We start from the raw sequence: 57,671 nt of genomic DNA on the forward strand, positions 1-57,671 counted from the left end.
GTGATCTCGTGTGAGCTTGTAAGACACGTATTTGAGATGGAGTGTCAGGTTACGTCTGATCCATTGTTTGGAACACCTCTTTGTATCCCTTATGGCAAAGGGCGTTGTATCGTGAAAGATGTAGGTGTCGCGACATGATCGAGCCACCTGTTATGAATGATGCTCGTCTGTTATCGTCCGCGGAAAAAGAAGCATTGAAAAAGCTGCGCCTATCTTTTAAGGCTGAACTTGAAAACGATGGAAAAAAAGAGTATGAGGCGACAGAGCTGCTAGATGAAGGATGTCTTGTCCCGTTGTTGCACGAGGTGAAGGATGTATTAGAGGCTCCGGACCTCCTCGTAACAGCGTCTATGTTTTCCAAACGTTATGCTTATTTAATGACGGTTCCAGTGCTCTATGCATTTTCCCTATGGAATGTGCGCTTTCAACCCACTATGGAAAACGTCGTGTATCGTGAAAAGGAGACAGATCCTTATTGGCTTCCGACGTTTTATTTTCATGAGGAGCGCATCCATCCTATTTCATTAGAATTACGCGAAAAAGAAAGAGAAGCGCTGTTCTTCACTCTATTTGCCAACCATTTAGATAAAATGTGGGATGTGCTTTGCAAGGCAACATCGATTCCGAAAGAAATTTTATGGGAGAATACCTTTAGCTATCTGTATTGGTTGTATGATTCCTTAGTACAGCAAAGCGAGGAATGGACAAACGAGGCGGTGAAAAGGCAAGTCGAAGCGGATCGTCACTTTTTGTTTTATGAAGCCGACGTTCAACTGTTTGGCCATGGGCGTAAACATCCGTTCACACGAATGGCTGAACGAAGAGAGGCCGTTAAGGAGAAGGATACTCCGCCGCTTAGGCAAACGTGCTGCTTTAGTTACCGGTGTGGGGAGCCGCCTACCTATTGCGGGACGTGCCCTCGCAAACCGTAGAACACTTGAAAAATAAAGGCGGATGATAGATGCTATAGGAGGATGCCTGTAGCATTTTTTGTTGTATTAAAAGAAAGGGGGATGAATGATGGAGATTACGAGGTTACAAGTGGCGGAGCCGCCCGTCGCAAAAGGGATACACAAATTGCAGCTTGAGAGCTATCAACGAGAAGCGAGCCTCATTGAATATCCTCATCTCCCGCCGTTACGAGAATCTTTCGAAGAGGTGGCCAACTTTCACGGAGTAGTCTACGGTGTTCAGCGCAAAGACGCGCTTTTAGGTGTTATCTTCGTTGAACCAGCTAAGGAATCAACAGCAGCAACCATTGCGAAACTGTTTGTAGCCGAAAACGAAGGAAGAAAAGGAATTGGGCGCTCCCTTGTCACTTTTGTCAAAACAAGATATAACACCTTATATGTGTCCACAGCTGAACGGAATGAGCCGGCAATTCGTTTATATCAAAAGCTCGGATTTTGCGAAAAGTTTCGCATCGTGATAGATCCATGGCTCACGCTATGTACGTTTGAATGGAAGAAAAGGAGCGACACTGATGTTTTTACCGTTTAATACAAGGTTACACCACGCAACGTTTTTAAGGCGACCGAATCGTTTTATCGTAGAAGCCCGCCTCGATACAGGCGAGGAGGTGGTGGCACATCTGCCCGATCCAGGGAGATTAAAGGAGCTATTACTACCGGAAGCATCCATATGGCTTCGGCATGTAGATAACCCGAGCCGGAAAACGCAGTGGTCCGTCGTTTGCAGCCAAGCTCCAGAAGGAGATGTTCTCGTTTCCCTCGATACGACATTGCCGAATCAACTTGTGACGAAAGCGTTGCAACAGCAAGAATTCCTCCCTTTGTGTCAGTGGGCTTATGTAAGACAAGAGTTTACGTATGGAGGATCACGCTGGGATGTGTTGCTTAGGGAAGGAGAAAAACAGTTGCTTCTCGAAATAAAAAGCGTCACGCTATCCGAAGCGGGGGTCGCCTATTTTCCTGACGCCGTTACGGCGCGTGGGACGAAACATGTAAAGGAGCTGACAGCGATTCAGCAATCAGGTGACTATGAAACCGCCATTCTTCTGTTAGCACAGCGTGAGGATGTAACGGAAATCAGGCCTGCCTATCATATTGATCCTCATTTCTCGGCCGCGTTGCAGGAAGCAGAGAAATGTGGTGTGCGTCTTTTAGGCCACACGAGTAAAGTGACGCTTGAAGGGATTGAATTAGGAAAACCGGTAAAGGTGGATACGAGTGAGCGAAAGGAGACAAGCGATTGATGAGTGTTCGTAAGCCTTATGAGAGTGAATACCCACTGCTCTCGGAGTTGGTGTTGAAATCGAAAGCGTATTGGGGCTATGACCCTAGCTTTATCCCGTTTAACTGGCGCTAAGACTCCCACCTCAACGCTTTGATTAACAAGAAAGATTAAGTGAGAGATAAGCGCCAGTAACAACCCGATTGGTTCAACTAACATTCAGCGGGGATAAAAACCCCACTGAATCAAGTTTCACTTTATCAAAGCTTGCCGGAATGAGTTAACGATGACAAAGGATGATCCGGCCATTGTATACGTATATGAGCAAGAGGGAAAGCCCGTCGGTGTATTTAGTTTTTTAAAACAAGTTTCATGGTATCTCGACTTTTTTTATATTGATGTGAGTACGATTGGCAACGGTTATGGAAGAAAGATGTGGCATGAGATGATCGCGTGTGCAAAAAAGGAAAACATCTCGTCTTTCCTCATCGAAAGTGATCCGAACGCCGAGCCTTTTTATAAAAAAATGGGAGCGCACCGAATCGGTGAAACTCCCTCGTCCGTATTTGCAAATCGAATGCTACCATTATTAAAAGTAGATGTTAATTGAAATATTACCGCCGCCATTTCGGAATCGAAAGATAAGTGCCTGCACGCCAGACCCATTCCATCGGTCCGATTCGGAAGTGACGTAACCAGAAATGGCTGCAAACGATTTGTAAAGCAAAGAAGCCGATGCTCAGAAGCAAGCCAACAAAAAGACCAAGACTGCCATATAAGCCGAGTCCATATCCGTAGAAAACAGTCGTAAACACAAGTGACTGTAAAAGATAGTTGGTTAACGACAGGCGACCAACATAAGTAAACGGTTTAAGCAACTTCTTCCCTTGAGCCGTTTGTGAAAACAAGGCGATGCATGAAATATAAAAGAGAGCAACTAGTGGGCCACCAATGATAATTTGGATCGTTTCAAGGTTAGCAGGTGATAGGACCGTTGCGATTTTAATTGGAAAACCTATGAGCAAGCCGATCCATAGCATTCGCTTAAAAATAGCTTTATGCTCAGCCACGTTGGCGATCCAGCCTTTTCGATGAACGAAGGCGCCTAGCAAGAACATGCCGATAACGGAAATCATATTATTGACGAAAATAAGAATGTCTCCGAGTACACCAAGGCCAGTAGGATCAGCCGTTCGCCGAAATTCAACAACCTCGCCATAAGTGCCGCTCGAAAGAACAGCATCCTCATCCTCACTATAAGCGGCGATGGACTGGAAAACCGCCTCGGTAAACGGATCTTCTTCCATCGATAATTCTCCTAATGCGGAGATGGCCATTATTCCAAGTAAAATGAGCGCCCAAATCAACAAACCGCGCTCTGTTAACTTTAAAAAGAAAAAGAGCAAAAAACCGCAAATCGCATACATGAACAAAATGTCTCCGTCCCAAATGAACAGGCCGTGTACATAGCCGAGAAGGAGAAGAATGAGCGTCCGCCGCCAGTATACCGCTACGAATCCTTGCTTTTGCTCGGTGAAGCGATCTTTCATGAGCGCCATCCCGTACCCAAATAGGAAAGAGAATAACGTATAAAAGCTTCCTTGAGCTAAAATGCTAATGAGCGCATCAGCCCCCGAATCAAGGAAACTAGTAGGTGCTGGCATTGTGTATTCCGGAAATAAGCCATATTGAAAATGGCGCATGTTCACGAGTAAAATGCCAAGTAACGCAAAGCCTCGCATCATATCGAGCGCTTCAATTCGGTTTGATTCTAACGTAGGTGTTACTTGTACTTTCGTTGTCATTTTCGTTGCTCCTTGTTAAGATTTTCATAGATCAGTGTAACGAAAAAAATGTTTTTATTCTACTATTAAATGAAATATGTTGAAGGTTTTGTCTTTAGACTATACGGTTTGAGGAAGGATGCGAGACGATGAAGGTGGCATTATACCAAATGGATATTCTTCCAGGCGATCCTCGCGGGAATGAACGCAAAGTGAAAGAATGGATTGAGGACGTCATGCAGCAAGAGGACGTTCCTGATCTTCTCGTACTGCCGGAAATGTGGACGACGGCTTACACTCTTGATCAACTGGAGCATCTTGCGGAAGGGGAAGAGCGTTATACAGAGCTTTTTTTAAAGGAGCTAGCACGAGAGCACAATGTGAACATCGTTGCAGGTTCTATCGCGAAGAAAGAAAAAGGGAAACTGTACAACCGTGCCCTCGTGTTTGATCGTCGTGGTCATACTGTTTATCAATATGATAAGATTCATCTAGTCCCGATGTTGAGTGAACCAGATTATTTAACTGGGGGCGATGCTGCGGCCTCTGTGTTTGAGCTAGAAGGAACGAAGATGGGTCTCGTCATTTGCTATGACCTTCGCTTCCCTGAGTTGATGCGTTCCCTTGCATTAGAAGGGGCGGAAATTGTTTTTATCGTTGCAGAATGGCCAGAAGCAAGAGCTGTCCACTGGGAAGTGCTGCAACGTGCACGGGCGATTGAGAATCAATGTTATGTCATTTCCTGCAACCGAGTAGGTGCCTATGCTGGCGTCACATTCGCAGGGCGATCGATGGTCATTGATCCGTGGGGGGACGTTTTAATCCAAGGCAGTCGTGATCAAGAGCAAACCTTGACCACGAAGCTGAATCCAGACAAGGTTTCAGAAGTGCGAGAAGCTGTTCCTATTTTTCAAAGCCGGGTACCAACAAAATACAAACCGTTACATAAGGAGGATGTCACGTGACCAATGAAATGACAACGCTCATTCAGCAGCATCGTTCGATTCGGAAATTTACCGCTGAACCGATTTCAAATCAAGTGATTGATGACATTGTAACGTCCGGTCAGTGGGCGCCGTCATCCCATCACGTCCAGGCGTACAGTATCGTAGTCGTAAAAAATCAGGAGTCAAAGAACAAGCTGGCCGAATTAACTGGCAATCAATCGTATGTTGCCGAGTGCCCTGTCTTTTTTGTGATTTGTGCTGATTTTTATCGTTTGAAGCAGGCAAGTGACAAGCATGGAATGCCGTTTGAAATAAATGAAGTTGAAAACGTATTAGTCGGAGCCGTAGATGCTGCGTTGGTGGCGCAAAACATGCTGCTAGCTGCTCGCTCTTACGGATTAGGGGGAGTGATGATCGGCGGTATTCGCAACAATCCAGATCAAGTGGCTGAACAGCTGGAGTTGCCAGAACTCGTCATCCCGATTATGGGTCTATGCGTTGGCTACCCTGACCAACAACCGGAACAAAAGCCTCGCTTCTCAAAAAACGCAGTCGTCCATGAGGAACGGTACTCCTTTAATGAGGCTGATCTCGAGCGATATGATGAGATTACGAAAGCGTACTATACGAAACGAACAAATGGGAAACGCACAGACAGTTGGAGTGAAATGATGGCGAAACACTTCTCTACCCGAAAGCGCCCTCATGTGACGACGTTTATTAAAAAACAAGGAATCGATTTAACCTGATCATAAAGCTCTAACAGCATACGGAACCGCTGTTAGAGTTTTTGTTTTTTCACTTTATGTAAGTGGTGAGGGAAAACGGAAATGACGAGCTTCCTTGCCAGTAGAGCTGGTTTCATAATTTTTTTAAAGATTGAGGGATTTTCGTCAAAGTCATAGAATGAAAGTATAGCTTCATTGTATAGAATAAAAGAAGGAGGAAACGAATGATTTCCTTTGTCCTAACATCAGGTTTTCTCGTCCTCCTATGGGCGCTTATCGTAATGAATGAACTTCCAATGGCAGAGGGCCGTGCGACGTTTCTTTTTGTCGTCGCTAGTTGGCTTGCCATCTATTTTCTCCGTCCACTCATCCAGATGCGGAGATTATGGCAGTTCGTGCTCGTCCTTTCATTTCTGATGATTCATTTAGTCTTTCTCTCACCAGATTCATTTTATCCGTGGGGAATGTATTATTTTTTTATCCTCGATTTAGCGTGGGGCGACAAAAGGGTAAAACCCTCACACAAATTTGAATATGTCGCCATTATTACGTTATCGCTCATTCCATACTTGTTTCATACGTATTCCTATCCAATGCTGTTCCATCTGATTGTCCTCACAGGGATGACGACCTTCGCTCTTTCGATGTCAAAGCTCAAAAAAACATATGACGAGCTAGAAAGCAAGTGGACTTCATTTTTGGTGGAATATCGAGCACTCAAACGGCACGCTTATCAGTCGGAGCAAAATGCACGGGCAGAGGAAAGAACACGCATTGCCCGAGATATGCACGACTCTGTTGGCCATCAGTTAACGACGCTCATGATGCAGCTTGAAATCACCGAACGGACGGCCACAGGAGAGATCAAATCGCTCGTCTCACAGGCAAAGCAAATGGCAAGAGAAAGCCTAAATGAAACAAGACAAGCTGTCCGCGCGCTGAGTCAAAAAACCTATGGAATGGCATCGGTGCTTCAGCTCATTCGTAAACTTGAAGCGGAGAGCCATGTTCGTGTTCAACTGACAACGAAAGAAGGGGTTTTATCTGCACCGTTGACGAATGACCAATATGTGACCGTGTACCGGTTTGTCCAAGAAGGTATTACGAATGCGATGCGCCACGGGCATTCTCGGGAAGTGGCCATTACTCTTGAAGTCATTGGAGGGAACAGCTATCAGATGAGTGTTGAGAATCGCATTTATTCGTCGGCTCCATTTGAGAAAGGGTTTGGTTTGTCGAATCTCACAGATCGATTAGAAGCGTTGAACGGACGATTAGACGTCTTACAAACAGAGAACCTTTTTCGCACAACTGGGGTTTTTCCAATAAAGGAGGGATAGGATGGCAAACTTACTACTTGCTGAAGATCAGCACCTCGTGAGACAGGGTCTGAAAATGATGATTGAACAAGATGAAACGTTACATGTCATTGCTGAAGCTAGCAACGGCCAAGAAGCGGTGGAAGCCTATGAACGATATCTTATCGACCTTGTGCTCATGGATGTGCGAATGCCGGGTAAAACCGGATTAGAGGCTACCAAAGAGATTCGCGCTCGTCATCCAGAAGCAAAGATTTTAATTCTTACGACCTTTGCTGATGATGAGTATGCATTGGAAGCACTCAAATATGGGGCTTGCGGTTACTTGCTAAAAGATGCTGATGCGGATCGATTGATTCACTCGATTAAAAGTGCACTAAACGGCGGGATGAGCCTAGATGATACGGTCGCAGCAAAAGTGTTACCGCGCCTTTTGCACCAGCAAACGGGTGAAGTAGAAGAAAGAACCGCGAGGCTAACGAAGCGAGAGCTAGCTGTCGTCAAACTAGTTGGGGAAGGGAAGAGCAATCAGGAAATTGCCGATGCCCTATTTTTAAGTGTCGGGACCGTGAAAAACTACATTAGCCAGGCCCTAGATAAATTGGAGTTACGAGATCGAACCCAGTTAGCGATCTATGCTGTAAAACAACAATTATCTTAAAAATAGACGAATACGATGAGCAAATTTTTTTCTTGAACATAGATATGGTATTATTTATAAGAAATGGATGTCTGTTTTCAGGAGGGAATAGTATGCTTTTAGGCGTTATCCCTGTACTAGCAATCCTACTTTTAGGGTTTAATATCCATCTACTTGTCAAGGAAAGACGATACAAAAAAAGCTGGATCTCCTTTTCTATGCTTGGACTCAATGGCTTGTTGTTTGTAGCGTTCACTTTCTTTTTGCTCGTTTACATGGCTGGATTTGTGACGATTACGACCATTCCTCCTTTTGTTTATTGGTTTCTTATTATGCTCGGCTTCATAATCGAAGGGATGTCCCTTTATAAAAAATACGTCCCAGGACAAATGACAGCAGCAGCTATTCACTTATTTGTCGTGCTGCCGACAATCTTCTCGATCGGGATTGTCTTGCTTCTTGTGGCCATTATCGAACTCATTGTTGCGATGATGAACGGAACGGGAGGACATCCAGTTCCTCGAAATAAGCAGACAACTACTCCATAACGCTCTAGGGACGAGTTTCCTTAGAGCGGTTTAATTGCGTCTACGATTAAGGAAGGGAAGACGATCTGCTCTCCTTGGTTACGTGGGTCAAATTTCTTTGAACGAAAAATTACACCATCCTCTCCGTTCCAATCCTCACAAAGGAAAGCTCCGTTCTCGTCAAAGTATTCTAGCAACTTTACGGTGAATCCAGCTTCTTTGAACATGTTTGATATCGTTTCATATGTATGAACGATTTTATGACTTGCAGCCGGATGGTCTTTCGGTCCAGGGCCACCAACTTGTACCACGGCTTGATACGTTTCATCTCGGAAAAAACCGTCGGGCACTGCACAGCGTATATATCCAGACGGCTTGAGAAAATCATAGCAAATGTTGGCTGCCTCGACTCCTTCTCTAAACGTGAGATGCTCCCAAACGTGCTCTGCTAAAATAGCTGAAATCGATTCGGGAGTAAAGCGTTTCTCCCACATGCTCCGGTCCGGCAAGCTTAGCTCCTCCTCTTGTGTATGAATCCAACCAGGGTTATTGTTATAAGGTCCTGCACCAACGACAACTTTCAGATCCAATTGTGTCCACCTCATTAAGAATTCGAGAAGAGTGGTTACTTTACCTGCTCTTTCGTCCTAAAACCGTGACCTGGGTCATGGTTTTTTTCATAAGAAGTGACGGAAAGCAGTATGCATCCTTTGCCTTGTTCGATAAGCTTAGGAGGGAAGGAGGAGAGAACATGATTGAAGTGATTGATCTATCAAAGACTTATCAAAACCGTCAAGTCGTAAAAGGCATCAATATGTTTATCGAAAAAGGAGAAATGGTTGGGTTGCTTGGCCCGAATGGAGCCGGGAAATCCACAACGATTTCGATGATTTCATCTTTAATTCAGCCCACGTCAGGAGATGTTTTAATAAAAGGAGGAAGCATTCACAAGCAATCGAAAGCCATTCGTTCGATTCTTGGAGTCGTCCCACAAGAAATAGCTGTTTATCACGATTTGACCGCCCGTGAAAACCTGGCGTTCTTCGGAAAAATTTACGGGTTAAAAGGTGAGGAACTAAAACATCGTATGGAGAGCACCTTACAGCTTGTAGGATTGGAGGAACGACAAAATGATCGAGTTCATACGTTTTCTGGGGGGATGAAGAGAAGGCTCAACATCGCTGTTGCCTTGCTCCACGAACCGGAACTTATCATTATGGATGAACCCACCGTCGGCATCGATCCTCAGTCACGGAGTCACATTTTAGAAACCGTCAAAACGTTGAATCAAGAGCGGGAAATGACCGTCATTTATACGTCTCATTACATGGAGGAAGTCGAGTATTTGTGCGATCGTCTTTATATTATGGATCGAGGGGAAGTGATTGCATCAGGGACGAAAGATGAAGTGAAGGGTATCCTTTCATCGAATCAGTCGATCAAGCTAACGACGGAGATGTATTCCCCTCGTTTTTTAACAGCTCTGCAAGATCATCCAGTCATTTCCTCGGTAAAAGTTATGGAGCAGACCTTTACCATCATCGTCCCAAAACGAGAAAACATCCTTGATGATCTGTTTATGCTCGCAAAAGAAACAGGAACAACCTTGAAGTCGATTGACATTCAAGCACCGACGCTCGAAGATGTGTTCTTACACTTGACTGGACGAAAGTTGCGAGATTAAAGGAGGGGCAGAATGATGATTGGACCGTTTATAAAAAAAGATCTCCTCCATTTTATAAGAGATCGTAAAGAGTTAGCGATTCTCTTACTTATGCCATTTGTATTAATTTCCATTCTTGGCTTTTCGTTAAAAAACGTCATGGGTGGTGATGGTGGCGATTTGTCAGTGACGATGGCCATTGTTGATGAGGGGAGTCATGTCACGGAAGCTGGGCACTTTCAAACGGTTTTACATGAGAGGGGGCTGTCAAAAGAACAAGTACAAGCATTTACAAGGGTCCTTCCCCATGTGTCGCTGCCTGACCTTTTGATCGACCAAATACTAGATAATGAGCAGCTTTCTTTTATTGAACTAACACATGTGGATGCTCTAGATGAAGTTCAGCGAGCTGATTACGACGGAGTCATCTATTTTCCGGAAGGCTATCGGATCGCTACTTGGAAGCAGGTGTTTCTAGGAGAGGACCAGGTACCAGCCGCCCAAGTTTATTTGAATGAAAAGGCACCGTTACGAGCTTCAATTGTTGACCAAATCGTTGACCAACTGTACCGATATTGGAATATTCAAATGAGCTTAAATGAAATCGCGTCGGCCCAGCAGAGGATTCCACTTGAACCAAATTGGTTTGTGCCTGATTCTGTCGGTTCGTGGGAGTTTTTTGACGAGCGTGAGCCGATCTCTTCGTTTGATTATTATACGGTCGGGATGTGTGTCATGTTTGCTTTGTTTGTGGTGGCATTCATCGCTAGTTATGGACAATTAGAGAAACAACAACAAGTGTTTCAACGTGTTATGCTTGCCAACGTCTCGCCATGGGTATACATGATAAGCAAATGGGTGTCAGGTACGCTTATTTCCTTCGTTCAGTTGATCATCGTTTTTACTCTTTCGTCCCTTGTTTATCAAACGACATTTCCTACGGTTCTTCCATTTGTCGTGATAACGATCATGTTTTCAATAACAGTTGGTGCTTTAGCTGTATTGATGACATCATTCAATTATCACTTCCAGACAACGAGCTTAATTACCGTTTTCTCTAGCGGGATTGTGTCCATATTGGCGTTTGTTGGCGGTAGCTTTTTCGATATTGGGGAGTTGTCTGAATCGCTTTATCGACTAGGACAATGGACACCAAATGGAGCAGCTTTGAACTCGTATTTATACTTGTTAAGTGGAGGAGAACTGTCAGGGTTGAAGGCGACATTTTATCGACTAGCGTTCATGAGCGCATTGTTCATCGGTTGTGCATGGCTCGTCTTTCCGAAAAGGGGGGAAGCTCAATGAGAGCGATTTTGTGGAACTATTGGCGGCATTTGATTTACCGTCCGTGGTACGTCGTCGGTTTTTTTATCTTGACGGCGACCTTCGCCTTTGTGACGGGCCAGTCTTCTTTTTCAAAGGTAGAAGTACCAGTCTATGTGGAAGGAATGTCGTCTGAAGAAACGGCTAAGATGTTAGGTTATTTGAATGAGCATAAACGGTTTGATTTTCAATTAATGGATCAAGAGGAGATCGAAACAGGGTTACGTCAACATGAAATGGACTTCGCCATTGCGCTGAAGCAGGATGACTTTCGTATGCTATCCTCTGCAGAAACGGTGGACGTCAATGCAGTTTTTACCCACCTTATGATGATTTACCAAGAACAGCAAATCTATGATCAAGCCGCTGACCACCTGTCCATATCTGCGAGCGACATCCGAACAGAAGTGGACAGGCGGCTAGCAAATCCGGCTTATAAATTGGAGAAACAACAAGCGCAAGAGGAAAAGGATTTCAAGTATGATCAAGGATTACAGTCGTTATTTGGATTCAGCTTATACTTTGCGATCATGACGATTAGTTTTACGGTTAGTATGATCGTTCAAGAAAAACAAAACGGCCTATGGGATCGAGTGATGCTATCGCCTTTACGAAAAACACAAATTTATCTCGGTCATTTGTCGTATAGCTTTTTACTCGGCTATGGTCAACTGGCGCTGCTATTTAGTTTCTTTCATTATCTGCTGGGCGTAAACTTTTACGGCGGATTTCCCATGGCGCTTTTAGCCCTCGCTCCATATGTGTTTGCGATTGTGTCGCTCGGAGTGTTATTGAGTAGTTTTGTGACAAACGCTCGGCAGCTTGATGCAGTGATCCCACTCGTATCCACAAGCATGGCCATGGTCGGTGGTGCCTTTTGGCCACTAGAAATAGTTCAGTCGAGTGCCATGCTATTCGTATCTAAATTTGCTCCGATTACTTACGGAATGGAATTGCTGAAAGGAGTCACGATCAATCAAGCACCAATCCATGATGTTCTGTTTCACGCGGCTGTCTTGTTTTTGATGGGGGTCCTCTTTATGGGAATTGGTTTAAATGTTATGGAGCGGAAAGCAAGTTCATAATAATATGAAAAATCAGCTTACCCAACCGGTGAGCTGATTTTTTTTATGGTTTGAGCTTGAGCAATGCTTGCAATTCATCTTCATTGGTCAATAAATCTTTTAGTGTATACTGCTCAAGTACACGTAAATAAGCTGTAAGCGCCTCATGTAAGACACCTTTTAAGCGACAAACCGGGTTTAAAATACATGTGTTCGTTTCGTGGTTGAAGCATTCGACGAGTTCAAGGTTATCTTCCGTTTGTTTGACGACAGCACCGATATTGATCTCTTCCGGCGCTTTTGCCAAGCGAATGCCACCGTTTCGTCCCTTTATTGTTTCAATGAGGCCGAGCTTACCTAGTTCATACGTAACCTTTGTTAAATGATTGTAGGAAATGTTATAAATCGTTGCCACTTGCTTGACGCTAGAGAGTTTGTCTTTAGGCTGTAAAGCTAAATATAAAAGCAAGCGAAGCGAGTAATCAGTATAAGAAGTTAATTGCATTTCATTCACTCCAAATGATCATGTCGATAACAGCATACCATAAAGTGAAACTTCATTCAGTGGGGGGATTTTTTAGCGTCTCCACTAAAAGGAGATGAAGTCTATACGGCATGGGGATTTTATCCTATTTCCATTCAATGGATACGTTAACGTATGGGGGTGCAAGCTTTAGCGTCAGGTAAACAGAAAAAAGGAAGACGAGGACTCATTTGTGGCGAAAATTTAACAATGGTTTAAATGTGTATTTTAAATATTGATTAATGAACATAGGTGGTGTACTTTAAATATGTATACAAAATACTTATTTATAAAAGTGAGGCGATCCATCCATGAGTACTGCGACGTTAAGCCAAGAAACGAAACAAATCGTTAAAGCCACCGTACCGATTTTAGCCGAACACGGGGAAGCGATAACGAAGCACTTTTACAAACGAATGTTTAGTCATCATCCGGAATTGTTAAACATCTTTAATCAGACGCATCAAAAACAAGGAAGACAACCGCAAGCACTAGCAAATTCCATCTATGCGGCCGCTGAGCATATCGACAATTTGGAAGCAATTTTACCTGTTGTCAGCCGTATCGCCCACAAGCATCGCAGCTTAAACATTAAACCAGAACAGTATCCGATCGTCGGGGAGAATTTGCTTGCTGCGATGAGAGAAGTACTAGGAGATGCTGCATCTGATGACGTATTGGAGGCGTGGCGGGAAGCGTATGAACTGATCGCAGACGTGTTCATTCAAGTTGAGAAAAAAATGTACGAAGAGGCTAGTCAGGCTCCGGGTGGTTGGCGCGAGTTCCGTTCCTTTGTTGTTGAAAAAAAGCAAAGGGAAAGTGCGACAATTACATCATTTTATTTAAAGCCTGAAGACGGGAAAGCACTTGCCTCCTACAAACCAGGGCAATATATTACCGTAAAAGTAACGATTCCAGGACAGGAGCATACTCATATGCGGCAATATAGTTTATCAGATGCCCCAGAAAAAGGCTATTACCGGATCACTGTTAAGCGTGAGGAGGGGGATGGCGATTTGCCCCCAGGGATCGTCTCGAATTATTTGCATCAACATATCCATGAGGGGGATGTGTTAGAGATCACAGCACCAGCAGGAGATTTTACGTTACAGGAGGAAGGGGAGCGTCCAATTGTGTTCATAAGCGGTGGCGTAGGGGTAACGCCTCTTATGAGTATGTTTAACACTTTAATGCAAAGAGGAGTAAAACGTGAAGTGATATTTATTCATGCAGCAATCAATGGTTTTTATCATGCCATGCATGATCATTTAGCTAAAACCGCTAGCCAGCAAGAAAATGTCCACTATGCTGTATGCTACGAACGGCCAACACCAGGGGATCGGATGAATCCTTTTATGAAAAAGGAAGGATTTATCGATGAATCATTCCTTCGTTCTATCCTCCACGATCGAGAGGCAGACTTTTATTTTTGCGGGCCAGTCCCATTTATGAAAACGATCGCTCAAATTTTAAAAGACTGGGACGTTCCCGAACAGCAGGTTCATTATGAGTTTTTTGGACCTGCAGGAACGCTAGCGTCTTCTTAGAGCGAAAACGAGAACTCCCGTACCCCGATTTCAGCGTGATACGGGAGTTTTCTAGTGCTGATCATTTACGGACGCCGCACCAGTTCATCATAAAGGCTGCATAGGTTTTCGTCACATCTTTTACGCTTGTCAAATCAACCCATTCATCTATTCCGTGCATTCCGTCCCCTACAGGGCCATAGCATGTGGCCGGAATGTTAAAATCATTAATAAATGTGCGAATATCCGTAGTTGCGGTAATGGCAGTTGTTTTCATTTTCGTCCCATGAACGAGCTTGTGCGTCCGAGCAAGAGCTTGCACCAACGGCTCCTCGCTCGAAATTTCAGCACCGGGGGCAGAAAAACCGTAAAACGTGAGCTCAGGCGGTGTATGGGACAGCCACTCATCCTGCAAGGAGGCCTGATTTATCCAGTCTTTGATTTGACTTTTTACGTCATCAGGGTCCACCCCAGGGTAAAAGCCAACCCGCACGTCGATCGTACATTCTGTTGGGACACTGGAGGGCCAGTCTCCACTATGGATCGTTCCAATATTCACATTGAGTGGATGGGGGTGGTCGGAATATGCTGGATGCTTTTTCTCTTGATTTAAATACTGCCGATACGATTGCAAGGCTTTTATAAGCAGGTAGGCCTTTTCGATCGGGTTCACCGCACGATCTGCCCGTTCTGTATGGGCCCCCGCCCCTATGACTTTTAAACGAACCCAGAGTACGCCAACTTGAGTGGTGACCGCCTGTAAGCCAAAAGGCTCTGGGATCAGGGCCCCGTCTGCCGCATGACCTCTCATAAGTGCAGCAAGAGCTCCGTTACCGGTACACTCCTCTTCAATGACTGATTGAAAGATGACGTCAGCCCCGAGTTCAACGCCCACTTGTTGCAAGGCACGATAGGCAAAAATCATCGCCGCCAACCCGGACTTCATATCTTGAATTCCTCGCCCGTACATGCGATTTTCCACGATCGTTGCGCCCCATGGATCATACGTCCAATGCTCAACAGGTTCAGGACTGACGACATCCACATGACTTTGTAAAATTAAGCTTTTCCCAACTGTAGGCTTACTCGACTGCGCCGTCCCGACGACAATCGGACGCTGATCGTATCCCCAATCAACATCAATATAAGATGGATGACGTCTAAGCTTGCTCGGATTCGGAACGAACTCATCCACATCAAGTCCCATTTCGTGCTTAAAATAGTGGGCGAGATACGCTTGAATAGCCCCTTCGTTGCCAAGTGTGCTAGGAAAACGACCGAGTGTTTGCAGAAAGGCAACCTGCTCTTCCCATTGCTCATCAATCGTTTGCATTACCTTCTGTAATTGTTCCATTTCTTTCCCCCCTTCTTTTAAATGTATGAGCTAGGTAGGTAAGAATTTTACTATGTCAGAGTATTCTGTTAAAATACGTGAAATAAGGTGTACTTTATTTAGTGGGGAGCTTTTTTAAGGAGAGACCCACACGTTGTAGGATACATAGATGTGACCATGGGATATGACGTACTCAAAGCAATAAAGTAGGGAATTTATCCCCAGAAAAGAAAAAACAGGTGGGAGAGACATGAAGACGTTTGAGCAAGCGAATATGATGAAAAGGTTGCCGGAGCAATTTTTTGCTAAATTGGTCGAGCAAGTACAAGAAGTAAAAAAAGATCACGATGATATTATTAATCTTGGTCAAGGAAGTCCAGATTTACCGACACCGGAACATATTGTGGAGAAGCTGCAGGAGGCAGCGGAAAATCCTTTGTACCATCGCTATGCACCTTTTTCAGGTTATCCGTTTCTAAAAGAAGCGGTGTCTAAGTATTATGAACGAGAATATGGTGTATCGGTCGATCCAAAAACAGAAGTGGCCGTATTAGGTGGGGCGAAGACGGGTCTTGTAGAAGTGAGTCAATGTTTTTTAAACCCAGGTGACATGGCTCTCGTTCCAGACCCCGGCTATCCCGATTATTGGTCGGGGATCGCCATCGCAGGGGGAAGCATGTACGGAATGCCGTTAAAAAAGGAGCTAGGGTTCCATCCAGACCTAAGAGGGATTCCAGCACCTGTACTATATGAAGCGAAGCTCATGTTTTTAAACTACCCGAACAATCCGACTGGAGCAGTTGCTACAGAGGAGCTGTTTGCTGAGGCAATTGAGTTAGCAGAGGAATATGATATTTGCGTCGTTCACGATTTTGCTTACTCTGCCATCGGTTTCGATGGGCAAAAGCCGCTTAGTTTTTTACAAGTAGAAGGAGCGAAAAACGTCGGGATAGAAATGATCACCTTGTCGAAAAATTACAACATGGCAGGCTGGCGAATCGGTTTTGCGGTTGGAAATCCGAGTGTTATTAAAGCAATTGAGACATTGCAGGATCACTATTTTTGCAGTTTATTTGCGGCATTCAGGCAGCGGCTGCTCATGCGCTGTTGAGCGATCAATCGAACGTCACGACCCTTGTACAAACTTATGAGGAGCGGCGAAATGCCCTCGTGAAAGCAGCCCGTGCGATCGGCTGGGATGTTGAGGCACCGAAAGGATCATTTTTTGCTTGGTTTCCAGTACCATCAGGCTTTACATCAGAGGAGTTTGCTACTTATTTGCTAAAAAAGGCCCGCGTCGTTGTTGCTCCTGGGAAAGGATTCGGGGAGCATGGGGAAGGCTATGTTCGAGTTGCTTTGTTAGCTGATATTGCTAAGCTTGAGGAGGCGATGGGGCGAGTGGGAAAACTTGATGTTTTCTCTAATAAGCGAGGATGAACCTATCGATTGTGGATAGGTTCTCTTCTTTATTCGTACGAACAAATAAATTTACAGTAAATTTGAAAAATAAACGCAATACGTTTATAATGTAACTGAACTACCATTCTAGTTATACTAAAATGTCAGAAGGGATTGGAGTCCCTTACTCTATCATGAATGAATTTTGATTACCATTTTCACGCGTAGGGAGGAGATGTCATGAATCGAGGAGAAACTGGTTATGAAACATGGCTTCGGTATGAGGAAATAACAGATTCAGCACTACATACCCAGTATCGAGCCTATTTTCAAACAATTGAAATCAAGGGGAATTCGCCGATTATCGAATCCGCAAAAGAAGAATTAACGCATGGCCTGAGATCATTACTTGGTGTCACACCGAATTATTTATCTGCTACTGGAGAGCAGGCTTCCTGTCTTATAGGAACGATTGCCGATGTGGCCGAAGTGTCTCAGGCAATAAAAGAACGACTACGCGAAGAAGGGTATGCCATTTATTCCGAAAAAGGGCGCCTCGTTCTCGTAGGTAAAACAGAAACGGGCGTTTTATACGGTACCTTTCACTTGCTGAGGCTTTTGCAAATGCGGAATCACTTGCACGACCTTCGCATTGTTGAAAATCCGCGAAATCAATTGCGTATGATCAATGAGTGGGATAATATGGACGGTAGTATAGAGCGGGGCTATGCAGGAGGCTCAATTTTCTTTGAACATAATAAGGTGACAAACAACTTACAACGGATTAGGGATTATGCGCGAATCCTCTCCTCAATCGGAATAAATGCCATTGCTTTTAATAATGTCAACGTACACGAAGAGGAAACGAAGCTGATTACCCGCAAATTTTTGCCGGACGTCGCGAAAGTTGCAAATATTTTTCGGCAGTATGGAATTAAGACATTTTTAAGTATTAATTATGCTAGCCCTATTCAGCTAGGGAAGCTAGAGACGGCAGATCCCCTTGATGAGAAGGTTCGGGCCTGGTGGAAAGAAACAGTGGCAGACATTTATCGCTACATACCCGACTTTGGTGGCTTTCTTGTAAAAGCGGATTCTGAGCATAGACCGGGTCCGTTTACTTATGGACGTAATCATGCAGAGGGGGCAAACATGTTAGCGGAGGCGTTGGCTCCGTTTGGCGGTATCGTCCTTTGGCGCTGCTTTGTGTACAATTGTCTTCAAGATTGGCGTGACCGAAAAACAGATCGAGCGAGAGCTGCTTATGACCATTTTAAACCACTCGATGGTCTATTCCATGACAATGTCGTGCTGCAAATTAAAAACGGGCCAATGGATTTTCAAGTGCGTGAGCCGGTTTCCCCACTTTTTGGTGCCATGCCTAAGACGAACCAAATGCTCGAATTTCAGATCACCCAAGAATATACAGGACAGCAGAAGCATCTATGCTATTTAGTTCCACAGTGGAAAGAAATTTTGGACTTTGATACGTTTGCAAATGGTAAAGAGAGCCCAGTAAAGTCGATCGTGGATGGCAGTCAATTTGACTACAAGGTTAGTGGGATCACGGCTGTGTCGAATGTGGGAAATGACGAAAATTGGACCGGTCATTTATTAGCACAAGCAAACCTTTACGGATATGGGAGGCTTACGTGGAATCCTAATCTTTCAACTGAAGAGGTAACCGCTGAATGGACTCGGGCCACTTTTGGTGACAATGAAGAAGTGATTCAGACGATTCACGAGATGCTTTTACAATCATGGCCGATTTACGAAAGCTACACGGCTCCATTAGGTGTTGGCTGGATGGTAGAGCCAGGTCACCATTACGGCCCTAATGTGGACGGTTATGAGTATTCTGTTTGGGGGACATACCATTATGCGGATTGTCACGGGATTGGTGTTGATCGGACAGTTGCAACTGGAACTGGTTATACAGCGCAATACTTTGCAGAAAACTACGAGTTGTACGAACATCTAGAAACATGTCCCGATTCGTTGCTCTTATTTTTCCATCATGTTCCATACACGCATAAGCTAAAGTCTGGCGTGACGGTCATTCAACATATTTACGACACTCATTTTTCTGGAGCAGAGCAGGCTGAGCAATTATTGGAAAGCTGGCGATCATTAGAAGGGAAAGTGGACTCGGAACGCTTTCAGCAAGTTCTCGAACGACTCGAACACCAAGCCGAGCACGCAAAAGAGTGGCGTGATGTGATCAATACGTATTTTTACCGGAAGTCAGGGATCCCAGATGAAAAAAAACGAACCATTTATCCGATATAATTCGGCTAAGCAGGATTTAAAGTCAACAAGGAAGACGAAGGGAACGTTAAATAGTGTGGCTTTAGCCTGCGGTTTTTCTAAGATTGAGAGGTGTTAGTATGTTTAGAAGCAAAGCGGAAATGACGGGGTCAACGAGAGACTTTGTCTATCAGCGAATTAAAGAGCAGATCATAAACTTAGAATTGACACCAGGGACGAAAATCTCTGAACAAGAAATGGCCGGCAAATTAGAGGTGAGCCGTACTCCTGTACGGGAGGCGTTTTTTAAGTTGGCCCAAGAAGACTTGCTCGTCATCATTCCGCAAAGTGGAACGATTGTGTCCAAAATTGATCTAGACCTTGTAGAAGAGGGGCGATTTTTACGGGAGCACATTGAAAAGGCGATAGTGCGTGAAGTGTGCAAAAAGGCGAACCAAGATCAATTACTCCGCATCGAAACCAACTTGACGATGCAAGAGTTTTGTTTGAAAAAAGGGACACATCAGAGGTTGTTTGAATTAGATGAAGAATTTCATGAACTTCTATTCGACATTTGTCAAAAGAAGCGAACGTGGAAAATCATCCGTCAGATGAATAGTCACCTTGACAGACTCCGAATGTTGAGACTCGCCATTAACCAAGATTGGACGATCGTTGTTGAACACCACCAAAAAATTTTTGAGGCGATTTCGAGCCGAAACGAAGAGCTTGCAGAAGAGACGATGGCGACCCACATGTCCCTCGTCATTGTCGAAAAAGATCAGCTTAGAGAGCGATATCCGGAATTTTTTTCACATTAAGTATGTGAACCTATTCATGGGAGAGAGCAGTAGCTATGGCTTTGCTGTCACTTAGGGTGGGAACTCTTAAGGAAACTTTACTCGCTATTGTCAACTGTTGAACCAATGGCGGGTAAAAAATAACTAAGTATGTATACTAGTATGGTTATTGTGCGAGATAGGGAGGAATAAAGATGAGGATGGTTTTTCGCTGGTTTGGTGCGGGAAACGATAGTGTTTCGTTAGCACATATAAGACAGATTCCAGGCGTGGAAGGAATCGTCTGGGCTCTACACGACATACCGCCAGGAGAAGTTTGGCCTTTGTCACGGATTATGGAGGTAAAAGAGCAGGCCGAACAACATCAGTTTCATATCGATGTCGTAGAAAGTGTCAATGTTCATGAAGATATTAAATTAGGGTTACCGACGAGAGATCGATACATTGAAGCATATAAGCAGACGATCAAGCATTTGGCGAAGGCAGGTGTGAAGGTCATTTGTTATAACTTTATGCCTGTCTTTGATTGGGTACGAACCGATTTGTATAAAAAACTAGAGGACGGATCCACTGCCCTTTTTTACGAAAAAAAAGTGGTAGATGAAATGAATCCGAAAGGGTTAGTCGAAACGATTGCAAGTAACAAAACGTTTACGATGCCAGGGTGGGAGCCGGAGCGATTAGCCTCTTTAAAAACTCTGTTTGAAGCGTATGAGCATGTATCAACGGAAGATCTTTGGGATCATTTGCACTATTTTCTACAAGAGGTCATCCCTGTCGCCGAGGCGTGTGATATTAAAATGGCGATCCATCCAGATGATCCACCATGGCCGATTTTTGGATTGCCGAGAATCGTGACCAATCATGATAACATTCGAAGGTTGTTAAAACTTGTTGATCATCCGGCGAATGGGATTACGTTGTGCAGTGGAGCCCTTGGAGCAGATCTGAACAATCAAGTTCCCGAGATGATAAGAGAATTTGCAGACCGGATTCCGTTTGCTCATATTCGCAATATTAAACGGTTTGACAACGGAGACTTTGTTGAAACATCACATCGGGAGCAAGACGGATCAATTGACATTGTCAGTATTGTTAAAGCTTATCATGAAGTTGGTTTTACAGGTTATGTCCGACCCGACCACGGACGACATATTTGGGATGAACAGTGCCGGCCGGGGTACGGTCTTTATGACCGAGCGTTAGGCATTATGTATTTATGGGGGATATGGGATTCTGTCCAGAATGGACAACGTATGCACGACTTGCCGAGCCAAATAACCATTTGAATTATTGTATGTTTCAGAATTTTGTGTTATAATTCGAATCAACTACCATACTAGTATGATTAGAATGTCTTTGTCGTTATTTTTCTTTCTACTGGTAATTTGAATCATATGAAAATGTAAGCGATTACTCAAGGTGAGGCAATCGAACAAAGGGGGGATGGCCTAGGGTCAATGATGAGAAGGTTGATTGCATAGTCCATCTAGTCAAATTTGAAAAGGGGGAGAAACATGAAAAAGAGGATCGTTCACTCATTTTTAGTAGGATTATTAGCAGTTGGTATTCTAACAGCTTGTTCGCAAGAAGGATCCACAACGGAAGATGAGACGAATACGAATGAAGACGGAACAGTCACAATTACGACCGCACGTACTCTTGATGATGGCACCGTTTTTAAAGATGGTGAAGATGTTCATGATAACGTCGTCACGAGATGGGCTGAAGAGGAGTTGGGAATTAAATTCGTGACAGAGTGGACACAGCCAAATGATGAACAATTCAATACACAATTGCGTCTAATGATGTCTTCAGGTGAGAAGCTGCCAGATGTATTTCAAGTCAATGACACGGCCATTAAGGCTGATTTGCTTGCCTCTGGTCTCGTGATGCCGGTTGATGAAGCGATTGAGACATATGCTTCTCCGAGGTTAAAACAATTATTTGAGCAATTCCCACAAGCGTTTTATCCGTCAACAAAAGACGGGGTTCGCTACGGAATTCCTCGATTTTCAGGCGGGAACGGGTCTGACACTCTTCTCTGGATTCGCCAAGATTGGCTAGATAAATTTGACCTAGAACCGCCAACAACATTGGAAGAATTAGAACACATCATGGATGTATTTGTAAACGAAGATCCGAATGAAACAGGAAAAAACGATACGATCGGAATTACTTTTGCTGCTGGTGATTATGGGTTTCGAGGTGGAAACATTGCCGATAGTAGCTGGGTTTTTGGAGCGTTTGGCGACTTTGTTCCAGGGGCATGGAGTAAAGGAGACGACGGCTCACTCGTATATGGATCTATTCAGCCATCGGTGAAAGATGGGTTGGCGAAGATTCATGAATGGTATGAAAAAGGGTACCTTGCAACTGACTTTGCCATTTTAAGTGCTGGCGATGCACAGGAAAGCTTTATTTCCGGTCGATCTGGTATTATGGCTGCCCCTCCTTGGGCCCACGGATATCCAATCGGTGAAATGGCTCAAGTCGTTCCAGATGCGATTGTGAAGCCTTTCCCTCATGTAAGTGGGCCTAACGGTCAAGCGGGACGAAGAGGAGAAGGATATGTTGTCGGATCGTTTTTGTTCAACAAAGATTTTGAGCACATGGATAAATTTTTTGAGTATTGGGATGCCATTTATGGTTATACGTTCGGGGAATCAGACTATTTTGAATACGGATTGTTTGAAGGCTATGACTATGTAATGGAGGACGGAGAGCCTGTATATGATCATGCTCAATTTGAAGAGATCACTGGTGAAGAAGTAGTCGACCCAGGGCGTTATTTCTTACCAACGAACGTTCCGACCATTCCGTTTGAAATGTATAGCCTGCTGGAAGAGTTTCATGAGACAGGAAGGGAGCCTAAGACAGGGTATGAGGCAGGACTTGCTGGTCGGGATCCAGACTACATTGAAGCTGCTGCGATCGTCAATCGGCAAAACGACCTTCGGATCATTAATGAGTTTAACGGACCACCGACACCAACCATGGTTTCAAGATCTGAGCATCTAGAGCGAATGGAGGACGAGTTGTTCGTCGATATTATTTATGGCAACAAGCCGCTGGATGCTTTCGATCAATTCGTTGAAGAATGGCGTCAATCAGGTGGAGAGGCGATAACAGAAGAAGTTAATGAGTGGTATGAATCTGTGCAACAGTAGTACCGGATTTTGTTATGGAACAAAAAGGTGCAGCCCCATTTCCGCTGTTTGCTGGGAGGCACCTTCTGTTCCATTCATTTCTTCGTAAAGGAGGGAACGCGTTGGAAAGCCAAGCTGTAACTAGCAACGCGAAAACGGTAGAACGGAAGCTAAAGAAACAAAAGTGGAATTTTCGTAGGACGTGGCAGCTCCATGTGTTGTTAATCCCTGCCCTCATACTTGCCTTGATCTTTCAGTACGGTCCGATGTTTGGCATCGTGATGGCTTTCCAAGATTACAAGCCGTGGCTCGGGTTTACTGGGTCGGAGTGGGTTGGACTCCAACATTTCATTACGATGTTTGAGTATGATTACGCGAAGCAGGTCATTTGGAATACGCTTGTCATTTCTGTGTTAAAAATGATCTTCGGCCTCATCGTCCCAATCATTGTCGCTTTACTATTAAATGAAATGTACCAGATGGTCGTCAAGCGAACGGTGCAAACGATCATCTACTTACCTTATTTTCTTTCATGGGTTATTTTAGGTGGAATCTTAATTGATGTTTTGTCTCCAGATGGAGGAATTGTCAATCAAGCGCTAGGTTTATTCGGAATCGATCCAATCTTTTTCTTAGGGAGCAACGACTGGTTTCGGACGACGGTCGTGATTAGCGATCTTTGGAAGGAAACAGGCTTTAATACCATCGTCTTTTTAGCAGCTATTACAGCGGTTAACCCTAATTTATATGAAGCAGCCGTGGTCGACGGGGCGAATCGATGGAAGCAGACGCTTCACATCACGTTGCCAGCGATGCTGCCAATTATTATTGTTGTCGCGACCTTGTCGTTAGGAAACATTTTAAACGCTGGGTTTGATCAAATTTTTAACCTTTATAACCCTCTTGTGTATCAAACGGGAGACATTATCGATACGTATGTTTACCGAGTCTCGCTCGTAAACGGTGACTTTAGTTATGGAACAGCGGTAGGGCTCTTTAAATCACTCATCAGCTTAGTGTTAATCATCATCGGTTACCGTCTCGCTTACAAATATGCGAATTGGAGAATTTTCTAGGGGGAATTTTCGATGCGTGTCTACAAAACGAAGGGTTATAAAGTGTTTACAGCTTTTAACTATACTTTTTTGCTATTATTTGCTGTTCTTTGCATTTTGCCGCTCGTGCATATTTTTGCTGTTTCTTTAAGTGGCAGCGGTGCCGCGGCAGCTAATCTCGTGATGTTTTTGCCGGTAGATTTCACTTTGGATGCGTACGAGCGGACGATTGCCAACGATAATTTTATTCGCTCTTTTTTGATCTCGGTGGTCCGTGTCGTTCTTGGGACTGTCATTTCCATGGGCGCGATGCTCTGTGCGGCTTATGCCTTATCAAAAGAGGATCGTGACTTCAAGGGACGAAAATTTTACATTTGGTTTTTTGTTATTACGATGTTGTTTAATGGAGGTCTCGTTCCGACGTATATGGTCGTGACAGGATTAGGATTAACGAATACGATTTGGGCACTCGTATTACCACCGGCGATTAATGCCTTCAATCTCATCCTGCTACTCAACTTCTTTCGTACAGCGGTCCCTAAATCATTGGAAGAGTCGGCTTTCATTGATGGAGCCAATCACTTTCAAATCTTTCTCAAAATCTATTTACCGATTTCTGTCCCAGCGATTGCGACGGTTTCATTGTTTACGATGGTGTTCCATTGGAACTCATGGTTTGATGGAATGATATACAACAACGATGCTCGCAACTACCCGCTACAAACCTTTTTGCAAACGATCGTTGTCCAGCAAGATTTCAGCCAAATTACAGATGCGGAAACGCTTCGAAATCTATCACAGCGAACGGTTCAAGCGGCGCAAATCTTTATTGCTGCTCTGCCGATGCTGATCGTCTACCCATTTATCCAAAAATATTTCGTCAAAGGGATTGTATTGGGCGCGGAAAAAGAATAGGAGGGATCACATTTGCTACCAATCAATGAAAATTTAAAAGGAAAAGTAGCTGTCATTACAGGTGGAAGTGGGGTGCTCTGCCGGGCGATGGCTTATGAATTAGGGAGACAAGGTGTGAAGGTAGCCATTCTCAATCGAAATCGTGATACAGGAAACGAAGTAGCTGAAACGATTCGAGAAGCAGGGGGAGATGCGCTTGCCATCTCTTGCGATGTGTTAGAGGTAGACCAAGTGAAAGCAGCTGAAAAACAGATCAGAAAGGAATTTGGTGCTTGCGACATTCTCATTAACGGGGCAGGAGGCAATCACCCTGATGGGACAACAGACGAAGAGACTGTTCGTATGGAAAACGTGGCAAAAGAAACGAAGACGTTTTTTGATTTGACGGTCGAAGGGTTTCAGCGCGTGTTTGAACTGAATTTAATTAGCGCGATGGTAAGCTCACAAGTGTTTGCAAAAGGAATGGCCCATCGGAAAGGGGCTGTCATCATCAACATGTCCTCGATGAGTGGGCCCACTCCGATGACAAAGGTTCCTGCCTACAGTGCAGCAAAAGCAGGAATTGATAATTTTACGAAGTGGTTAGCGGTGCATATGGTGGAGGTTGGCATTCGCGTGAACGCGATCGCGCCTGGTTTTTTTCTCACAGACCAAAACAAAAAACTGCTGCTTCAGGATGACGGCTCATGGACAGAGCGTTCAAAAAAAATCCTTTCTCATACGCCAATGAGGCGATTTGGAAAGCCTGAAGATTTACTAGGTACGGTCATTTGGCTAGCAGATGAGACGATGTCTGGATTTGTAACTGGTGTAACCGTACCAGTCGATGGTGGGTTTATGGCGTATTCGGGCGTGTAGAGAAAGGAGGAAGGATAAGATGAAAACAGTAGTTGTAAATGATCATTCATTTGCTTATTTTCCAAAGAAATGGAAGTGTTGCATCGGCACGGGAAGGTTAGGCTTAGCGTTGCAAAAAGAATACGTGGATCATCTCGCGCGATTGCAAAAGGAGCTGAACTTTCAATACATACGAGGACATGGGCTTCTTCATGATGACATTGGTATTTATCGCGAGCGAAAGCGGGCCGATGGCACAGTTGAGCCGTTTTATAATTTTACGTACATTGACCGAATTTTCGATACGTTTCTTGAATTGAACATTCGTCCGTTTGTTGAGATTGGCTTTATGCCAAAGCTATTGGCTTCTGGGGAACAAACGATTTTCGATTGGCAAGGGAATGTGACCCCGCCAAAAGACTATGACCAGTGGAAACAACTTATTCAAGCGGTTATTTCCCACTTTATTGACCGATATGGGGTAGAGGAAGTGACAAAATGGCCGTTCGAAATATGGAATGAGCCGAATTTAATCAACTTTTGGCAGCATGCCGATAAGAAAGAGTATTTTAAATTGTACAAAATAACCGCCCGTGCGATCAAAGAGGTTCACCCGTACATTCAAGTGGGTGGCCCGGCTATATGCGGCGGTTCAGATGAATGGATCACAGACTTTTTACAATTTTGTCATAAGGAAGAGGTTCCTGTAGACTTTGTTTCAAGGCATGCGTATACGTCGGCAAAACCGCACAAAGTAACACCTGACTATTATTATCAAGAGCTTTATGAAAATACCCATATGCTAGATGAGTTAAAGAACGTAAAGGAGCTCATTCAACAATCACCATTTCCTAATTTGCCTTTTCATATTACGGAGTATAATACATCCTACAGTCCGATTAACCCGGTTCACGATACGGTTCTTAACGCCGCTTATTTAGCGCGAATTTTAAGCGAGGCAGGTGACATTGTTGATTCATTCTCCTATTGGACGTTCAGCGACGTATTTGAAGAAGCAGGAGTCCCTACTGCACCTTTCCACGGAGGCTTTGGGTTAATCGCTCTTCATGGGATCGCGAAGCCGACCTACCACTTGTTTTCGTTTTTTAACCAGCTTGGAGAACAGTTGCTTTACCGTGACTCACAAATGGTAGTGACGAAGAAACAAGATGGTTCAATCCAACTCGTCGTCTGGAATCTTATCATGGAGAAAGGTGAAGGGTTAGAGCAAACCGTGCAAATCGAATTGCCAACTCAATCAGACGCTGTTTTCATTAAGCGAAAAACGATTGATGAAACGAATGGGAACCCTTGGCGTGTATGGAAGGAGATGGGGCGTCCTAGGTTTCCGAAAAAGAATGAAATTGACACGCTTCAGGAAGTCGCTCAGCCTCTTATCCGTACCGAGAGAAGGGATGGATTAAGTCGAACGCTCAAGCTAGAGCTAACGCTATCGAAAAACGAAGTAAGTTTGGTCGAAGTTTTTCCAATCATAGATGAAACGAACACGTATCCTGGTCTGGATGATCGGCTGATTCCTTCGTATTAACGAACGGAAGCAGATATGGATTTTCGTCATCGGTAAACGATTTTAGCATAAGACAATCTATTTTCCTCATAAATGGTAGAGAAGGCTAAAACCCATTGGAGGGAATTGTTTTGTTTAAACGGATCGATAAGTTGTTAATTGACCTGCCGAAGCCTGATCATCCAGATGCAAATGCAGCCGCCGCCGTTCAAGAGCTGCTTGGTGGTCGATTCGGAGAAATGTCGACCTTGAATAATTACATGTATCAATCGTTTAACTTTCGCCAAAAACACAAGCTTCGTCCGTTTTATGAATTGGTAGCGAGCATTACGGCGGAAGAGTTTGGGCACGTGGAGCTCGTATCGAATACGATCAACCTGATGATTGAAGGAACCACCTTTCCCGGAGATCCTGACATTACCCCGATGCAAGATGCAAAGGATAAGCGAAACACGTATCATTTTATTTCAACAGCACAAACGTCCTATCCGATGGACTCGATGGGGGCTTCATGGCGCGGTGACTACGTCGTCAACAGCGGGAACCTAATCTTTGATCTTCTGCATAACTATTTTCTTGAAATCGGGGCAAGAACGCATAAGATGCGCGTGTATGAAATGACCGATCACCCGGTTGCTCGAGAAATGATCGGTTACTTGCTCGTTCGTGGCGGCGTTCATATTATCGCCTATGCGAAAGCACTTGAGATTGCAACAGGGGTCGATTTAACGAAAATGTTACCAGTTCCAAACTTAAGCAACCGTCAATTTGATTACGCGCGAAAGTTTGAAGATCAAGGAGTCCACCGTAAGCTCTATACGTGGAGCGACATGGATTATCGGACGATTTCGCAAATTTGGAAGGGAGAGCATCCAACAGAAGGTGGTCCGCTCGAAGTGGTAAAAGGAACACCAGAGGGTGCACCGATTCCTGATTTGGAGGAATTGCCTGAGGAGTTTGCGCCAGGTATTTCGCGCGACGACTTTCTTGAAATCGCCAAGCGACTCAAACGAAATGCAGGGTTGTAAGAACGGGATCTAACGGTAATAAAAAGGTTCGGAATCATTTTAGTTTGATGTTCCGAACCTTTTTTCTGTTGATTCATAGGGTTGCCTATTGTTTGATCGGCGTTCATGGCCGTGGACTTACGTAAGTTCACAGCTATAAAAGGCAAATTCTCATTCATTTTTCACATTCACGTTGCCCCTTATGGACATTCAAGTGAGCCTTCAAGATAACCAAAAGCTGGTTCTAAGTCCCCCTTAGCTGTCAATAGATTTCCCACGTTTTCCCGTCTCCCAATGAAAAGAGATCGCTTTCAGGAATGAATGAAATCCGTTATCATAGAAAGGAAGGTTAGAAGACGGAACGAGGAGATGGAGCGGATGAAGAAAATTACCTTATCGGTCATTCCTGGAGATGGCGTTGGTAAAGAAATTATGCCCCATGCCCTTCGTGTGCTAGATGCGGTCGCCGAGGTTCATGGTGGTCTTACCTTTGAAAAGGTCGAATACCCGTGGAGCTGCGAGTATTATTTGGAACATGGTGAGATGATGCCAGAGGACGGACTTGTCCAGCTTACTGAAAGTGATGCTGTATTCCTAGGCGCGGTCGGTAACCCACAACTCGTGCCCGACCATGTTTCATTATGGGGGCTGTTAATCGCGATACGCCGCGGCTTTCAACAGTCGTTGAATATTCGCCATGCGAAGCAAATTCGTGGAATTGATCCACCGATTAAACATGCTAATCAGTTTGATTTGCTCGTTGTACGAGAAAATAGTGAGGGAGAATATAGCGAGGTGGGGGGACGGATTCATCAAGGGGACGATGAAGTTGTCGTTCAAAATGCAATCTTTACAAAGAAAGCGACGAAACGAGCGATTGACTATGCGTTTCAGCTAGCGGCCACCCGGGGAAAACGAGTGACGAGTGCGACAAAATCGAACGGAATCGTCTTTTCGATGCCTTTTTGGGATAACGTCTTTCAAGAGGTAGGAAAGCAATACCCAGATATCGAGCAACAGTCGGTTCATATTGATGCGTTAACCGCTTTTCTCGTCACAAAGCCTGCTGAATTTGATGTGATTGTAGCGAGTAATCTTTTTGGTGATATCTTGACCGATGTGAGCGCAGCGATAATGGGGAGTATTGGAATTGGACCTGCTGCGAATTTAAATGTGGAAGGAACATACCCGTCTATGTTTGAGCCTGTACACGGATCAGCACCAGATATTGTCGGAAAAGGAATGGCCAATCCGATCGGACAAATATGGGCGGGGAAAATGATGCTCGATCACTTTGGTGAAGAAGAGCTTGGGAAAACGTTATTAGACATTGTTGAAGATGTAACGGAAGCGGGAATTAAGACCCCTGATATTGGTGGGCGAGCAACAACAGGAGAAGTTGCTGACGCGATCATTGAACGGGTAAAATCATTAACGTAGGAGAGTGCAAAATGGACATTCGTAACATTTATTGCATTGGCCGAAACTATGCAGACCATGCGAGGGAGCTTGGCAATGCAATACCGGACAAACCAATCTTATTTTCAAAACCGACCCATTCCCTTACGATTGCCAATGGACAGATGCTAGAATTTCCGAGTAACCGTGGAGAGATCCATCATGAACTAGAAATAGTTTTGCATATTGGTAAGCCCTACGAAAAAGGAATTTCGCTCGAGGAACTCGTTGATGTCATGGCGCTAGGAATCGATTTTACGCTTCGGGATGAACAAAACGAATTAAAGAAAAAAGGCCACCCATGGCTGCGAGCGAAAGGATTTAAGCATGCGGCAGTGGTGACCGACTTTTGGTCATTTCCTGGAGAAGAAACGTGCAAGGCTACCGACTTTTCTTTATTGATTCATGATCAGATCGTTCAGAAAGGAAACATACAGCAGATGCTCTTTTCTTTTGAACAAATGGTTGAAGAAGTGGGTGAAGCCTTTGGATTAGGAGAGGGAGACCTCTTGTTTACAGGAACGCCAGAAGGGGTTGGACCGATCCAATCAGGAGACCAGCTTTCGCTTTTTTGGGGGACGGAACGAAAAGGGCATTTTTCTGTTCGTATGTAGAAATTATCTTGTGGATAAGAGAGGGGCAAGCATGAAGGACCGTTCGTTTGACACGTTGCAAGAAGCGGTGGATGTATTAAGCTTGACGTTAAATGGTCCGGTGACATTAGAAGACCGAGAACATCGTTTGCTTGCATATAGTAAACATTCACATGAGACGGATTCGGCAAGGATTGAGACGATTATGAATCGACAAGTGCCAGATCGTGTCATTGAAGGGCTGTGGTCCAGCGGATTACTTCAAAAATTAAATCAAACAGATGAGCCCATTCGCATACCTGGGATCCCTGCTGTCGGATTAGGGAATCGAGTGGCTATCAGCATTCGCCAACAGCAGTTCGTTCTCGGCTACATATGGGTGCTAGAATTAGAGGAACCGTTGACAGATGAGCAGTTAAACGATTTAAAGGACATGGTGAGCTTAATTCGAGCGATGCTCATTAAACAACAGGAAACACGATTTCGTAGACGGTTGGAGCGTGAGGAGAGATGGCGTCATCTCTATCAAGGAACGGAAACAGTAGCTGAAGTAAAAAGACGCTTTCAAGCCGAGGGAGAGCCTTTGCCTGAACGAGGGGTTGTCGTCCAATTTTTTTGCGAACGGACCATTAAGGAGGAACATGAGCAGGCTCTTTCCTTCATATCGGAAAAAGTGAAGAGCCGAATTCTCGTCACATTTGCGATGCTGATCGACGGGAAATGGACGGTCTACTTAACCGATTCGTTAAAAAAACCTCTAGATGAGCAAGTGGTCAAACATTTTATTGACCAGTGGATTCGCTCGTGGAATGATCAATTCTCTTATGCGAACGTACTTGCTGGAGTTGGGCAGCACTGCTCCCAGCTAACCGACGTCTCAGAAAGCTTTCATCAGGCTGAAAAAGTGATTGAATTAAAAGGTGAGTTCGCGTATGAACTGGACAAAGTCTATTATTTTCATGAATTAGGATTTTATCGGATAATAGTTGATTCGGTTCCGATACTAGAAAGTGAGACGGTACAAACGCTCGCTGCCTATGACCAGAAGCAAGGAACAGAGCTATTGCAAACGCTAGAGGCCTTCTTAGATGTGGATGGACGGAATCAAGCAGCGGCTGCCTTGCTCCATGTTCACCCAAACACGCTGAACTACCGAATGAAGCGAATTTATGAGTTAACCGGTCTTGATGTAAAGAACATGAAAGATAAAGTCAGTCTTTATCTTGAGTTGAAACTAAGAAGGTGGAGAAATCGGGTTGAGTAGAGCTGTTACTAATACTGGAATAATAGGGCTTTTGCTGATTTCAGTATCAGATCGTCATAAAATCTAACAAACAGCTGGCTTGTGATGAGGGTGAGTCGTATACTATGATCAAGCTTAACATAGCCGAGGAGCGATTTTGATGAAAATAAAAATTGATGATTTGCGTAGTAATCAAGTAGTCGAACTCATAAGGGAACATCTTCACGGTATGACGCTACACTCCCCGCCAGAAAGTATCCATGCGCTAGATTTAAGTTCGCTTCAACAACCTGAAATCACGGTTTGGAGTGTATGGGAGGGGGAAGACTTGGCTGGCATTGGTGCCTTGAAACAGCTTGATGATCATCACGGTGAGATCAAATCGATGCGAACATCGAAGGCATATTTAAGAAAAGGAGTAGCGAAAAGACTCTTAAATCATCTCATTGAAGAAGCAAACAGCCGTGGCTACAAACAGATTAGTTTAGAGACCGGTTCAATGGAAGCTTTTGAGCCTGCTAGGAAATTGTATGAAGCATTCGGTTTCCAGTATTGTGAGCCGTTTGCCGATTATACGGAAGACCCGAATAGTTTGTATATGACAAAGGCATTATAGGCCAAAATAGTTCTTAAAAGGAAACAGATGAAAGCCTCTTTTTAAATAAGGGGCTTTTTTGCACTGAGTAGGCTTCCCTTTTACTAGAAAACATCGTAATGTGTATTTGCCAACTTGTCAAGGACGTGATGAAAACAGGTGTCAGCCTTTCCGTGGCTAGGGTCTTAACATTTCTTTTGCAAAACATTCACCCTAGCTTCATATCAGTTTTACAAAAACAGCGTAAGGTAGAAATCAAAGAAATACATTAGCGACACGATCGGGTGGAGACGTGATGAGAGAACCCTAATGGTTGCAAAAAGGATACAGACATGTCAGTTGTATTCTTCTTGTAGCGATTAGGGTTTTGTCGTGTTTACCGATTGACTTAGGATGGTGAAGCGCGTGAAAGAATATCGAACGTACTTTTTTGATCTGGATGGAACGCTAGTCAACGGGAAAACGCTCTTTCCTTATGCGAAAGAGATCATTGCCGAACTGACGGCCCAAAAGAAACAACTTTATTTTTTAACGAATCATCCGATCCGGTCGCGAAAAGAATTAAAGCAGCATTTGCAGCAAATGGGTTTAACAGTTTCCATGCAGCAGCTATTGACACCGACGTTAGCGATTTTGGAATATTTCGGGGAAAAGCAGGGACCTGTTAGTCTATACATCGTCGGGTCTCCAATGATTAAGGAAGAAATTTCAAGAGAGGGGTTGCACCTTCTTCATTCGTCGCGAGATCCTGTGTGTGGCGAAGTGTACGTCATTTTAGGGATGGCGCCGAATATCGGTTATAACCAACTGCAAGAAGCGTTTTTTCTTCTACAACAAGGGGCGAGGCTCGTACTGTTAAATCCTGATTTGTTTTGCCCGACTCCCAATGGATTGCTCCTTGACACAGGGTCCATTGCAAGGGTGCTTATGAATGAAAAAATGGACATTCACCAAGCGGAGACTGTGGGGAAGCCGTCGATTTGGATGCAGCAAGTACTTTTGAAAAAAATTCGCCATGCGCGCAGCAGGTCAGTGATGATTGGAGATTCGCTCACTAGTGATATTGCGATTGGACAAGCTGTCGGAATCGATACCGTTCTGCTGTATAGCGGTGTGACGAAGAAAAGTTCGTTGGAGTTTGTCAAGCAGAAGCCTACATATGAATATGATTCTCTTAAACAACTGTATGAAGCGCTAAAGGAGGTACGTTATGTTTGAACAGCCTTATATCTTTGCCCTTACCGATTGGGAGATGGCAGATCGTTGCTTGGAATCAAACGTCCAAACCGTCTTTTTACTAACCGGTACGATGCTCGACTTACCTGAAAAAGTGTATGCCTTACAGCAAAGGGGGAAAACCGTCTATCTTCACGTCGATCTGATTACGGGGGTTCAAGCAAACACTCATGAAGGAATGCGCTACATTGCAGAAGTGATTGCCCCTGACGGAATTATTAGCACGAAGGGGCAGGCAATTATGCAAGGAAAAAAACTTGGACTTAAGACGATCCAACGCATCTTTCTTATCGACCGCCACGCATTAAACAAAGCGATTGATACGTGTTTAAAGATTGAACCAGATGCAGTTGAGGCGATGCCGGGGCTTATTATGCCTCGCATAATCGAAGAATTGGTTGCCAGGCTCCCGTTTCATATCGTCTCAGGTGGACTTTTTCAAGAAAAGGAAGAGATGGATCTCGCCTTACGTGCAGGCGCTGCCGCGGTATCAGGAAGTCATGTGCTCGATTGCTTTATAGAGAGGGAGGAGACAACGAATGAGTCATGTCGAGTTATTGAACCTATGCAAAAGCTATGATCAAACGACGTTTGCTGTTGAGGATATTAACGTATCGATCAAGGAAGGGGAATTTTTTATCCTTGTTGGACCTTCTGGTTGTGGTAAGAGCACGATGCTACGGATGATTGCTGGGTTAGAAGATATCAGTGCTGGTGAATTAAAAATTCACGGAGCGACAGCCAACCATTTACCACCAAGCAAACGGAACTTATCGATGGTGTTTCAAAACTATGCCCTTTATCCCCATTTAACGGTGGAAGAAAACATTTTATTCGGCCTTAAAGTCCGAAAAGTAAAAAAAGCAGAGCGGTCAGAGCGCTGCCAACGAGCGGCTGCCATGCTTGGCTTAACCGACTATTTAAAGCGAAAGCCGCGGGAGTTATCTGGTGGACAGCGGCAACGGGTGGCACTTGCGCGGGCGGTCGTTAGGTGTGCCAGGCATGCGCATATTCTCTAGGGTTCAAGTCCCGAACTGTGAAGGCAGTCGTAACAGTTAGCTTAAGACAAGGGTGTCTGGGGTGACCCAGAATCTGAAGGAAGTCGGCGGCAAACCTCCGCTCCTAGGAACACGAACTTCATATAAGGCTAGGTAGACTTGGGTGAGATTGCCTAACAAATCAAAGTCCAGACTGCCAAAGGGTCTACCGAGTAAATGAAGAGGAGACATGGAGGGGAAGAATGTGTACTTACCCTGGGAGATCTGACTGATACGCGACACGCATGTCGTAACCTTGCATAAGAGTGCAAGCTGAACGGTCAGAAGTCAGCAGAAGCCATAGTACCCGCTTGGTCTAGACAAGAGGGGAAGGGCTGAATCACGTAAGGAGAATCATCCCTTCGCATACACGCATCTTGATGAAACAGAAAACGAAGAACCTCCTTCGTGGAGGAAGCGATGAATCTCGCTGGGGACACGAAGAGAGGGTGGAGAGAGCGCGTCACATAAGAAGAACCGATGATTCACGTAGGAGATTGATACGATGTTGGAACGAATTCTATCCCGTGAAAACTTAATACAAGCACTCGAACGAGTGGAAAAGAATAAAGGAAGTTACGGTGTGGATGAAATGGACGTAAAATCCCTACGCCTCCATCTTCATGAAAACTGGACTTCCATTCGAAATGAGATCATAGAAGGGTCTTATTTCCCGAAGCCTGTCCGTCGAGTCGAAATCCCGAAACCGAACGGTGGCGTAAGGAAACTAGGGATCCCCACGGTGATGGATCGTTTCCTTCAACAAGCGATCGCCCAAATCTTGACTCAACTCTATGATCCAACGTTCTCCGAACGAAGTTTTGGGTTTAGACCGCATCGGAGAGGACATAACGCCGTCAGGCAGGCGAAGCAGTGGATGAAGGAAGGATACAGATGGGTCGTAGACATTGACTTGGAGAAGTTCTTCGACAAGGTGAACCATGACCGTCTCATGAGGAAACTCTCCTCCCGAATCCAAGATCCTCGAGTGCTTCAACTGATTCGCCGATACCTCCAAACGGGTGTGATGGAAAGAGGACTGGTGAGCCCGAACACGGAAGGAACTCCGCAAGGAGGACCGCTTAGTCCACTCCTGTCCAATATTGTCCTAGATGAGTTAGACAACGAATTGGAGAAACGTGGATTGAAGTTCGTCCGCTATGCGGACGACTGTAACATCTATGTTCGATCCAAACGAGCGGGGCTCCGTATCATGGAGAGCGTAACCTCTTTCATCGAAAACAGGTTGAAACTTAAGGTCAACCGAGAGAAGAGTGCCGTTGATCGTCCTTGGAACCGTAAATTCCTAGGATTCTCCTTCACACGAGGAAAGGATCCGAAAATGAGGGTGTCTAAGGAAAGTGTCAAACGACTCAAACAACGGATTCGAGAACTGACGAGCCGAAGACACTCCATGAAGATGTCTGATCGGTTACGCAGACTGAATCGCTACCTAACAGGTTGGCTTGGGTATTATCAATTGGTGGACACACCAAGTATCCTCGCCCAAATCGATGCATGGATCAGAAGAAGATTAAGGATGATTCGATGGAAAGAGTGGAAAACCACTTCCGCTAGACAAAAGAATCTAGTCAGATTGGGGATCAAGAAGGCGAAGGCTTGGCAGTGGGCGAACAGTCGAAAAGGCTACTGGAGAGTCGCTCACAGCCCGATCATGGATTATGCCCTGAACAGTGAATACTGGAAAGGACAAGGTCTCATGAGTCTAGCCGAGAGGTATCAAACAAGACGTTGGACTTAAGTGAAACCGCCGTATACGGAACCGTACGTACGGTGGTGTGAGAGGTCGGGGGTTCGTCACCCCCTCCTACTCGATTGAAGCCCCTCTCTGTCTAATGGATGAGCCTCTATCCAACCTAGATGCGAAGCTGAGGGGGCATATGCGCACAGAGATTCGTCAATTGCAACGACAGTTAGGAATGACCATGATCTATGTGACCCACGATCAAGTGGAGGCGATGACGATGGGGGACCGGATCATGGTACTAAAAGACGGTCAAGTTCAGCAAGTCGGGTCACCGCTCGACATTTATAATGCACCTGCGAATTTGTTTGTGGCCACCTTTATTGGAGCACCACCGATGAATATTGCCAAGGCGACGGTGGATCGAATGAATCGAGAGCTTGCCATAGGCTCCTTGCGTTTACCAATCGAAGAACAGCTGCTAATGCGCATCAGTAGCGATACCGTACAGCTTGGCATTCGTCCTGAGCAAATAGCGAGGGCAGATGCACCAACCCCTGAGCACGTCCAATGGCACGTGACACTTACAAATGTTGAAGTATTAGGGAATGAAACGTTGCTCGCGTTTAAGGTTGGTGAGCATGAATGGAAAGCGAAATGGCTCGGACAGTGGCCTTATCAACTCCATGAAACCATTGCGATTTCTTTTGCAAAGGAGCATCTTTACCTTTTTGATGGAGAAACGGGAAAAACGCTCGTATCACCTGATCAGAATCAACCATACCTAAGGGGGGCGGTATCCCTTGAATCCAGCTGAAGCGACTCGCGTACAAGAAAAAATGAAGCAGCACGTCATCCAAGAAAAAGCGTCATTTTGGAAACGAACCGCGAATGTTCGGATAGCGGCGCTCTACTTATTCCCATCGCTTTTACTATTTTCTATCTTTTTGTTTTATCCAATGATCCGAACGGTCTATCTTAGCTTCTTTCTCACAGATGCGCAAGGAAACGCTGCTCTGTTTGTCGGGTTGGAGAACTACCTGTATCTTTTTCAATCCGATCCGTTTCGAAAGAGTGCGTCAGCGACGTTTTTATTCGTTCTTTATACTGTACCAACCGGCGTTCTACTTGCACTATTTCTCGCCTTAATTGCCAATGAAAAGCTACGAGGGATTGGTCTATTCCGGACGATCTTTTCTTCCACGATGGGCATGTCGGTTGCAGCATCTGCGGTCATTTGGTTGTTTTTGTTCCATCCGACCGTTGGCATTTTGAATTCAATTTTAGGGTTCATTGGTATCGACAGCATTCCGTGGCTACTCGACCCAAAATGGGCGTTAATCTCGATTGCCATCACTACGATTTGGATGAATACAGGATTTTCTTTTTTGGTCCTACTAGGCGGGTTGCAAAACATTGATCAGCATTTATACGAAAGTGCTCGGATAGATGGAGCGGGCTATTTTTATCAACTGTTCCGGATTACGGTACCGATGCTGTCACCAACGTTGTTTTTCATTATTACCATCACATTTATTCACTCGTTTCAATCGTTCGGCCAGGTCGACATTTTAACAGGTGGTGGACCAGCAGAAGCGACTAATCTCATCGTCTATTCGATCTATCAAGATGCGTTTATCAACTATCAATTTGGCACGGCTAGTGCGCAAGCGGTGATTTTATTTTTACTCGTTTTGCTGTTAACCCTTGTGCAGTTTAAGTTTGGCGAGAAGAAGGTGCACTATCAATGAAAACGACGAGACCTTATATCGTATATCCGCTCCTATGTCTCTCGGCATTGCTTATCTTTTTTCCGATTGTTTACGCGTTTTTTGTAAGCTTTATGAGCGGTGCTGAAGTGTTGAGCCGGGCATTTTTTCCGTCGTCCGTTAACTTTGACAACTATGAAAAAGTTTTTTCAACGGTCCCGCTTCTTCACTATTTGCAAAATAGTTTCATTGTCTCAATCACAGTTATGATCGGTCAGCTCATCGTTTGTTCGTTATCTGCATATGTCTTTGCCTTTATCCCTTTTAAAGGGCGGACGTTCGTGTTTCTCTTGTTCATCTCTACGCTCATGATTCCGTGGGAAGCGGCCATGATCCCGAATTTTCTCACGATCCAAAAACTAGGCTGGCTAAACTCCTATTTAGGGATGACCGTTCCATTTTTCGCCCTCGCCTTTGGGACGTTTTTGCTTCGCCAGCATTTTAAGACGATTCCGAAGGAGCTTCATGAAGCAGCGCAAGTCGAGGGACTTTCTCCGTTTCAATTTTTTTATAAAGTGTGCCTTCCTTATGCGAAGACGAGTCTAGTGACTCTTGGAATCTACGGATTTTTAACGACGTGGAACATGTACTTGTGGCCGCTTCTCGTCACGACAAATGATCGTAAGCGAACGGTCCAAATCGGGCTTAAACAATTACAAACGGTTGAAGTTGCGACCGAATGGGGGGTGGTTATGGCAGGAGTCGTCGTTGTCATTATTCCTACCTTATTGCTTCTGTTTCTCGGGCAGAAGCAGCTGCAAAAAGGGTTAACGCAAGGAGCAATTAAGTAACGCATATTTTAAAAAGGAGTGAAGTTAAGGTGAAAAAATTCGTATTCATGCTTATGGTCATTTTTTGTTCTTTTTGGTTAGCTGCGTGTTCGGGAGGCTCCGAACAAACAGGAAGCGAGGAAGAATCTGCAGAAGCGGATAATGAATCGAGCGAGGAAGCCGGAGAAGGTGTGGCTAATGCTGAAAAGCTCCAAGTCGAATTTTGGCACGGGATGAGTGGTGGTTTAGGGGAAACCCTCGACGAGCTTGTGGCCACTTACAATGAATCACAAGACGAAGTAGAGATTGTACCTGAATATCAAGGTTCCTATGAGGAGCTACTGACAAAATTCCGCAGCGTGGGCGGGACAAGTGATTCACCTGGCCTCGTACAAGTGTTTGAAATTGGGACAAAATATATGATCGAAAGTGGCTTTATTACTCCGGTTCAAGAATGGATTGATAAGGACAATTACGACGTGTCCCAATTAGAAGAAAACATTTTAACGTACTATTCCGTAGATGGGGATTTATATTCGATGCCGTTTAACTCCTCGACACCAGCCCTTTACTACAATAAAGATGCGTTCGAAGAAGTGGGACTGGATCCAGAAAATCCACCACGCTCTTTCTCAGAAATCAAAGAGGCTGCTGAAAAATTAACGACAGATGATCGATACGGGTTCTCAATTCTAGGTTATGGCTGGTTCTTTGAGCAGCTACTTGCAACGCAAGGGGCCGATTACGTGAACAATGACAACGGTCGTACGGATGAAGCAACAGAAGCTGTATTCAACGGAGAAGAGGGATTGCGGGTTTTTGAATGGATTTATGACATGAACAACGATGGCACGTTCGGGTACTTTGGAACGAACTGGGACGATCTTCGCGCTGCATTCCAAGCAGAGCAAGTCGCGATGATTCTCGACTCAACGGCGGGTATTAAAGGAACAGTGGAGGCTGCTCCATTTGAAGTTGGTGTCGGCTTCATTCCTCATGCAGATGATGTGGAGCCAAATGGTGTCATTATCGGGGGTGGCTCGATCTGGATGGCGAATGGCATTTCTGAAGAAGAGCAGGCGGCAGCGTTTGATTTCTTAAAGTATTTGCAAACCCCAGAGGTGCAAGCGGAATGGCATATCAACACGGGCTATTTTGCCATCAATCCCGCTGCTTATGAGGAGCCAATTGTTGAACAAGAGCATGAGAACATTCCACAGCTTCGCGTACCGATTGAACAGCTGCAACAGACGGTTCCATCGACAGCAACGCAAGGGGCGCTCATCCCTGTCTTCCCAGAGTCAAGACAGCACGTCGTCACGGCCCTGGAAAATATGCTGCAAGGAACGGACCCGAAAACAGCGCTTGACCAGGCGGCAGAAGGAACAAATCGGGCGATTGAGGTGTACAACCGGACAGCAGGGGAATAATATATAAAGAGGACGTGTTGGAGGTCTTGGGGGCGTGTCCCTTAAGGCCTTCCCGCTTTGTCGCTGGAGCATGGTACATAAAAAAGGAGTGTCGGAGTATGTCCCAGAAGCAACGAACACACATTTATGCCCATCGCGGGGTGTCGTGCAAATATCCTGAAAATACGCTGAGCGCTTTTCGTGCAGCAGAAGGAGTCGGTGCTGACGGTATTGAGCTTGACGTTCAACTGACGAAAGATGATCAACTGATCGTCATTCATGATTTGCATTTAAACCGAACGACATCGGGAAGCGGCTTAGTACGTGCCCATACATTGAGCGAACTGAAGCGGTTAGATGCAGGGAGCTGGTTCGACGAACGTTTTACAGGGGAGACGCTTCCAACGTTAGATGAAGTGTTTGCATGGGCCCAATCGAATGAGCTCATCTTTAACGTTGAATTAAAGGGAGTAGTGGAAGATCGGGATCGTTTGTTTACCGCGATCTCCGCTTGTATCGACACGTTCAAAATGAGAGATCGAGTGATCCTCTCCTCCTTTGATCATGTGTTGATCAAGAAACTGTCGGGTTCATTTACGCGAAATCAATTAGCAGTCATTGTGATGGCGGCCCTATATGACCCAGGAGGCTATGTACAAAAAGTTGGCGCGACTGGCTATCATTTTTATTACCCGGCGATGACGGAAGCAGAGGTTTACCACTTGCTCCATAAAGGCCTGAAGCTTCGTCCTTTTACATTAAATCAAGAAGAGGACATCCGTCGTTATATGCAGCTCGGGGTTAATGGGATTTTCACTGATGATCCTGAGCTTGCCATAAGAGTTGCCCTTGAGCTTTCTCCAACAAAGTAACAACAAAGCCCCGTCCAGCGTAAGAACGGGGCTTTCATGTATTTTACGAAAGGTTCACTTTTCATCATTCAGATTAGGGGAAGACAAGTTTTGCTAATATGGCTAGAAAGTGTAAAGTGCTAAAAATGAAGATCGTTCAACTTAAACAACAACCGCTTCTCGCGTTTCGTTTTCTATGTTTTCCGTGAGGGTATCATAGGAAAGACAGACAGGCTTCCCACTTGTAGGGTCATTGACAATCGTCGCTTCAATTTGGAAAACGTCACGTAAAACATCTGAACACATGACATTCTCTGGCGTGCCCTCTTTTACGACCGTTCCTTTTCGCAAAGCAATTAAATAATCGGAAAAACGAGCGGCATGGTTTAAATCATGAAGAACCATCACGATCGTGCGCCCTTCTTGTTCGTTGAGCTTTTTTAGGAGCAACAACACTTCTAGTTGATGGGCCATATCTAAATACGTTGTTGGCTCATCAAGAAGAAGGAGCGGTGTTTGTTGTGCAAGCGCCATCGCAATCCATACCCGTTGCCGCTGCCCCCCTGATAACGCCTGAATCGGGCGATGACGGAACTCTTCAAGCCCAGTAGAGTGTAGTGCTTTTTCGACGATTTGATGGTCGGCTTCAGTTAAACGTCCGAACCCCTTTTGATGGGGAAAACGGCCATATGAGACGAGCTCATATACAGTAAGCTCTCCAGGAGATTCCGGTGTTTGCGGGAGAATCGCCATTTTTTTAGCGATGTCCCTTGTTTTTTGTTTGTGAATCGCCTTCCCATCTAAATAAGCTACGCCGGATTGCGGAGCATGGATCCGTGAGATCGTTTTGAGAATCGTCGATTTCCCGCAGCCATTTGCGCCGATGATCGTCGTGATTTTCCCTTCTGGAATGGCAATGTTGAGATCCTCTACAATTTTTGTATCGCCGTAACCGATCGACAATGACTCCGTATAAATGATGGACATGGTTTTCCTCCTTACGGTGTTTTAATGAGTAAATAGATGAAATAAGGGGCGCCAAAAAAGGCAACCACGATGCCAACAGGAATTTCATTTGGTGCCAGCAAATGACGAGCAACAAAATCGGCAAATAATAGGAGCAATGAGCCGGTTAATGCGGCCGCAGGAAGGAGGACGTAATGGTTCGGTCCTACCACGCGGCGGGCAAGGTGAGGGGCGATTAAGCCTAAAAAGGAAATCGCACCGCCGACAGCGACGCACGAACCGGCAAGGGCCACGGCTGCAAATAAGAGCCAGCGCCGCTCGCTTTCAACTTGTGTGCCAAGCCCAACCGCAACCGGATCGCCTAAGTTCAAGACATTTAAATAACGAGCCTTATATAAAACGAGTGGAAGGAACAGAACAATCCATGGAAGTAAGCTTAAAACATAGCTCCAATTCGCTCCCCATATGGCACCGGTTAACCAAATCGTTGCACTCATAAAATCGCGCGGTTCCATTCGCAATTGAAAAATGAGAATCGCGGCTGAAAATAAACCGGCAATTCCGATCCCTACAAGGATAAGGCGCGTCGGTGTCACTTCCCCTTTCTTTAACGCGAAAAGGTAGATTAAGACGGCGGCTGTTGCTGCTCCCATTAGGGCAAACAGCGGCATAAGAAAAATGTTAAAGGTAGATAGGCCGGTTATGCTTCCTTGCACAAAGGAAATAAATAAGACGACGGCAAGCCCAGCTCCGGCGTTAATCCCGATAATGCCTGGATCTGCTAAAGCATTTCTCGTAATCCCCTGCAAGATTGTACCAGCAACCGCCAGTCCGGCACCGATCAGCAATGCTAGCACCATTCGCGGCAAGCGAAAGCTGAACAGGACGAGCTCTTGCCGTTCGGACCCCATCCCAATCAATGTTTTCAATACATCTGAAGGAGGAATTCGAACAGCTCCCGTATTGAGACTAACAATGAACGTAATAAAAATAAGAACAGAAACGATAATAAAGTATGTCATGTTGCGACGGTTCACTATAAACCCCTCCGATCTCGGCGTGCTAGATAGAGAAAGAATGGGACACCGACAAGGGCGGTGATGGCCCCAATCGGAGTTTCAAATGGAGGATTCACCATTCGAGACCCAATGTCTGCGAGCACAAGTAGGAGGGCGCCAAAAACCGCCGAACATGGTAGCACGACCCGATAGTCAACTCCGACAAGAAAGCGCGTCACGTGGGGGATGATTAACCCGACAAACCCGACCGCTCCTGCTACTGAAACGGCGGCTCCGGTTAATAGGAGGACGGCAAGAATGGCCACAATCCGGACAAAGAACGTTCGTTGTCCTAATCCTACCGCCACTTCATCTCCTAAACTAAGAACGGTAATGGAACGGGCAATGAACAAGGATAAAAAGAGACCGAGCAAAAAGACAGGTACGAGAAATTGAATCTGTGTCCAGTTTGTTCCAGCAACGCCGCCCGCATACCAAAAGCTTACATGTTGCGCAACTTGAAAATGGATAGCAATCCCTGTCGCAAGCGAGTCAAGGAGGGCACCGATTGCGACGCCTGCCAACGCTAACTTCACAGGAGAGAGCTGTCCCTTTGCTAGAAAGACAATTGAGAAAACGAGTGCTGCTGCAACTCCCGCTCCTGCAAACGACATTAACATCGTTTGTAAAAATGAAATCCCAGGAATGAAAGCAAACGCAATGGCGATCGCAAGGGTTGAGCCGTCCGTTAATCCTAAAATGGAAGGAGAGGCGAGCGGGTTGCGTGTCATTCCTTGCATGATCGCGCCTGAAATGGCGAGACATGCGCCCACAAGTGCCGCGGCAACGGAACGAGGGATCCGCAATTCTTGGATAATTTGGTGTTCGGTTAACGTCGGGTCAAAAGCAAATACTGCTTGCCAGACGGTTTTAAAGCCCACGTCGGCCGCTCCTAAGGAAATCGAAGCTGCCATAGCTACGGCCAATAATACCAGACCAATGATCGCCGCGATGGCACCAATAATCGGTCTGGATATGTATTCATTTTTTCGCACAGGGTGTCACCTTCTAGAAATATACAATTAATATTGATAATCATTATCACTCAAATAAGTATATAACGGAAAGAAGAAAGATTCAATGAAAAAACAGAAGGAGGACTGAATTTGAAAACGCCCTAAGCATGACGATAGATGCTTAAGGCGTTTAGAAGAGGTTACCGCGATTGGGTGGTCGAGGAAATCGTGACAGGGTGAATGTCCCAAATCTCACTTGCATATTCAGAGATCGTTCGATCACTTGAAAATTTTCCGGAATGAGCGATGTTCGTAATGCTCTTTTTCAACCACTCTGTCGGTTGACGATAGGCTTGCTCAAGCAAGTCTTGAGCTTCCACGTATGAATCAAAATCTTTCAGCACGAAATACTCATCATTATTTGAAAGGAGGGTATAGTAAATGTCTTTAAACTCCACGTCGTCATTGGATAACGAGCCGTTGACGAGCTGATCCATCACGCGGCGAATCCGTTGATCACCGTTGTATACATCCCGTGAGCGATACATGCGTGAAAGCTGATAGGCGAGCACATCTTCAGCCGTTAATCCGAATGTGAAAATATTATCCGGCCCGACCATTTCACGAATTTCTACATTCGCACCATCTAATGTCCCAATCGTGATCGCGCCATTCATCATGAATTTCATGTTACCTGTGCCAGAAGCTTCTTTGCTCGCCGTTGAAATTTGCTCACTTACATCTGTAGCAGGGATAATCTGTTCCGCTAATGATACGTTATAGTTTTCGAGAAATACCACTCTGATCTTCTCTCTAACGATTGGATCTGCTGCGATTTTTGCGGCAGTCGTCGTAATCAGCTTAATGACCTTTTTCGCAAAGTGGTACCCTGGAGCAGCTTTGGCACCGAAAATAAACGTCCGTGGAACCATATCCATGTTCGGATTATCGCGGATCATTTCATACAAATGAAGAATGTGAAAAACATTTAACAGCTGCCTTTTATAGCCATGAAGCCGTTTAATGTGCACATCAAAGATTGAGCGATCATCGACGCGGATGCCTGTTCTCTCTTGAATGTATTTGGCCAATGCTGTTTTATTTGCCTGTTTCACTCCAGCAATTTTCTCTTGAAATGCCGCGTCACCGGCATATTTAAGCAAGGTGATCAATTGCTTCGGTTCACGGACCCACGTTTCTCCGATCGCTTCGGTAATAAGTGACGCGAGGGGTGGATTGGCCATCAATAGCCAACGCCGGTGGGTGATTCCGTTCGTTTTATTGTTGAATTTTTCCGGGAAGACCGTATAGAACGGCTTCATCACACTATTTTTTAAAATGTCTGTGTGAAGTTTGGCGACGCCGTTTACGCTATAGCTACCGACAATAGCTAAATGAGCCATATGAATTTGCCCGTAAGAAATGATCGCCATATGTTTAATTTCGTCCCGTAGCGTCGGATGGGCAAGCCAAAGATGGCGACAAAAGCGCTCGTTAATCTCGTGAATGATCATGTAAATCCGTGGCAATAACGTTTTAACCATATCAACTGGCCATGTTTCTAACGCTTCGCTCATCGTTGTATGATTCGTATAAGCAACCGTGCGTGTCGTAAGCTCCCATGCTTTTTCCCACGAAAGTTGTTCTTGATCCAAAAGCAATCGCATGAGCTCAGGGATGACAAGACTCGGGTGGGTATCATTGATTTGAATCGCTATTTTTTCAGGTAAAAGATCGACCGATGGATAAGAGTTTTTAAATTCCCGCAAAATGCACTGCAAGCCAGCCGACACGAGAAAGTATTGCTGTTTCAAGCGAAGCAGGCGGCCTTCATACGAAGAGTCATCTGGATAGAGAAACTCGGAAATCTGTTCAACCGAACGCTTATAATCTAAGTAGTGGTAATAGTCTTTTCGATCAATTGAATAAAAGTGAAAGTCATTGGTTGTCGATTCTGCGCTCCAAAGCCTAAGGGTGTTCACCGTATGGTTCTGATACCCTGATACCGGAATATCATACGGGACCGCTAGTACTTTTTCATAGTGATGATGTTTAAACGTCAGGCGGCCACTCTCTTCCACGGTTTCGATTTCACCACCAAAATGAACCTCCACTGTTTGGTCCAGCCTTTTTGTCTCCCACACATATTCATTTTTAAGCCAATAATCTGGTAATTCCACTTGGTTGCCGTCGACGATTTTTTGTTGAAATAGGCCGTATTTATAGCGAATCCCGCAGCCGTGGCCCGGCAGCTCCAAAGAGGCTAGGGAATCAAGAAAGCAAGCGGCTAACCGACCGAGGCCACCATTGCCTAATCCAGGATCCTGCTCTTGGCCGAGAACTTCTTCCAAGTTAAAACCAAGCTCTTCAAGCCCTTGTTTGCAAGTTTCCAACAAGCCTGAGTTCAAAAGGTTGGTTATCATTAAGCGTCCGAGTAAAAATTCCATTGAGAAGTAATACACTTGTTTTTGTGAGTTGCTTCGGTACGTTCCTTTCGTATCCTGCCATTTTCGATTAAGGAGCTCTCGCAAAATGAGGCCCACTGTTTGAAAGGCCTCAAAAGGGGTTGCCTTCTCAACCTTTTTCCCAAAGGTCGTCATTAATTTATCGCTGAATTGCTGGCGGAACTCCTGAACGGATAGACTCATGCCTCCACCTTCCTTTTCCCTAGTATTTCTTCATAAAGCGCTGTATATTGTTTGGCGGAAACGTCCCATCCTACTTCCGAGCTGTAGATGTTAAGCAAAAGGTTTTCCCACTCTTTTTCCGTACGATAAAAACGGAGGGCTCGCTTGATTGTATACAAGAAATCATGGGCGTTATAATGAGTAAAACTGAATCCATTTCCTTCGCCTATTTCTTCATTATAGGATTGAATCGTGTCATATAACCCTCCTGTCTCACGAACGATTGGAACCGTTTCGTAGCGAAGGGAAATCATTTGGCTAAGTCCGCACGGTTCGAATCGGGACGGCATGATGAATAAATCAGCCCCTGCATAAAGCTTACGTGCGAGCGGCTCCGCAAACACACATTTAAATGAAATTTGATGTGGATGCAAAGAAGCTAGATGATGCAGTTGGTCCTCTAAAGAAGGATCGCCTGTACCGAGAATGGCGAGCTGCACATTTTCCGTTGTCACAAGTTCACCTGCAATTTGGGTGAGAAGAGGGACCCCTTTCTCTTCTACGAGACGGCTGACCATCGCAATAAGAGGAATGTCCTTGCGCTCTGGCAATTCAAACAGACGTTGGATGACCTGTTTGTTTTTCCGTTTTTCCATTTGATTGTGCTTATAAGGATACGTAACATGCGGATCGGTTTTTGGATCGAAATCCTCCAGGTCAATCCCATTTAAAATACCTTTTGTTTTTCCTCGTTCTTGATGAAGCAATCCGTGCAAGCCTTCGCCAAAGGCAGGGGTTTGTATTTCCTGAGCATATGTTGGGCTTACCGTTGTAACCCGGTCAGAATGGACGAGTGCTCCCTTCAAAAAATTGATCGCACCGTCCATCTCTAATCCAGCAAAGTGCTCTGGCGCAAAGTGAAGCAATTCGCGAAAAACATCAAGGGGAAAGGCTCCTTGATAGCGAAGGTTATGGATTGTGAACACCGTTGGTACGGGATTTTCGACGGAACCCGTTTTCATATAGGCAGGAATAAGACCTGACTGCCAATCATGGCAATGAATTAAATCAGGTGATTCATCAAGGAACGGTAAAGAGCTAAGAACAGCATGATTAAAAAATGTGAACCGTTCAGCCTCATCGAGATAGCCGTAAAGGCGTTCCCGCTTAAAGTAATATTCGTTATCGATGAAGTAGTAGGTCACTCCTTGATATACAAACTGCTCCAGTCCACAATATTGATTTCGCCATGTGACGGAGACCGTGAACGATTTTTTTAACGTTAATTGGTTCTGCCATTCGTCAGAGAGGTGTCCATATTTTGGTAGGATGACGGAAACATTGATCCCTTGCTTTAAAAGAGCTTTTGGGAGCGAACCGAGAACGTCGGCAAGTCCCCCTGTTTTGAAAAAAGGGCTGCATTCTGAAGCGACGTGTAACACATTCACTGTTGTTCTCTCCTTTTACGTGAGCTTAATTTACATGGCTTTACGTTTGGCAATGACAAACGGCTGTTCAGGGGCTCCAGCAAATTGTCGGTTCGGTGATATAAGGATATCTTTATCAAGGATGACATGGTCTAGGTGGGTATCCTCATGAATGTAACAACGCTGCATAATGATCGAGTTTTTAATCGATACCCCTTTAGCCACATACACGCCGCGAAACAAGATCGAGTTTTCAACATGACCTTCAATGACGCAGCCGTTTGCAACTAAAGAGTTCGATACTTCTGAGCCGTTCACATACTTTGCTGGCGGTTCATCTTTAATTTTTGTATAGATAGGGGAACCAGCTAAAAAGAGCGATTGGTAGATTTCTGGCTTTAAAAGGTTCATGCTATGTTTGTAGTAGCTAGCAACAGAAGAAATGATTGAGAGATAGCCTTTATATTCATACGCGCGAATTGCGAGCTCATTAAGATTGCTCATAATACCGTCTACAAACAAATCTTGCTTGTGGTACCCTATGCAGTGATTTAAAAGCTCTAGGAGTAAATCTTTGCGAATAATGTACATTTGCATATAAAGATTCGGATTCATTTCGTCATTGGTGATACTTTTCACATTTCCAAACGAATCAAACTCAAGCTTCATTCGATACCGATCCTCTGGTTCAAGCTGATCCACTTTTTTATATAAAACGGTCACATCCGCTTTCGTTTCTTGGTGTCTTTTGAAGGCATCCTCGTAATCAACCTTCGAGATGAATTGACTTCCACTAACAAGGACGTGATCGGCGTTTCCGCGATGAAAGAAATCACGATGGTTATGAAAGTGACGTAAATCTCCTTTCGAAATGTCGGTAGGATCATTCCAATCAGGAGGAAGGATAAATAATCCACCTCGTTTTCGATTTAAATCCCATGGAGCACCTGTTCCTAAGTGATCCATAAGGGAGCGATATTTATTTCGGGCAAACACGGCGATATCTTGGATGCCGCTATTCACCATATTGGAAAGAACAAAATCAATCATCCGGTAGCGTCCGCCAAACGGGACACCTGCTACGCTGCGAAAATACGTAAGCTCGTGCAACAGGTCTTGATCGTGATCGAGGTTAACAACACCCATAAGTGATTTCATTTGATCCAGCTCCTTTATCATCATTGATTTGCTGCAATTGAAGGGGAAAATTCAGTATCTTTATCGATGACGAGAATATCATCTGGATCGCTTGGAGCTAAGTGAGTACCTGATGGGATGCACGCTCCTTCCATAATAATTGTTCGCCGAAGAACGACATTTTCTCCCACTTTTACATTTGGCATTAACACAGATTCAAAGACTGAGGAGTTTGCACCGATATGGACACCAGGAAACAAAATGGATTGCTCCACATTTCCATGGACGACGCACCCTTCATTTACGAGTGAGCATCTAACGTAGGCTCTCGTCGAAATATATTGAGGTGGTTGGTTACGATTGACCGAATAAATCCGCCAAGACGGATCATTTAACATCAGAGAAGAATGTTCATCCAGTAAGTCCATATTAGCTTCCCAATAACTTTTGATTGTTCCAACATCTTTCCAATAACCTTCAAACGGGTAGGCGACAAGCTTTAAATCTTTTGCGAGCATTTTCGGAATAATATCTTTACCAAAGTCATGGCTCGAGTTTGCTTGCTTCGCATCTTGGATCAGATAGGATTTTAGTACAGACCAATTAAAAATATAAATGCCCATTGAAGCGAGGTTGCTTATCGGTGTGGTCGGTTTTTCTTCAAATTGGGTAATCGTCATCTCCTCATTTGTATTCATAATGCCAAAACGACTCGCTTCTTCCCATGGGACTTCAATGACTGAAATCGTAGCATCAGCCCCGAGTTTTTTATGATGGCTAAGCATGCGGTCGTAGTCCATTTTGTAAATGTGATCCCCTGATAAAATGAGGACATATTCAGGATCATACTGCTCAATGTAGTATCTGTTTTGGTAGATGGCGTCAGCGGTACCTTTGTACCAAGAGCCTCCTTGTTTTTCGATGTAGGGAGGGAGAACGGTCACTCCCCCGTGACGTCGATCTAAATCCCAAGGACTCCCGATTCCAATGTGACCGTTTAAGGCGAGCGGTTCGTATTGGGTAAGAACACCAACCGTATCGATACCTGAGTTCGTGCAATTGCTCAATGGGAAATCGATAATTCGATATTTCCCCCCAAAATAGACAGCTGGCTTTGCTAACTTTCTAGTCAGTTGACCAAGCCTCTTTCCTTCTCCTCCTGCAAGGAGCATTCCTACAATTTCTTTTTTCATTCGCATCCACCTCGCCCTGTTTAATCGATGTAAAGAATAGATAGTTGAAATATATATAAATGAAACATTCATCTCTATGTAAGAGAGAACGGTTTCAATTCCTAGTTTTTTCAGAAATTGCCTTCGTCTATAAAGATACAGAAAAATCGGAACATTCCGCGCGAAACTTGTCGATTTTTGAAAAGAAATGATAGATAATTTAGATTGAATATACTAAAATATAAGAGGACTAAAGTTTTAGGTCGTTTGATTGATCGACATGACTTGAAAACCGATTAAATGATAATGTATTCCTAATTTAAAGAGGTTGTCCAAGCCATTGTCAGTCATCTCGTTATAAATTTAAAATGAAAAATAGGTAGAATTTATTGGTAAAAAAGTCATTTGACTCAGATTGAACACATATCGAATCAGAGTCAATGTAATTTGCATAATTGGAGGTCGATCAATGAATCACAAACATGTAAATGCTATTTGTCGTGCTACAAGAGGAATTTTAACCAATCATTTCGGTGTGGAAGCTACACCGAAAAACCCTAGTGCTGGATCTGGAAATATCCCATCAAATGATGTGGCCGTGATCTTAGGTGTTAAAGGAGAGTTACGTGGACAAATTATCTGTTCGTTTTCAGATAGAACCGCCAAAAAACTCGTCAGCATTATGATGGGGGGGATGGAAATCCATCAGCTAGATCAAATTGGTTGGAGCGCCGTTCAAGAATTCGGCAATTGGGTAGCAGGAAACACAGCAACTGAACTTTCAAAGGAAGCCTGTATTATTGATGTTACGCCACCAGTTGTCAACGAGGGTAATTCTACATTTCGCTCTGCGGCACCGTTCATTACGGTTCCCTTAACGAGTCAAATTGGAGATATACAAGTGCATATTTCGGTAAAAAACGATTAGAAGTATTAAACGTAAAAGGCTCAGATTAGAAGTATTAAACGTAAAAGGCTCATTGGATGTTCAATGGGCTTTTTTTCACTTAAAAAAGTTAAAGCGAGTGTTCTGTGTGGTTATAATTGGAGTGAATCTGATTGTTCTTTTGAAGATCAAGTGTGTTCGCAAAAAGAAAGATTAAGAGAGTATGATATAAGCAAGATATCTGTTGTATGTTGTGCACAATTAATGAAATGTGTCTCACATATTTAATTCAATTATAAATCACGAAAGAAGAGAGAGTCTACAGAAAAAATGGACTTTTACGGGAATTTTATGTAACAAAAACTGACGTAAGTCGAGGGATTTTTTTTAGGCTTTATGACTGTTCAACAATGAAAAAACAGGGTAAACTCTCTATGGAAACCTTTAAATAAAGATGTTTCTTTGGTTATTTTTATAAGTGGGAAATCAGCTTTAGATAAATGATCGGTGCGAGGGGTGTAGAATATTGTCAAAAATCGATATGTCGAAGTTCGAAAAGAAAATGATCTTGCGCAACATCCGCGAGGACGACTTTGATACCATCATAGCGATGCAACAAATTTGTTTTCCTAATATGGAGCCATGGAAACGCGAGCATTTAGAAAGTCATTTGAAAATATTCCCTGAAGGGCAATTTTGTGTTGAGTACGATGGTAAGGTGATTGGCTCTTGTGCAAGCTTAATCATAAATTTTGATGAATACGACGACCAACATACGTGGGACGAAATTACAGACAATGGTTTTATCACGAATCATGATCCAGAAGGGTACAACCTGTATGGAATTGAAGTGATGGTTCATCCTGAATATCGGCGGATGAAAATCGGTCGACGGCTATACGAAGCGAGAAAAGATTTAGCTAGACAGCTTAATCTAAAAAGCATCATTATTGGGGGGCGTATTCCAAACTACTACAAACATGCAGATCAAATGACGCCCAGACAGTATGTAGAAGAAGTGATGATGCATAACATTTATGATCCCGTACTTACCTTTCAAGTAATGAATGGCTTTACTTTAAAACGAGTGAATAATAACTATTTACAAGATGACAAAGCTTCGATGAAATATGCGACGTTGATGGAGTGGAACAATATTGACTATCGTCCAAGTTCGCCGAAGCGTCAATTTAAGACTGCGTTCCCAGTGCGAATTACGACCATTCAGTACGAGATGAAAAAGATTTCATCATTTGAGGATTTTGCTATCCAATGTGAATATTACACGGATGTGGCCGCTAGCTATCAATCAGACTTTGCCGTTTTCCCAGAAATCTTTACACTACAGCTCCTTTCGTTTTTACCAGAAAAAAGCCCGAGCTTGGCGATTCGCCGATTAACCGAATTTACCGAAGATTATATTGAACTATTTACGAACTTAGCGATCAAATACAACATTAACATCATCGGTGGTTCTCATTTCGTTGAAGAGGATGGGAAAATTTACAACATTGCCTACCTCTTCAGACGGGATGGGACGATTGAGAAACAATATAAACTCCACATTACACCAAACGAACGCAAATTTTGGGGGATTACTGGTGGCGATGAAGTACGGGTGTTTGATACAGATTGTGGAAAAATCGCGATTCAAATATGCTACGACATTGAGTTTCCAGAACTTGCTCGAATTGCCGTCGATAAAGGAGCCAACATTATTTTCACGCCGTTTTGTACGGACGACAGGCAAGGGTATTTGCGCGTTCGTTACTGCTCACAAGCTCGTGCCATTGAAAATCAAGTCTATACGGTCTTATCTGGTACGGTCGGAAATCTCCCTGACGTGGAAAACATGGATATTCAATATGCTCAGTCTGGGATTTTCAGCCCTTCGGATTTCACTTTTGCCCGAGATGGTGTTGTTGGGGAATGCAGTCCGAATATTGAAACCGTCGTGGTAGGTGATGTGGACTTGGAAATTCTCCGCCGTCACCGAAGAGCAGGAAGTGTGAACCAGCTTCGAGATCGTCGCCATGATATATATGGCATACAATACAAAAAATAAAGGGAGAAGAGACTGGGACAACACTAGCCAAACGTAATAAAAAAGGTTCGGATCATTTTATTTTGATGATCTGACCTTTTTTCTGTTTTATTTATGGGATCGTCTGTTGTTTGCTTGGCGTTTACTGCCGTGGCTTTACGTAAGTTCACAGCTATGAAAGGAAACCCTCATTCATTTCTGACATTTTCGTTGCCCCTTACGGCCAATCGAGTGAAACGTATAAAAACTTTATCATATTCCCAACAGGTTGAAATCCTTACTTGTCAAAATCACGAGACGCCTGCAACAAAAGCAAGAGTTGAAGATCCATCGGGGCATTTTCCCCGTCATAGCTGAAGCCTAATCCCGCGCAACAATCAATCCCATATAAAAAACACTCTTATTAACTGTGTTTTGTCCCGACCTCCTCCTTTGCAAGGCCTACACAGAGGTAGGCAGAACGGCAAAACCGACGCTTTGCGCTTTTTAATGATTTGATTAATTGCGTATCAGACGCATGAAATTAAAAAAGATTGGAAAGGATGATGAGCGAGAAACTATTAAGGAGCGGGAGCGATTGAAATACGAACGCCAGCACATTCCAGTCAATCACATAAATCTAGTTTTCATCATTGCTCTTATGGCTGTCATTGTTTCTAGTATGTTGATGACCGTTATGACAAAGGAGCAGCTGATCACCGATTGGGAAAAAGAAGTAGTCGGCCTGGAAGAAGGAGTTATGAGCGGTAAAGCAACAGATATTCACGTCTTTTTGTACGATGAAAACCGTGAACCAATCAAAGATGCCAATGTAAGTGTTACGTTCGATAAACCTGGGGCCGTTCATCAATTAAATAAAATTATGCACCATGTAGAAGATGGGCTTTATGAGACGGAAGTCATCTTTTCGGATGGAGGTCATTGGATTGGAGAACTAGCGGCTCAAAGGGGACAAGAGATTTTTTACGATCAATTTCTTTTTGATGTACACGGTTCGGCCATTAGTGAGCAACATCGAGACCCTGACGATCACTTTCACTTAGGTGGAGGTACACCAAGCAATTGAACAATATGTCCCCTTAACCTTCAGTTGACAGAATGCCGACAGACTGGTTAAATCGTTTAAAGCAAGATGTCAAAGAGAAAATAAGGGGATAAGGAATGAGCGGATTTTTCGAACAACAACAAATTCTACCAGCTGCTAGAACAACGAAGGAACTGGAGCGCTTTTTGGAGACGGAATACAAATACATCGTGTTATTAAATAGCCATGTGGCTCAGCTCCGTAGTTTAATGAGGTTAGTCAAAGCGAAAAAGAAACATCTGTTCCTTCATGCTGATCTTGTCCAAGGATTGAAAACGGATGAGTTCGCTGCGCAATTTTTAGCCCAAGAGATCCGTCCCTATGGGCTGATTTCTACAAGGAAAAATGTTGTATTGACTGCGAAAAAGCACAAGTTAGTTGCCGTGCAACGGCTTTTTTTACTAGATTCTCAAGCCCTTGAGTCTAGCTACAAGCTCCTTGAGATTACCCAGCCAGATTTTATTGAAGTGTTACCAGGCGTTATGCCCCATATTATTAAAGAGGTCTTTGAACATACGAAAATCCCGATCATCGCCGGCGGGCTTGTTCGCACAAGGGATGAAGTGGATGCTGCGCTTAGTTCTGGGGCGGTTGCCGTGTCCACTTCGAAAAAGGAATTGTGGAGATAATGTAGAAGAATGCAAAAATTTTGCAAAAAACTTTTGTTGACAGCGTTTACAAACATGTGATTAAATAAAGGCAAGTTAATAATCCTGTGACGGAGATTTGGAGATCAACAATCATTCTAACGAGCAAGCTTGTTAGAACATTTGTTGATCTCTTTTTTTCGTCATCATTTTTTAAGAAAAAGGGGGAAATGAGAGATGTCACCGTTTTTAGGAGAAGTAATTGGCACGATGATTTTGATTATTTTAGGGGGCGGTGTTGTAGCTGGCGTTGTTCTAAAAGGAACAAAGTCAGAAAATGGTGGATGGATTGTCATCACCGCTGCTTGGGGATTAGCGGTAGCAACTGCTGTCTATTGTGTAGGTCAAATTAGCGGGGCCCATTTAAATCCTGCAGTAACGATTGGATTGGCACTTGTCGGGGCGTTTGAATGGAGCCAAGTGGCAGGATATATTGTCGCACAAATGCTCGGTGCGATGATTGGGGCAACGCTCGTCTTTTTACACTATTATCCTCATTTTAAAGCAACCGAGGATCAAGGTGCTAAACTGGCTGTTTTCTCAACAGATCCAGCGATCAAACATTTACCTGCGAACTTTTTTAGTGAAGTGCTAGGAACGTTTGTATTAGTACTTGGTATTCTAGCAATCGGTGCCAATGAGTTTACCGAAGGATTGAACCCACTTATTGTCGGCTTACTTATCGTCGTCATTGGTTTATCTCTCGGTGGTACAACTGGCTATGCGATCAACCCGGCCCGTGACCTAGGTCCGCGCATTGCCCATTTCTTGCTGCCGATTCCAGGTAAAGGTTCATCCAATTGGAGTTACGCCTGGATTCCAATCGTCGGTCCGATTATTGGAGGGGGCATTGGGGCGCTAACGTATGCAGCGCTGTTCGAAGGCATCGTCTACTCGGCTCTTTGGTTATTTTTAGCTGCGTTTGCTCTCGTTCTCCTATATGCTAGTTTCATAGAGAAGAAGCACGAGGCAAAAGGAAAAGATCAACCGGTTGCAATGGCGAAATAAATTTTAAGAAAAATTGGGGGAATGTGGTATGACAAAAAAATATATTTTAGCGCTGGATCAAGGAACAACAAGTTCACGGGCGATCTTATTTAATGAAGCAGGGGAAATTATCGGGATTGAACAGAAAGAATTTCAGCAAATTTTCCCTAAGCCTGGCTGGGTCGAGCATGATGCAAATGAAATTTGGGCATCGGTCCTGTCAGTCATCGCCGGTGTTTTATTAAAAACAAATGTAGAAGCGAAAGAAATTGCCGCCATTGGCATTACCAACCAACGGGAAACGGCAGTAGTATGGGAAAAAGAGTCCGGACGTCCAATTTACAATGCCCTTGTATGGCAATCTAGACAAACGGCTGATATTTGCGAACGCCTAAGAGCGGAAGGGTATAGTGAAATGGTCACGGAAAAGACGGGTCTTCTCATCGATCCGTATTTCTCAGGTACGAAAGTGCGGTGGATTCTTGATCATGTGGACGGAGCACAAGAACGAGCTGAACGAGGAGAGTTGTTGTTCGGTACGATTGATACGTGGCTCATTTGGAAGTTGAGCGGTGGAAAGGCTCATGTGACCGATTATTCCAATGCGTCGCGAACGTTGCTCTACAATATTTATGAGCAGTGTTGGGATGACGAACTGTTAAAGATGCTAAATGTACCACGGGCGATGCTTCCTGATGTACGTCCTTCATCGGAGGTGTATGCCGAGACGGTATCCTACCATTTCTTCGGGGAGGAAATACCGATTGCAGGCGCCGCAGGAGACCAGCAAGCTGCACTGTTCGGTCAGGCGTGCTTTGAAAAGGGAATGGCGAAAAATACGTATGGTACAGGATGCTTCATGTTAATGAATACTGGAGACCAAGGGGTGAAGTCAAAGCATGGGCTGTTGACGACCATCGCCTGGGGCCTCGACGGAAAAGTGGAGTATGCCTTGGAGGGAAGTATTTTTGTCGCTGGCTCCGCGATCCAATGGCTGCGAGACGGTCTCAGAATGATGAAATCGGCGAAGGAATCGGAAGGCTATGCAACGAAGGTCACATCCGCTGATGGGGTTTATGTTGTGCCAGCATTTGTAGGCCTTGGAACACCGTATTGGGATTCGGATGTAAGAGGCGCCGTCTTCGGTCTGACAAGAGGAACGTCAAAAGAGCATTTCATTCGTGCCACACTGGAGTCTTTAGCGTATCAAACAAAAGATGTCTTGCAGGCAATGGAAGCTGATTCAGGTATTTCGTTAAAAACGCTTCGTGTCGATGGTGGAGCGGTGGCTAATAACTTCCTTATGCAGTTCCAAAGTGATCTGCTAGGGGTGTCGGTGGAACGACCGACCGTTCAAGAAACAACAGCACTCGGGGCAGCTTATTTAGCCGGTTTGGCTGTCGGTTTCTGGACATCAAAAGAAGAAATTACGAACAACTGGAACCTAGAACAGAAATTCACTGCCGAAATGGAAGAAGCTGATCGAGCAAAACTATATGAAGGTTGGC

General features: G+C 44.5%; 52 protein-coding genes and 2 pseudogenes (2 of these 54 only partly in view). 43 read left to right on the top strand and 11 right to left on the bottom strand.

Annotated features, from left to right (window positions below; translation table 11 throughout):
* The 5 genes from FED51_RS05890 to FED51_RS05910 form a co-directional block, all read left to right on the top strand.
* On the top strand, positions 1 to 138 hold the 3' portion of the coding sequence (locus tag FED51_RS05890) for an ABC transporter ATP-binding protein (RefSeq protein WP_010897209.1). The gene continues 678 nt to the left of window position 1, outside the view; 138 of the gene's 816 nt are visible here — the last part of the coding sequence; the start codon falls outside the window, past its left edge; its stop codon occupies positions 136 to 138.
* On the top strand, positions 135 to 932 hold the full coding sequence (locus FED51_RS05895) for an IucA/IucC family C-terminal-domain containing protein (RefSeq protein ID WP_010897210.1): 798 nt from the start codon (positions 135 to 137) through the stop codon (positions 930 to 932). Before FED51_RS05890 ends, FED51_RS05895 begins: the two co-directional genes overlap by 4 nt.
* An 88-nt stretch (positions 933 to 1,020) precedes the next feature.
* Positions 1,021 to 1,500, top strand: coding sequence for a GNAT family N-acetyltransferase (locus tag FED51_RS05900; protein ID WP_010897211.1), 480 nt, complete (start codon positions 1,021 to 1,023; stop codon positions 1,498 to 1,500).
* Positions 1,484 to 2,215 carry a DNA/RNA nuclease SfsA gene (gene sfsA / locus FED51_RS05905; protein WP_010897212.1) on the top strand — a complete coding sequence of 244 codons (732 nt, stop codon included), beginning with the start codon at positions 1,484 to 1,486 and terminating at the stop codon, positions 2,213 to 2,215. Before FED51_RS05900 ends, sfsA begins: the two co-directional genes overlap by 17 nt.
* Positions 2,216 to 2,479: 264 nt before the next feature.
* Complete coding sequence (locus tag FED51_RS05910; RefSeq protein ID WP_053431707.1) at positions 2,480 to 2,803, top strand: GNAT family N-acetyltransferase; 324 nt, start codon at positions 2,480 to 2,482, stop codon at positions 2,801 to 2,803.
* A gap of 4 nt (positions 2,804 to 2,807) precedes the next feature.
* On the opposite strand, the gene FED51_RS05915 is transcribed toward FED51_RS05910, so the two are convergent.
* On the bottom strand, positions 2,808 to 3,998 hold the full coding sequence (locus FED51_RS05915) for a DUF418 domain-containing protein (protein ID WP_053431706.1): 1,191 nt from the start codon (positions 3,996 to 3,998) through the stop codon (positions 2,808 to 2,810).
* A 128-nt stretch (positions 3,999 to 4,126) separates the two neighbouring features.
* On the opposite strand from FED51_RS05915, the gene FED51_RS05920 reads away from it, so the two are divergent.
* The 5 genes from FED51_RS05920 (at position 4,127) to FED51_RS05940 (ending at position 8,159) form a co-directional block, all read left to right on the top strand.
* Entirely contained in the window at positions 4,127 to 4,942 is an 816-nt protein-coding gene (locus FED51_RS05920) for a carbon-nitrogen family hydrolase (RefSeq protein ID WP_053431705.1), read from the top strand.
* A complete protein-coding gene (nfsA, locus tag FED51_RS05925; RefSeq protein WP_053431704.1) occupies positions 4,939 to 5,673 on the top strand; it encodes an oxygen-insensitive NADPH nitroreductase in 735 nt (244 codons plus the stop codon). The genes FED51_RS05920 and nfsA overlap by 4 nt, the downstream gene beginning before the upstream one ends.
* 203 nt (positions 5,674 to 5,876) lie before the next feature.
* Positions 5,877 to 6,992, top strand: coding sequence for a sensor histidine kinase (locus FED51_RS05930; protein WP_053431703.1), 1,116 nt, complete (start codon positions 5,877 to 5,879; stop codon positions 6,990 to 6,992).
* A 1-nt stretch (position 6,993) separates the two neighbouring features.
* Positions 6,994 to 7,632 (top strand): response regulator transcription factor, encoded by a 639-nt coding sequence (locus FED51_RS05935; RefSeq protein ID WP_053431702.1) that lies wholly within the window; start codon positions 6,994 to 6,996, stop codon positions 7,630 to 7,632.
* A 92-nt stretch (positions 7,633 to 7,724) separates the two neighbouring features.
* The gene (locus tag FED51_RS05940) at positions 7,725 to 8,159 is read left to right on the top strand and encodes a hypothetical protein (protein ID WP_010897222.1); all 435 of its coding nucleotides are present in this window, start codon (positions 7,725 to 7,727) and stop codon (positions 8,157 to 8,159) included.
* 20 nt (positions 8,160 to 8,179) lie between these two features.
* On the opposite strand, the gene FED51_RS05945 is transcribed toward FED51_RS05940, so the two are convergent.
* The gene (locus FED51_RS05945) at positions 8,180 to 8,743 is read right to left on the bottom strand and encodes a class I SAM-dependent methyltransferase (RefSeq protein ID WP_053431701.1); all 564 of its coding nucleotides are present in this window, start codon (positions 8,741 to 8,743) and stop codon (positions 8,180 to 8,182) included.
* 146 nt (positions 8,744 to 8,889) lie between these two features.
* Between FED51_RS05945 and FED51_RS05950 the strand changes: the two genes are divergently transcribed.
* From FED51_RS05950 to FED51_RS05960, 3 genes are read left to right on the top strand one after another with little or no spacing between them, the layout of a single operon-like run.
* Complete coding sequence (locus tag FED51_RS05950) at positions 8,890 to 9,822, top strand: ABC transporter ATP-binding protein (protein WP_053431700.1); 933 nt, start codon at positions 8,890 to 8,892, stop codon at positions 9,820 to 9,822.
* Between the two features lie 12 nt (positions 9,823 to 9,834).
* Positions 9,835 to 11,106, top strand: a complete 1,272-nt coding sequence (locus tag FED51_RS05955; RefSeq protein WP_053431699.1) for an ABC transporter permease — start codon at positions 9,835 to 9,837, stop codon at positions 11,104 to 11,106.
* Positions 11,103 to 12,209 (top strand): ABC transporter permease, encoded by a 1,107-nt coding sequence (locus tag FED51_RS05960; RefSeq protein ID WP_010897226.1) that lies wholly within the window; start codon positions 11,103 to 11,105, stop codon positions 12,207 to 12,209. The genes FED51_RS05955 and FED51_RS05960 overlap by 4 nt, the downstream gene beginning before the upstream one ends.
* 43 nt (positions 12,210 to 12,252) lie before the next feature.
* Here the strand turns inward: FED51_RS05960 and nsrR are convergent, their stop codons facing one another.
* Entirely contained in the window at positions 12,253 to 12,693 is a 441-nt protein-coding gene (gene nsrR, locus FED51_RS05965; protein ID WP_010897227.1) for a nitric oxide-sensing transcriptional repressor NsrR, read from the bottom strand.
* 329 nt (positions 12,694 to 13,022) lie between these two features.
* On the opposite strand from nsrR, the gene hmpA reads away from it, so the two are divergent.
* A complete protein-coding gene (gene hmpA, locus FED51_RS05970; protein WP_053431697.1) occupies positions 13,023 to 14,258 on the top strand; it encodes an NO-inducible flavohemoprotein in 1,236 nt (411 codons plus the stop codon).
* Between the two features lie 61 nt (positions 14,259 to 14,319).
* Here hmpA and FED51_RS05975 read toward each other — a convergent pair whose 3' ends face one another.
* A complete protein-coding gene (locus FED51_RS05975; protein WP_010897229.1) occupies positions 14,320 to 15,591 on the bottom strand; it encodes an ArgE/DapE family deacylase in 1,272 nt (423 codons plus the stop codon).
* Positions 15,592 to 15,820: 229 nt separating this feature from the next.
* On the opposite strand from FED51_RS05975, the pseudogene FED51_RS05980 reads away from it, so the two are divergent.
* The 23 genes and pseudogenes from FED51_RS05980 (at position 15,821) to FED51_RS06095 (ending at position 41,193) form a co-directional block, all read left to right on the top strand.
* Positions 15,821 to 17,007 (top strand): annotated as a pseudogene (locus FED51_RS05980) (aminotransferase class I/II-fold pyridoxal phosphate-dependent enzyme).
* Positions 17,008 to 17,208: 201 nt separating this feature from the next.
* Positions 17,209 to 19,257 carry an alpha-glucuronidase family glycosyl hydrolase gene (locus FED51_RS05985; protein ID WP_053431696.1) on the top strand — a complete coding sequence of 683 codons (2,049 nt, stop codon included), beginning with the start codon at positions 17,209 to 17,211 and terminating at the stop codon, positions 19,255 to 19,257.
* A gap of 98 nt (positions 19,258 to 19,355) precedes the next feature.
* Positions 19,356 to 20,036 carry a GntR family transcriptional regulator gene (locus tag FED51_RS05990; protein WP_053431695.1) on the top strand — a complete coding sequence of 227 codons (681 nt, stop codon included), beginning with the start codon at positions 19,356 to 19,358 and terminating at the stop codon, positions 20,034 to 20,036.
* 173 nt (positions 20,037 to 20,209) lie between these two features.
* Positions 20,210 to 21,304: a mannonate dehydratase gene (gene uxuA, locus FED51_RS05995; protein ID WP_134229850.1), complete on the top strand. Its 1,095-nt coding sequence runs from the start codon at positions 20,210 to 20,212 to the stop codon at positions 21,302 to 21,304.
* A gap of 228 nt (positions 21,305 to 21,532) precedes the next feature.
* Positions 21,533 to 23,185 (top strand): extracellular solute-binding protein, encoded by a 1,653-nt coding sequence (locus FED51_RS06000; protein ID WP_053431693.1) that lies wholly within the window; start codon positions 21,533 to 21,535, stop codon positions 23,183 to 23,185.
* 101 nt (positions 23,186 to 23,286) lie between these two features.
* Positions 23,287 to 24,240 carry an ABC transporter permease gene (locus FED51_RS06005; protein ID WP_053431692.1) on the top strand — a complete coding sequence of 318 codons (954 nt, stop codon included), beginning with the start codon at positions 23,287 to 23,289 and terminating at the stop codon, positions 24,238 to 24,240.
* 12 nt (positions 24,241 to 24,252) lie between these two features.
* The gene (locus tag FED51_RS06010) at positions 24,253 to 25,134 is read left to right on the top strand and encodes a carbohydrate ABC transporter permease (protein WP_010897236.1); all 882 of its coding nucleotides are present in this window, start codon (positions 24,253 to 24,255) and stop codon (positions 25,132 to 25,134) included.
* Positions 25,135 to 25,146: 12 nt separating this feature from the next.
* Entirely contained in the window at positions 25,147 to 25,992 is an 846-nt protein-coding gene (locus FED51_RS06015; RefSeq protein ID WP_053431691.1) for an SDR family oxidoreductase, read from the top strand.
* A gap of 19 nt (positions 25,993 to 26,011) precedes the next feature.
* Complete coding sequence (locus FED51_RS06020; RefSeq protein ID WP_053431690.1) at positions 26,012 to 27,520, top strand: GH39 family glycosyl hydrolase; 1,509 nt, start codon at positions 26,012 to 26,014, stop codon at positions 27,518 to 27,520.
* Positions 27,521 to 27,630: 110 nt separating this feature from the next.
* Positions 27,631 to 28,527: a manganese catalase family protein gene (locus FED51_RS06025; RefSeq protein ID WP_010897239.1), complete on the top strand. Its 897-nt coding sequence runs from the start codon at positions 27,631 to 27,633 to the stop codon at positions 28,525 to 28,527.
* Positions 28,528 to 28,884: 357 nt separating this feature from the next.
* Entirely contained in the window at positions 28,885 to 29,946 is a 1,062-nt protein-coding gene (locus tag FED51_RS06030) for a tartrate dehydrogenase (protein ID WP_053431689.1), read from the top strand.
* An 11-nt stretch (positions 29,947 to 29,957) separates the two neighbouring features.
* Positions 29,958 to 30,578: a fumarylacetoacetate hydrolase family protein gene (locus FED51_RS06035; RefSeq protein ID WP_053431688.1), complete on the top strand. Its 621-nt coding sequence runs from the start codon at positions 29,958 to 29,960 to the stop codon at positions 30,576 to 30,578.
* A 31-nt stretch (positions 30,579 to 30,609) separates the two neighbouring features.
* Entirely contained in the window at positions 30,610 to 31,821 is a 1,212-nt protein-coding gene (locus FED51_RS06040) for a PucR family transcriptional regulator (protein ID WP_010897242.1), read from the top strand.
* A gap of 139 nt (positions 31,822 to 31,960) precedes the next feature.
* On the top strand, positions 31,961 to 32,416 hold the full coding sequence (locus tag FED51_RS06045; RefSeq protein WP_010897243.1) for a GNAT family N-acetyltransferase: 456 nt from the start codon (positions 31,961 to 31,963) through the stop codon (positions 32,414 to 32,416).
* Between the two features lie 384 nt (positions 32,417 to 32,800).
* Entirely contained in the window at positions 32,801 to 33,613 is an 813-nt protein-coding gene (locus FED51_RS06050; protein ID WP_053431687.1) for an HAD-IIA family hydrolase, read from the top strand.
* On the top strand, positions 33,606 to 34,211 hold the full coding sequence (locus FED51_RS06055) for a glycerol-3-phosphate responsive antiterminator (RefSeq protein ID WP_010897245.1): 606 nt from the start codon (positions 33,606 to 33,608) through the stop codon (positions 34,209 to 34,211). Before FED51_RS06050 ends, FED51_RS06055 begins: the two co-directional genes overlap by 8 nt.
* Positions 34,171 to 34,620: pseudogene (locus FED51_RS06060) on the top strand (ABC transporter ATP-binding protein); the annotation flags it as partial. The gene FED51_RS06055 and the pseudogene FED51_RS06060, both read left to right, overlap by 41 nt.
* A gap of 553 nt (positions 34,621 to 35,173) precedes the next feature.
* Complete coding sequence (gene ltrA / locus FED51_RS06070) at positions 35,174 to 36,430, top strand: group II intron reverse transcriptase/maturase (protein ID WP_010896223.1); 1,257 nt, start codon at positions 35,174 to 35,176, stop codon at positions 36,428 to 36,430.
* Between the two features lie 139 nt (positions 36,431 to 36,569).
* The gene (locus tag FED51_RS06075; RefSeq protein WP_276403794.1) at positions 36,570 to 37,190 is read left to right on the top strand and encodes an ABC transporter ATP-binding protein; all 621 of its coding nucleotides are present in this window, start codon (positions 36,570 to 36,572) and stop codon (positions 37,188 to 37,190) included.
* 22 nt (positions 37,191 to 37,212) lie between these two features.
* Complete coding sequence (locus FED51_RS06080; RefSeq protein ID WP_041821317.1) at positions 37,213 to 38,124, top strand: carbohydrate ABC transporter permease; 912 nt, start codon at positions 37,213 to 37,215, stop codon at positions 38,122 to 38,124.
* A complete protein-coding gene (locus tag FED51_RS06085) occupies positions 38,121 to 38,933 on the top strand; it encodes a carbohydrate ABC transporter permease (protein WP_053431686.1) in 813 nt (270 codons plus the stop codon). The genes FED51_RS06080 and FED51_RS06085 overlap by 4 nt, the downstream gene beginning before the upstream one ends.
* A 29-nt stretch (positions 38,934 to 38,962) precedes the next feature.
* The gene (locus tag FED51_RS06090) at positions 38,963 to 40,342 is read left to right on the top strand and encodes an ABC transporter substrate-binding protein (RefSeq protein WP_053431685.1); all 1,380 of its coding nucleotides are present in this window, start codon (positions 38,963 to 38,965) and stop codon (positions 40,340 to 40,342) included.
* Between the two features lie 98 nt (positions 40,343 to 40,440).
* A complete protein-coding gene (locus FED51_RS06095) occupies positions 40,441 to 41,193 on the top strand; it encodes a glycerophosphodiester phosphodiesterase family protein (protein ID WP_053431684.1) in 753 nt (250 codons plus the stop codon).
* Positions 41,194 to 41,334: 141 nt separating this feature from the next.
* Here FED51_RS06095 and FED51_RS06100 read toward each other — a convergent pair whose 3' ends face one another.
* From FED51_RS06100 to FED51_RS06130, 7 genes are all read right to left on the bottom strand, one after another.
* Entirely contained in the window at positions 41,335 to 42,159 is an 825-nt protein-coding gene (locus tag FED51_RS06100; RefSeq protein WP_053431683.1) for an ABC transporter ATP-binding protein, read from the bottom strand.
* 11 nt (positions 42,160 to 42,170) lie between these two features.
* Positions 42,171 to 43,160 (bottom strand): FecCD family ABC transporter permease, encoded by a 990-nt coding sequence (locus FED51_RS06105; protein ID WP_053432017.1) that lies wholly within the window; start codon positions 43,158 to 43,160, stop codon positions 42,171 to 42,173.
* Between the two features lie 14 nt (positions 43,161 to 43,174).
* The gene (locus FED51_RS06110; protein WP_053431682.1) at positions 43,175 to 44,191 is read right to left on the bottom strand and encodes a FecCD family ABC transporter permease; all 1,017 of its coding nucleotides are present in this window, start codon (positions 44,189 to 44,191) and stop codon (positions 43,175 to 43,177) included.
* 161 nt (positions 44,192 to 44,352) lie between these two features.
* Complete coding sequence (locus FED51_RS06115) at positions 44,353 to 46,800, bottom strand: glycogen/starch/alpha-glucan phosphorylase (protein ID WP_053431681.1); 2,448 nt, start codon at positions 46,798 to 46,800, stop codon at positions 44,353 to 44,355.
* Positions 46,797 to 48,227, bottom strand: coding sequence for a glycogen synthase GlgA (glgA, locus tag FED51_RS06120; protein ID WP_138090334.1), 1,431 nt, complete (start codon positions 48,225 to 48,227; stop codon positions 46,797 to 46,799). Before glgA ends, FED51_RS06115 begins: the two co-directional genes overlap by 4 nt.
* Before the next feature lie 30 nt (positions 48,228 to 48,257).
* On the bottom strand, positions 48,258 to 49,364 hold the full coding sequence (gene glgD / locus FED51_RS06125) for a glucose-1-phosphate adenylyltransferase subunit GlgD (protein ID WP_053431679.1): 1,107 nt from the start codon (positions 49,362 to 49,364) through the stop codon (positions 48,258 to 48,260).
* Between the two features lie 20 nt (positions 49,365 to 49,384).
* Positions 49,385 to 50,536 (bottom strand): glucose-1-phosphate adenylyltransferase, encoded by a 1,152-nt coding sequence (locus tag FED51_RS06130; RefSeq protein WP_276403795.1) that lies wholly within the window; start codon positions 50,534 to 50,536, stop codon positions 49,385 to 49,387.
* A gap of 448 nt (positions 50,537 to 50,984) precedes the next feature.
* Between FED51_RS06130 and FED51_RS06135 the strand changes: the two genes are divergently transcribed.
* The 6 genes from FED51_RS06135 to glpK form a co-directional block, all read left to right on the top strand.
* Positions 50,985 to 51,443, top strand: coding sequence for a chemotaxis protein CheX (locus FED51_RS06135; RefSeq protein ID WP_010897258.1), 459 nt, complete (start codon positions 50,985 to 50,987; stop codon positions 51,441 to 51,443).
* A gap of 499 nt (positions 51,444 to 51,942) precedes the next feature.
* On the top strand, positions 51,943 to 53,466 hold the full coding sequence (locus FED51_RS06140; protein WP_053432016.1) for a GNAT family N-acetyltransferase: 1,524 nt from the start codon (positions 51,943 to 51,945) through the stop codon (positions 53,464 to 53,466).
* Positions 53,467 to 54,022: 556 nt separating this feature from the next.
* Positions 54,023 to 54,511 carry a FixH family protein gene (locus FED51_RS06145; RefSeq protein WP_053431677.1) on the top strand — a complete coding sequence of 163 codons (489 nt, stop codon included), beginning with the start codon at positions 54,023 to 54,025 and terminating at the stop codon, positions 54,509 to 54,511.
* Positions 54,512 to 54,606: 95 nt separating this feature from the next.
* The gene (locus tag FED51_RS06150) at positions 54,607 to 55,158 is read left to right on the top strand and encodes a glycerol-3-phosphate responsive antiterminator (RefSeq protein WP_053431676.1); all 552 of its coding nucleotides are present in this window, start codon (positions 54,607 to 54,609) and stop codon (positions 55,156 to 55,158) included.
* Positions 55,159 to 55,353: 195 nt separating this feature from the next.
* The gene (locus FED51_RS06155) at positions 55,354 to 56,184 is read left to right on the top strand and encodes an MIP/aquaporin family protein (protein WP_010897262.1); all 831 of its coding nucleotides are present in this window, start codon (positions 55,354 to 55,356) and stop codon (positions 56,182 to 56,184) included.
* Between the two features lie 28 nt (positions 56,185 to 56,212).
* Positions 56,213 to 57,671, top strand: the 5' portion of a protein-coding gene (gene glpK / locus FED51_RS06160; RefSeq protein ID WP_053431675.1) for a glycerol kinase GlpK. It continues 35 nt past the right edge of the window; 1,459 of the gene's 1,494 nt are visible here — the first part of the coding sequence; its start codon is at positions 56,213 to 56,215; its stop codon lies off the right edge, out of view.

This window comes from Halalkalibacterium halodurans (assembly GCF_005671335.1).
GTDB classification, from domain to species: Bacteria; Bacillota; Bacilli; order Bacillales; family Bacillaceae_D; genus Halalkalibacterium; species Halalkalibacterium halodurans.

Coding starts and splice junctions, on each gene's coding strand:
- FED51_RS05895 (WP_010897210.1), top strand. CDS start 135: ATGATCGAGCCACCTGTTATGAATGATGCTCGTCTGTTATCGTCCGCG.
- FED51_RS05900 (WP_010897211.1), top strand. CDS start 1,021: ATGGAGATTACGAGGTTACAAGTGGCGGAGCCGCCCGTCGCAAAAGGG.
- sfsA (WP_010897212.1), top strand. CDS start 1,484: ATGTTTTTACCGTTTAATACAAGGTTACACCACGCAACGTTTTTAAGG.
- FED51_RS05910 (WP_053431707.1), top strand. CDS start 2,480: ATGACAAAGGATGATCCGGCCATTGTATACGTATATGAGCAAGAGGGA.
- FED51_RS05915 (WP_053431706.1), bottom strand. CDS start 3,998: ATGACAACGAAAGTACAAGTAACACCTACGTTAGAATCAAACCGAATT.
- FED51_RS05920 (WP_053431705.1), top strand. CDS start 4,127: ATGAAGGTGGCATTATACCAAATGGATATTCTTCCAGGCGATCCTCGC.
- FED51_RS05930 (WP_053431703.1), top strand. CDS start 5,877: ATGATTTCCTTTGTCCTAACATCAGGTTTTCTCGTCCTCCTATGGGCG.
- FED51_RS05935 (WP_053431702.1), top strand. CDS start 6,994: ATGGCAAACTTACTACTTGCTGAAGATCAGCACCTCGTGAGACAGGGT.
- FED51_RS05940 (WP_010897222.1), top strand. CDS start 7,725: ATGCTTTTAGGCGTTATCCCTGTACTAGCAATCCTACTTTTAGGGTTT.
- FED51_RS05945 (WP_053431701.1), bottom strand. CDS start 8,743: ATGAGGTGGACACAATTGGATCTGAAAGTTGTCGTTGGTGCAGGACCT.
- FED51_RS05950 (WP_053431700.1), top strand. CDS start 8,890: ATGATTGAAGTGATTGATCTATCAAAGACTTATCAAAACCGTCAAGTC.
- FED51_RS05955 (WP_053431699.1), top strand. CDS start 9,835: ATGATGATTGGACCGTTTATAAAAAAAGATCTCCTCCATTTTATAAGA.
- FED51_RS05960 (WP_010897226.1), top strand. CDS start 11,103: ATGAGAGCGATTTTGTGGAACTATTGGCGGCATTTGATTTACCGTCCG.
- nsrR (WP_010897227.1), bottom strand. CDS start 12,693: ATGCAATTAACTTCTTATACTGATTACTCGCTTCGCTTGCTTTTATAT.
- hmpA (WP_053431697.1), top strand. CDS start 13,023: ATGAGTACTGCGACGTTAAGCCAAGAAACGAAACAAATCGTTAAAGCC.
- FED51_RS05975 (WP_010897229.1), bottom strand. CDS start 15,591: ATGGAACAATTACAGAAGGTAATGCAAACGATTGATGAGCAATGGGAA.
- FED51_RS05985 (WP_053431696.1), top strand. CDS start 17,209: ATGAATCGAGGAGAAACTGGTTATGAAACATGGCTTCGGTATGAGGAA.
- FED51_RS05990 (WP_053431695.1), top strand. CDS start 19,356: ATGTTTAGAAGCAAAGCGGAAATGACGGGGTCAACGAGAGACTTTGTC.
- uxuA (WP_134229850.1), top strand. CDS start 20,210: ATGAGGATGGTTTTTCGCTGGTTTGGTGCGGGAAACGATAGTGTTTCG.
- FED51_RS06000 (WP_053431693.1), top strand. CDS start 21,533: ATGAAAAAGAGGATCGTTCACTCATTTTTAGTAGGATTATTAGCAGTT.
- FED51_RS06010 (WP_010897236.1), top strand. CDS start 24,253: ATGCGTGTCTACAAAACGAAGGGTTATAAAGTGTTTACAGCTTTTAAC.
- FED51_RS06020 (WP_053431690.1), top strand. CDS start 26,012: ATGAAAACAGTAGTTGTAAATGATCATTCATTTGCTTATTTTCCAAAG.
- FED51_RS06030 (WP_053431689.1), top strand. CDS start 28,885: ATGAAGAAAATTACCTTATCGGTCATTCCTGGAGATGGCGTTGGTAAA.
- FED51_RS06035 (WP_053431688.1), top strand. CDS start 29,958: ATGGACATTCGTAACATTTATTGCATTGGCCGAAACTATGCAGACCAT.
- FED51_RS06040 (WP_010897242.1), top strand. CDS start 30,610: ATGAAGGACCGTTCGTTTGACACGTTGCAAGAAGCGGTGGATGTATTA.
- FED51_RS06045 (WP_010897243.1), top strand. CDS start 31,961: ATGAAAATAAAAATTGATGATTTGCGTAGTAATCAAGTAGTCGAACTC.
- FED51_RS06055 (WP_010897245.1), top strand. CDS start 33,606: ATGTTTGAACAGCCTTATATCTTTGCCCTTACCGATTGGGAGATGGCA.
- ltrA (WP_010896223.1), top strand. CDS start 35,174: ATGTTGGAACGAATTCTATCCCGTGAAAACTTAATACAAGCACTCGAA.
- FED51_RS06075 (WP_276403794.1), top strand. CDS start 36,570: ATGCGCACAGAGATTCGTCAATTGCAACGACAGTTAGGAATGACCATG.
- FED51_RS06080 (WP_041821317.1), top strand. CDS start 37,213: ATGAAGCAGCACGTCATCCAAGAAAAAGCGTCATTTTGGAAACGAACC.
- FED51_RS06085 (WP_053431686.1), top strand. CDS start 38,121: ATGAAAACGACGAGACCTTATATCGTATATCCGCTCCTATGTCTCTCG.
- FED51_RS06095 (WP_053431684.1), top strand. CDS start 40,441: ATGTCCCAGAAGCAACGAACACACATTTATGCCCATCGCGGGGTGTCG.
- FED51_RS06100 (WP_053431683.1), bottom strand. CDS start 42,159: ATGTCCATCATTTATACGGAGTCATTGTCGATCGGTTACGGCGATACA.
- FED51_RS06105 (WP_053432017.1), bottom strand. CDS start 43,160: ATGACATACTTTATTATCGTTTCTGTTCTTATTTTTATTACGTTCATT.
- FED51_RS06115 (WP_053431681.1), bottom strand. CDS start 46,800: ATGAGTCTATCCGTTCAGGAGTTCCGCCAGCAATTCAGCGATAAATTA.
- glgD (WP_053431679.1), bottom strand. CDS start 49,364: ATGAAATCACTTATGGGTGTTGTTAACCTCGATCACGATCAAGACCTG.
- FED51_RS06130 (WP_276403795.1), bottom strand. CDS start 50,536: ATGAAAAAAGAAATTGTAGGAATGCTCCTTGCAGGAGGAGAAGGAAAG.
- FED51_RS06135 (WP_010897258.1), top strand. CDS start 50,985: ATGAATCACAAACATGTAAATGCTATTTGTCGTGCTACAAGAGGAATT.
- FED51_RS06140 (WP_053432016.1), top strand. CDS start 51,943: ATGTCGAAGTTCGAAAAGAAAATGATCTTGCGCAACATCCGCGAGGAC.
- FED51_RS06150 (WP_053431676.1), top strand. CDS start 54,607: ATGAGCGGATTTTTCGAACAACAACAAATTCTACCAGCTGCTAGAACA.
- FED51_RS06155 (WP_010897262.1), top strand. CDS start 55,354: ATGTCACCGTTTTTAGGAGAAGTAATTGGCACGATGATTTTGATTATT.